Annotated in this window: 62 protein-coding genes, 5 pseudogenes and 1 other annotated feature (2 of these 68 cut by a window edge); of the genes and pseudogenes, 11 read left to right on the forward strand and 56 right to left on the reverse strand. The window is 39.3% G+C overall.

Going from position 1 to position 56,436, the window contains the following annotated elements:
• The 6 genes and pseudogenes from HMPREF9182_RS00855 to HMPREF9182_RS00880 form a co-directional block, all read right to left on the reverse strand.
• Positions 1–1,060, reverse strand: the 5' portion of a protein-coding gene (locus HMPREF9182_RS00855; protein ID WP_009443327.1) for an ABC transporter ATP-binding protein. 476 nt of this gene lie to the left of the window's left edge; the window shows 1,060 of its 1,536 coding nt (coding positions 1–1,060); the start codon lies at positions 1,058–1,060; its stop codon lies off the left edge, out of view.
• Positions 1,061–1,206: 146 nt separating this feature from the next.
• Complete coding sequence (locus HMPREF9182_RS00860) at positions 1,207–2,265, reverse strand: BMP family lipoprotein (protein ID WP_009754795.1); 1,059 nt, start codon at positions 2,263–2,265, stop codon at positions 1,207–1,209.
• 70 nt (positions 2,266–2,335) lie between these two features.
• On the reverse strand, positions 2,336–2,725 hold the full coding sequence (locus HMPREF9182_RS00865; protein WP_037602911.1) for a cytidine deaminase: 390 nt from the start codon (positions 2,723–2,725) through the stop codon (positions 2,336–2,338).
• Positions 2,712–3,374, reverse strand: coding sequence for a deoxyribose-phosphate aldolase (gene deoC / locus HMPREF9182_RS00870; RefSeq protein WP_009755133.1), 663 nt, complete (start codon positions 3,372–3,374; stop codon positions 2,712–2,714). Before deoC ends, HMPREF9182_RS00865 begins: the two co-directional genes overlap by 14 nt.
• A gap of 23 nt (positions 3,375–3,397) precedes the next feature.
• Positions 3,398–4,674: pseudogene (locus tag HMPREF9182_RS00875) on the reverse strand (pyrimidine-nucleoside phosphorylase).
• A gap of 1 nt (position 4,675) precedes the next feature.
• Positions 4,676–5,263, reverse strand: a complete 588-nt coding sequence (locus HMPREF9182_RS00880; RefSeq protein ID WP_009754905.1) for a class I SAM-dependent methyltransferase — start codon at positions 5,261–5,263, stop codon at positions 4,676–4,678.
• Positions 5,264–5,355: 92 nt separating this feature from the next.
• On the opposite strand from HMPREF9182_RS00880, the gene coaA reads away from it, so the two are divergent.
• The 3 genes from coaA (at position 5,356) to HMPREF9182_RS00895 (ending at position 8,218) form a co-directional block, all read left to right on the forward strand.
• The gene (coaA, locus tag HMPREF9182_RS00885; RefSeq protein WP_009754582.1) at positions 5,356–6,276 is read left to right on the forward strand and encodes a type I pantothenate kinase; all 921 of its coding nucleotides are present in this window, start codon (positions 5,356–5,358) and stop codon (positions 6,274–6,276) included.
• 100 nt (positions 6,277–6,376) lie between these two features.
• The gene (gene rpsT, locus HMPREF9182_RS00890; RefSeq protein WP_001274000.1) at positions 6,377–6,613 is read left to right on the forward strand and encodes a 30S ribosomal protein S20; all 237 of its coding nucleotides are present in this window, start codon (positions 6,377–6,379) and stop codon (positions 6,611–6,613) included.
• Between the two features lie 153 nt (positions 6,614–6,766).
• The gene (locus HMPREF9182_RS00895; RefSeq protein WP_009443102.1) at positions 6,767–8,218 is read left to right on the forward strand and encodes an alpha-amylase; all 1,452 of its coding nucleotides are present in this window, start codon (positions 6,767–6,769) and stop codon (positions 8,216–8,218) included.
• A gap of 4 nt (positions 8,219–8,222) precedes the next feature.
• Here HMPREF9182_RS00895 and HMPREF9182_RS00900 read toward each other — a convergent pair whose 3' ends face one another.
• The 22 genes and pseudogenes from HMPREF9182_RS00900 to HMPREF9182_RS01005 form a co-directional block, all read right to left on the reverse strand.
• Positions 8,223–9,167, reverse strand: a complete 945-nt coding sequence (locus tag HMPREF9182_RS00900) for a ketopantoate reductase family protein (protein WP_009443573.1) — start codon at positions 9,165–9,167, stop codon at positions 8,223–8,225.
• A 1-nt stretch (position 9,168) separates the two neighbouring features.
• Positions 9,169–10,470, reverse strand: coding sequence for a sensor histidine kinase (locus HMPREF9182_RS00905; protein ID WP_303659932.1), 1,302 nt, complete (start codon positions 10,468–10,470; stop codon positions 9,169–9,171).
• A gap of 87 nt (positions 10,471–10,557) precedes the next feature.
• Positions 10,558–11,232 (reverse strand): response regulator transcription factor, encoded by a 675-nt coding sequence (locus HMPREF9182_RS00910; protein WP_009443861.1) that lies wholly within the window; start codon positions 11,230–11,232, stop codon positions 10,558–10,560.
• A 128-nt stretch (positions 11,233–11,360) separates the two neighbouring features.
• The gene (locus HMPREF9182_RS00915) at positions 11,361–11,804 is read right to left on the reverse strand and encodes a hypothetical protein (protein WP_009755109.1); all 444 of its coding nucleotides are present in this window, start codon (positions 11,802–11,804) and stop codon (positions 11,361–11,363) included.
• A gap of 183 nt (positions 11,805–11,987) precedes the next feature.
• Positions 11,988–12,791 (reverse strand): SDR family NAD(P)-dependent oxidoreductase, encoded by an 804-nt coding sequence (locus HMPREF9182_RS00920; RefSeq protein WP_009443137.1) that lies wholly within the window; start codon positions 12,789–12,791, stop codon positions 11,988–11,990.
• Positions 12,792–12,805: 14 nt separating this feature from the next.
• A complete protein-coding gene (locus HMPREF9182_RS00925; RefSeq protein WP_037602470.1) occupies positions 12,806–13,132 on the reverse strand; it encodes a DMT family transporter in 327 nt (108 codons plus the stop codon).
• 50 nt (positions 13,133–13,182) lie between these two features.
• Positions 13,183–13,467 (reverse strand): helix-turn-helix domain-containing protein, encoded by a 285-nt coding sequence (locus tag HMPREF9182_RS00930; RefSeq protein ID WP_009754853.1) that lies wholly within the window; start codon positions 13,465–13,467, stop codon positions 13,183–13,185.
• Between the two features lie 182 nt (positions 13,468–13,649).
• Positions 13,650–16,193, reverse strand: a complete 2,544-nt coding sequence (locus HMPREF9182_RS00935) for a M1 family metallopeptidase (protein ID WP_009443602.1) — start codon at positions 16,191–16,193, stop codon at positions 13,650–13,652.
• A 103-nt stretch (positions 16,194–16,296) separates the two neighbouring features.
• Positions 16,297–17,367, reverse strand: a complete 1,071-nt coding sequence (locus HMPREF9182_RS00940) for an iron-containing alcohol dehydrogenase family protein (protein ID WP_037602473.1) — start codon at positions 17,365–17,367, stop codon at positions 16,297–16,299.
• Positions 17,368–17,693: 326 nt separating this feature from the next.
• Entirely contained in the window at positions 17,694–18,347 is a 654-nt protein-coding gene (phoU, locus tag HMPREF9182_RS00945; protein ID WP_009754942.1) for a phosphate signaling complex protein PhoU, read from the reverse strand.
• Between the two features lie 21 nt (positions 18,348–18,368).
• Entirely contained in the window at positions 18,369–19,127 is a 759-nt protein-coding gene (pstB, locus tag HMPREF9182_RS00950) for a phosphate ABC transporter ATP-binding protein PstB (protein ID WP_009443798.1), read from the reverse strand.
• Between the two features lie 50 nt (positions 19,128–19,177).
• Positions 19,178–19,980: pseudogene (gene pstB, locus HMPREF9182_RS00955) on the reverse strand (phosphate ABC transporter ATP-binding protein PstB).
• 10 nt (positions 19,981–19,990) lie between these two features.
• On the reverse strand, positions 19,991–20,875 hold the full coding sequence (gene pstA / locus HMPREF9182_RS00960) for a phosphate ABC transporter permease PstA (protein WP_009443446.1): 885 nt from the start codon (positions 20,873–20,875) through the stop codon (positions 19,991–19,993).
• Entirely contained in the window at positions 20,865–21,782 is a 918-nt protein-coding gene (gene pstC, locus HMPREF9182_RS00965) for a phosphate ABC transporter permease subunit PstC (protein ID WP_009754855.1), read from the reverse strand. Before pstC ends, pstA begins: the two co-directional genes overlap by 11 nt.
• Positions 21,779–22,642: a phosphate ABC transporter substrate-binding protein PstS family protein gene (locus HMPREF9182_RS00970; protein ID WP_037602477.1), complete on the reverse strand. Its 864-nt coding sequence runs from the start codon at positions 22,640–22,642 to the stop codon at positions 21,779–21,781. Before HMPREF9182_RS00970 ends, pstC begins: the two co-directional genes overlap by 4 nt.
• A gap of 113 nt (positions 22,643–22,755) precedes the next feature.
• Positions 22,756–24,060 carry an RsmF rRNA methyltransferase first C-terminal domain-containing protein gene (locus HMPREF9182_RS00975; RefSeq protein WP_009754651.1) on the reverse strand — a complete coding sequence of 435 codons (1,305 nt, stop codon included), beginning with the start codon at positions 24,058–24,060 and terminating at the stop codon, positions 22,756–22,758.
• Positions 24,061–24,062: 2 nt separating this feature from the next.
• Positions 24,063–24,836 (reverse strand): inositol monophosphatase family protein, encoded by a 774-nt coding sequence (locus HMPREF9182_RS00980; RefSeq protein WP_009443120.1) that lies wholly within the window; start codon positions 24,834–24,836, stop codon positions 24,063–24,065.
• Positions 24,826–25,104: a UPF0223 family protein gene (locus tag HMPREF9182_RS00985; RefSeq protein WP_009754825.1), complete on the reverse strand. Its 279-nt coding sequence runs from the start codon at positions 25,102–25,104 to the stop codon at positions 24,826–24,828. The genes HMPREF9182_RS00980 and HMPREF9182_RS00985 overlap by 11 nt, the downstream gene beginning before the upstream one ends.
• A gap of 3 nt (positions 25,105–25,107) precedes the next feature.
• Positions 25,108–25,509 (reverse strand): Spx/MgsR family RNA polymerase-binding regulatory protein, encoded by a 402-nt coding sequence (locus HMPREF9182_RS00990; RefSeq protein ID WP_009443625.1) that lies wholly within the window; start codon positions 25,507–25,509, stop codon positions 25,108–25,110.
• Between the two features lie 90 nt (positions 25,510–25,599).
• Positions 25,600–26,517, reverse strand: a complete 918-nt coding sequence (locus tag HMPREF9182_RS00995) for a bifunctional riboflavin kinase/FAD synthetase (RefSeq protein ID WP_009755030.1) — start codon at positions 26,515–26,517, stop codon at positions 25,600–25,602.
• A 22-nt stretch (positions 26,518–26,539) separates the two neighbouring features.
• The gene (gene truB / locus HMPREF9182_RS01000) at positions 26,540–27,418 is read right to left on the reverse strand and encodes a tRNA pseudouridine(55) synthase TruB (RefSeq protein WP_009443795.1); all 879 of its coding nucleotides are present in this window, start codon (positions 27,416–27,418) and stop codon (positions 26,540–26,542) included.
• Positions 27,419–27,429: 11 nt separating this feature from the next.
• Positions 27,430–28,701: a DUF2130 domain-containing protein gene (locus HMPREF9182_RS01005; protein ID WP_009443175.1), complete on the reverse strand. Its 1,272-nt coding sequence runs from the start codon at positions 28,699–28,701 to the stop codon at positions 27,430–27,432.
• A 171-nt stretch (positions 28,702–28,872) separates the two neighbouring features.
• Here HMPREF9182_RS01005 and HMPREF9182_RS01010 point away from each other — a divergent pair, with 171 nt between their 5' ends.
• Both HMPREF9182_RS01010 and HMPREF9182_RS01015 read left to right on the forward strand, forming a co-directional pair.
• Positions 28,873–29,400, forward strand: coding sequence for a hypothetical protein (locus HMPREF9182_RS01010; protein ID WP_009754208.1), 528 nt, complete (start codon positions 28,873–28,875; stop codon positions 29,398–29,400).
• 38 nt (positions 29,401–29,438) lie between these two features.
• Positions 29,439–29,951, forward strand: coding sequence for a transcription repressor NadR (locus HMPREF9182_RS01015; RefSeq protein WP_009443181.1), 513 nt, complete (start codon positions 29,439–29,441; stop codon positions 29,949–29,951).
• A gap of 117 nt (positions 29,952–30,068) precedes the next feature.
• Here HMPREF9182_RS01015 and HMPREF9182_RS01020 read toward each other — a convergent pair whose 3' ends face one another.
• The 6 genes from HMPREF9182_RS01020 to uvrB all read right to left on the reverse strand — a co-directional run bounded on the left by HMPREF9182_RS01020 (position 30,069) and on the right by uvrB (position 34,816).
• Complete coding sequence (locus HMPREF9182_RS01020) at positions 30,069–30,365, reverse strand: hypothetical protein (RefSeq protein ID WP_037602481.1); 297 nt, start codon at positions 30,363–30,365, stop codon at positions 30,069–30,071.
• A 44-nt stretch (positions 30,366–30,409) separates the two neighbouring features.
• Positions 30,410–30,877 carry an 8-oxo-dGTP diphosphatase gene (locus tag HMPREF9182_RS01025; RefSeq protein WP_009754564.1) on the reverse strand — a complete coding sequence of 156 codons (468 nt, stop codon included), beginning with the start codon at positions 30,875–30,877 and terminating at the stop codon, positions 30,410–30,412.
• 333 nt (positions 30,878–31,210) lie between these two features.
• Positions 31,211–31,756, reverse strand: coding sequence for a DUF1697 domain-containing protein (locus tag HMPREF9182_RS01030; RefSeq protein WP_009443317.1), 546 nt, complete (start codon positions 31,754–31,756; stop codon positions 31,211–31,213).
• Positions 31,757–31,791: 35 nt separating this feature from the next.
• Complete coding sequence (locus HMPREF9182_RS01035) at positions 31,792–32,289, reverse strand: GNAT family N-acetyltransferase (RefSeq protein ID WP_009754407.1); 498 nt, start codon at positions 32,287–32,289, stop codon at positions 31,792–31,794.
• Positions 32,255–32,818: a GNAT family N-acetyltransferase gene (locus HMPREF9182_RS01040; protein ID WP_009754400.1), complete on the reverse strand. Its 564-nt coding sequence runs from the start codon at positions 32,816–32,818 to the stop codon at positions 32,255–32,257. Before HMPREF9182_RS01040 ends, HMPREF9182_RS01035 begins: the two co-directional genes overlap by 35 nt.
• A gap of 9 nt (positions 32,819–32,827) precedes the next feature.
• The gene (uvrB, locus tag HMPREF9182_RS01045) at positions 32,828–34,816 is read right to left on the reverse strand and encodes an excinuclease ABC subunit UvrB (protein WP_009443362.1); all 1,989 of its coding nucleotides are present in this window, start codon (positions 34,814–34,816) and stop codon (positions 32,828–32,830) included.
• Positions 34,817–35,164: 348 nt separating this feature from the next.
• On the opposite strand from uvrB, the pseudogene HMPREF9182_RS01050 reads away from it, so the two are divergent.
• Both HMPREF9182_RS01050 and HMPREF9182_RS01055 read left to right on the forward strand, forming a co-directional pair.
• Positions 35,165–36,553, forward strand: a pseudogene (locus HMPREF9182_RS01050) (amino acid ABC transporter substrate-binding protein/permease); the annotation flags it as partial.
• A complete protein-coding gene (locus tag HMPREF9182_RS01055) occupies positions 36,553–37,293 on the forward strand; it encodes an amino acid ABC transporter ATP-binding protein (protein ID WP_009754725.1) in 741 nt (246 codons plus the stop codon). The pseudogene HMPREF9182_RS01050 and the gene HMPREF9182_RS01055, both read left to right, overlap by 1 nt.
• Positions 37,294–37,477: 184 nt before the next feature.
• Here HMPREF9182_RS01055 and rhaD read toward each other — a convergent pair whose 3' ends face one another.
• Genes rhaD through rhaB form a run of 3 tightly spaced genes read right to left on the reverse strand, consistent with a single transcriptional unit; the run spans position 37,478 to position 41,035 of the window.
• Positions 37,478–38,299 (reverse strand): rhamnulose-1-phosphate aldolase, encoded by an 822-nt coding sequence (gene rhaD, locus HMPREF9182_RS01060; protein WP_009443560.1) that lies wholly within the window; start codon positions 38,297–38,299, stop codon positions 37,478–37,480.
• A 19-nt stretch (positions 38,300–38,318) separates the two neighbouring features.
• A complete protein-coding gene (gene rhaA, locus HMPREF9182_RS01065) occupies positions 38,319–39,581 on the reverse strand; it encodes an L-rhamnose isomerase (RefSeq protein WP_009754887.1) in 1,263 nt (420 codons plus the stop codon).
• Positions 39,578–41,035, reverse strand: a complete 1,458-nt coding sequence (gene rhaB / locus HMPREF9182_RS01070) for a rhamnulokinase (RefSeq protein ID WP_009443895.1) — start codon at positions 41,033–41,035, stop codon at positions 39,578–39,580. Before rhaB ends, rhaA begins: the two co-directional genes overlap by 4 nt.
• A 106-nt stretch (positions 41,036–41,141) precedes the next feature.
• On the opposite strand from rhaB, the gene HMPREF9182_RS01075 reads away from it, so the two are divergent.
• On the forward strand, positions 41,142–42,098 hold the full coding sequence (locus HMPREF9182_RS01075; protein WP_009755098.1) for a helix-turn-helix domain-containing protein: 957 nt from the start codon (positions 41,142–41,144) through the stop codon (positions 42,096–42,098).
• Between the two features lie 32 nt (positions 42,099–42,130).
• Here the strand turns inward: HMPREF9182_RS01075 and gloA are convergent, their stop codons facing one another.
• From gloA to HMPREF9182_RS01105, 6 genes are all read right to left on the reverse strand, one after another.
• A complete protein-coding gene (gene gloA / locus HMPREF9182_RS01080; protein WP_009754207.1) occupies positions 42,131–42,517 on the reverse strand; it encodes a lactoylglutathione lyase in 387 nt (128 codons plus the stop codon).
• A gap of 105 nt (positions 42,518–42,622) precedes the next feature.
• Positions 42,623–42,982, reverse strand: coding sequence for a 50S ribosomal protein L20 (gene rplT / locus HMPREF9182_RS01085; protein ID WP_000124834.1), 360 nt, complete (start codon positions 42,980–42,982; stop codon positions 42,623–42,625).
• Between the two features lie 49 nt (positions 42,983–43,031).
• Positions 43,032–43,232, reverse strand: a complete 201-nt coding sequence (gene rpmI / locus HMPREF9182_RS01090) for a 50S ribosomal protein L35 (RefSeq protein ID WP_001125942.1) — start codon at positions 43,230–43,232, stop codon at positions 43,032–43,034.
• Positions 43,233–43,266: 34 nt separating this feature from the next.
• Positions 43,267–43,797, reverse strand: a complete 531-nt coding sequence (infC, locus tag HMPREF9182_RS01095) for a translation initiation factor IF-3 (protein ID WP_009443192.1) — start codon at positions 43,795–43,797, stop codon at positions 43,267–43,269.
• Positions 43,798–43,812: 15 nt separating this feature from the next.
• Positions 43,813–43,942 (reverse strand) — a sequence feature (ribosomal protein L20 leader region).
• 25 nt (positions 43,943–43,967) lie between these two features.
• On the reverse strand, positions 43,968–44,645 hold the full coding sequence (gene cmk / locus HMPREF9182_RS01100) for a (d)CMP kinase (RefSeq protein WP_009754613.1): 678 nt from the start codon (positions 44,643–44,645) through the stop codon (positions 43,968–43,970).
• Between the two features lie 9 nt (positions 44,646–44,654).
• On the reverse strand, positions 44,655–45,104 hold the full coding sequence (locus HMPREF9182_RS01105; RefSeq protein WP_009443311.1) for an SAG1386/EF1546 family surface-associated protein: 450 nt from the start codon (positions 45,102–45,104) through the stop codon (positions 44,655–44,657).
• Positions 45,105–45,149: 45 nt separating this feature from the next.
• Between HMPREF9182_RS01105 and HMPREF9182_RS01110 the strand changes: the two genes are divergently transcribed.
• A complete protein-coding gene (locus HMPREF9182_RS01110) occupies positions 45,150–45,347 on the forward strand; it encodes a ferredoxin (RefSeq protein WP_303659933.1) in 198 nt (65 codons plus the stop codon).
• Here the strand turns inward: HMPREF9182_RS01110 and HMPREF9182_RS01115 are convergent.
• Entirely contained in the window at positions 45,344–45,829 is a 486-nt protein-coding gene (locus tag HMPREF9182_RS01115; RefSeq protein ID WP_009754852.1) for an EbsA family protein, read from the reverse strand. The genes HMPREF9182_RS01110 and HMPREF9182_RS01115 overlap by 4 nt on opposite strands.
• 203 nt (positions 45,830–46,032) lie before the next feature.
• Between HMPREF9182_RS01115 and HMPREF9182_RS10855 the strand changes: the two are divergent.
• Both HMPREF9182_RS10855 and HMPREF9182_RS10795 read left to right on the forward strand, forming a co-directional pair.
• Positions 46,033–46,285 (forward strand): annotated as a pseudogene (locus HMPREF9182_RS10855) (ISL3 family transposase); the annotation flags it as partial.
• A gap of 108 nt (positions 46,286–46,393) precedes the next feature.
• Positions 46,394–46,617, forward strand: a pseudogene (locus HMPREF9182_RS10795) (transposase); the annotation flags it as partial.
• Between the two features lie 63 nt (positions 46,618–46,680).
• Here HMPREF9182_RS10795 and rfbB read toward each other — a convergent pair.
• The 12 genes from rfbB to HMPREF9182_RS01175 form a co-directional block, all read right to left on the reverse strand.
• On the reverse strand, positions 46,681–47,727 hold the full coding sequence (gene rfbB / locus HMPREF9182_RS01120) for a dTDP-glucose 4,6-dehydratase (protein ID WP_009755119.1): 1,047 nt from the start codon (positions 47,725–47,727) through the stop codon (positions 46,681–46,683).
• A 238-nt stretch (positions 47,728–47,965) separates the two neighbouring features.
• Positions 47,966–48,559 (reverse strand): dTDP-4-dehydrorhamnose 3,5-epimerase family protein, encoded by a 594-nt coding sequence (locus tag HMPREF9182_RS01125; RefSeq protein WP_009443641.1) that lies wholly within the window; start codon positions 48,557–48,559, stop codon positions 47,966–47,968.
• 4 nt (positions 48,560–48,563) lie between these two features.
• The gene (gene rfbA / locus HMPREF9182_RS01130) at positions 48,564–49,433 is read right to left on the reverse strand and encodes a glucose-1-phosphate thymidylyltransferase RfbA (RefSeq protein WP_009755073.1); all 870 of its coding nucleotides are present in this window, start codon (positions 49,431–49,433) and stop codon (positions 48,564–48,566) included.
• Positions 49,434–49,558: 125 nt separating this feature from the next.
• Complete coding sequence (locus HMPREF9182_RS01135; RefSeq protein WP_009443550.1) at positions 49,559–50,383, reverse strand: ZIP family metal transporter; 825 nt, start codon at positions 50,381–50,383, stop codon at positions 49,559–49,561.
• Positions 50,384–50,405: 22 nt separating this feature from the next.
• A complete protein-coding gene (locus HMPREF9182_RS01140) occupies positions 50,406–50,876 on the reverse strand; it encodes an NUDIX domain-containing protein (protein ID WP_037602491.1) in 471 nt (156 codons plus the stop codon).
• A 1-nt stretch (position 50,877) separates the two neighbouring features.
• On the reverse strand, positions 50,878–51,972 hold the full coding sequence (locus tag HMPREF9182_RS01145) for an NAD(P)/FAD-dependent oxidoreductase (protein WP_009443273.1): 1,095 nt from the start codon (positions 51,970–51,972) through the stop codon (positions 50,878–50,880).
• 11 nt (positions 51,973–51,983) lie between these two features.
• Positions 51,984–52,781 (reverse strand): Nif3-like dinuclear metal center hexameric protein, encoded by a 798-nt coding sequence (locus HMPREF9182_RS01150; protein WP_009754545.1) that lies wholly within the window; start codon positions 52,779–52,781, stop codon positions 51,984–51,986.
• A complete protein-coding gene (locus HMPREF9182_RS01155; RefSeq protein WP_009443441.1) occupies positions 52,768–53,457 on the reverse strand; it encodes a tRNA (adenine(22)-N(1))-methyltransferase in 690 nt (229 codons plus the stop codon). The genes HMPREF9182_RS01150 and HMPREF9182_RS01155 overlap by 14 nt, the downstream gene beginning before the upstream one ends.
• A 136-nt stretch (positions 53,458–53,593) precedes the next feature.
• Entirely contained in the window at positions 53,594–54,382 is a 789-nt protein-coding gene (yghU, locus tag HMPREF9182_RS01160) for a glutathione-dependent disulfide-bond oxidoreductase (protein WP_009443712.1), read from the reverse strand.
• Between the two features lie 67 nt (positions 54,383–54,449).
• Positions 54,450–55,130, reverse strand: coding sequence for a DnaD domain-containing protein (locus HMPREF9182_RS01165; protein WP_009754465.1), 681 nt, complete (start codon positions 55,128–55,130; stop codon positions 54,450–54,452).
• An 8-nt stretch (positions 55,131–55,138) separates the two neighbouring features.
• On the reverse strand, positions 55,139–56,083 hold the full coding sequence (gene metA, locus HMPREF9182_RS01170; protein ID WP_009443946.1) for a homoserine O-acetyltransferase MetA: 945 nt from the start codon (positions 56,081–56,083) through the stop codon (positions 55,139–55,141).
• A gap of 98 nt (positions 56,084–56,181) precedes the next feature.
• A protein-coding gene (locus HMPREF9182_RS01175) for an adenine phosphoribosyltransferase (protein ID WP_009443191.1) crosses the window boundary here: on the reverse strand, positions 56,182–56,436 show its final stretch. Its footprint extends 258 nt past the window's final position; the window shows 255 of its 513 coding nt (coding positions 259–513); its start codon lies beyond the right edge, outside the window; the stop codon is at positions 56,182–56,184.

The raw sequence follows: 56,436 nt of genomic DNA on the forward strand, positions 1-56,436 counted from the left end.
TAGTCATATCGAGCACCAAACCATCACGATGTCGGTCTTCTGGCACATGGCTGACTTGCATTTCTGTAATCTTACGAGGCGACAAGCCAACTACCTCTTGCCCCTTGATCGTAATGCTGCCTGATTTTACTTTACGAAGCCCTGTAATAGCTTGAATCAACTCACTTTGACCATTTCCGTCAATTCCAGCAATCCCGACAATTTCACCAGCTCGTACATCAAGAGATAATTCCTTAACAGCTGGAATACCCCGGTTTTCATTGACAACTAAATCCTTAATTGATAAAACGATCTCTTTAGGATCAGAAGCTTTTTTATCAGTTGTAAAGGAAACAGAACGACCAACCATCATTTCAGCAAGGTCTTGGTTAGTTGCACCTGCAATCTCTACTGTTTCGATACTCTTACCTCGACGAATGACTGTTACACGATCGGACACAGCACGAATTTCATCTAATTTATGAGTAATCAAAATGATAGACTTGCCTTCTTTAACAAGATTTTTCATGATAGCCATCAACTCATCGATTTCAGCAGGTGTCAGCACAGCCGTTGGCTCATCAAAAATAAGGATATCCGCACCTCGATAGAGTGTTTTTAAGATTTCAACCCGTTGCTGAGCTCCCACAGATATATCCTCAACTTTAGCAGACGGATCCACGACAAGACCATATTTTTCAGATAAATCCTTAATTTCCTGAGTAGCCTTTTTAATATCTAGAACACCATATTTAGTGGTTTCACTTCCTAAAATGATATTTTCTGCCACTGTAAAAGCTTCAACTAACATAAAGTGCTGATGCACCATTCCAATTCCTAGCGAAGCAGCTTTTGATGGTGAGTCTAATTTGACAACTTGTCCATTTACTGCAATTTCTCCACTAGTCGGCTCAAGCAAGCCAGCTAGCATATTCATCAAAGTAGATTTTCCTGCTCCATTTTCTCCTAATAAAGCATGAATCTCACCACGACGAAGCTGGAGATTAATTTTGTCGTTTGCGACAAATTCACCAAAGATTTTAGTTATCTCGCGCATTTCGATGACATTTTCATGTGTCATTGTGATCCTATCCTTTCAGAAATTTTATTTCAATAAAATCTATTAATAAAAATTAATAAACTTTATTGAGACAAAATATCTTGTCTCAAACTCAAAAGAAGCGACCCATGAAGGTCGGGTCGCTTCTTGAGTGTCATTGTTCAATCTTATTCTGTAGGAACTTTGATGCTTCCGTCAAGAATTTTTGCTTTTGCATCTTCAACAGCTTTTTTAGCGTCTTCAGACAAAGCTTTTGTAGTCAAGTCTACACCGCCGTCTTTCAAGCCGTATACAGATGTTTTCCCGCCAGGAAACTCTTTCTTAGCTGCTTTTGTAGCAAGGTCTTTTACAGTTCCGCCAACTTTTTTCAAAGTAGAAGCAAGAACGAAGTTAGACTCTTTACCATCTTTAGATTTAAATGTTCCTTCTGCTTCTTGGTCACGGTCAACACCGATAACCCAAACTTTTTCGCTCTCATTTTTGGTTTCATTGATCGCTTTTGCTTCGTTGAAAACACCAGCTCCTGTACCACCAGCTACTTGATAAACGATGTCAGCACCTGCTGCATATTGAGCAGCGGCAATCGTCTTACCTTTTGCTGCATCACCAAATGATTCAGCGTATTGTACATCAATTTTGATAGATGGATCAACTGATTTAACACCAGCTTCAAAACCTTTTTCAAAACGAGTCAAAACAGCACCTTTGATACCACCAACAAAACCAATCATTTTAGTTTTAGTTGTTTTAGCTGCTGCAACACCAGCAAGGTAAGCTGCTTCGTTATCAGCAAACAAGGCAGAAGCTACGTTGTCTTGTCCTTTGATTTCATCGTCAATGATAACATAGTTAATGTCTGAGTGATCTTTGGCAGCTGCTTCTACAGCATTACGAAGCGCAAATCCAATACCAAAAATAGCTTTGTAACCACCTGAAGCTGCTTGCTCTAGGTTGTTTGCATATTCAGATTCGTTAGTTGATTGGAAGTAAGTATAGCCTTTATCCTTTGAAAGACCATTCTCTTTACCCCACTCTTGCAAACCTTCCCATGCTGATTGGTTGAATGATTTATCATCAACACCACCAGTATCTGTTACAACCGCAGCTTTTAGATCCGTCTTAGCTTTTGAATTGCTGTCTGATTTAGACGCACGATTACCACATGCAGCAAGACCGATTGCTGCGACAGCTACTAGACCAAGGCCTAGCCATTGTTTCTTGTTCATTTCTGAACCTCCTAAATAAGATATGCAACAATGTTGCGAAATTGTGTGGTCAGATGACCCAGACTACCAACTAAGTTAAGTCGGTAAAAGAGTATGGAAGTAACTCCCCGACCGTCATCACGACCGTCGATTTATCTTTAGCGACTAAAGTCACTTTTAAATCCTTATCAAAAAACTCAGCCATTACTTGGCGACAAGCACCACATGGGGATACAGGCTTTTCCGTTTGTCCATAGACTATTAACTCTTCAAAATCCTGCACACCTTCAGAAACAGCCTTAAATATTGCGGTTCGCTCCCCACAATTTGTCAGACCAAAGCTCGCATTCTCCACATTTACTCCTGTAAAAATCCGGCCATCTTTTGCAACCAGAACAGCTCCAATAGGAAAATGGGAATACGGAACATAAGCGTATTTGCTTGTTTCAACCGCTAAATCAATCAAATCAGTAGTTGCCACTTGCATGTTCCCCTTTCATGATGGCAACACCTGATGATGTACCAATCCGAGTTGCACCTGCATCAATAAAGGCTTGAGCATCTTCAAAAGAGCGTGCTCCACCAGAAGCTTTCACTCCCATATCAGGTCCAACGGTCTTTCTCATTAATGCAACATCTGGAACGGTAGCACCACCTGTAGAAAAACCTGTAGAAGTTTTCACGAAATCTGCACCTGCTCTTTGCGCAAGCTGGCATGCCACAACTTTTTCATCATCAGTCAAAAGACATGTTTCAATAATGACCTTAACAAGCTTGTCACAACTCGCTTCAACAACCGCACGAATATCTCTCTCAACCAAATCAAGATCACCAGATTTTAATGCGCCAATATTTATCACCATATCCACTTCATCAGCGCCATTTTTTATAGCATTTGATGTCTCAAAAGCCTTTACTTCAGGAGTTGTCGCACCAAGTGGAAAGCCAATAACTGTACAAACTTTTACATTTGAAGTAGCTAGCATTTCTGCTGCTAGTTTAACCCAAGTAGGATTAATACATACACTTGCAAAATTATATTCTTTTGCTTCTTCAATTAACTTTACAACCTGATCTTTACTAGCTTCAGGTTTCAAAAGTGTATGATCAATGTATTGATTTAAATTCATTTTCTTATCTCCTAGAATAGAAGTTAAGCAATAACCTCAATGATTTCACTTACTTCTTTCCGCTCATTACTTATTTTAACATTTTTTTTGAATTCTGTAAGCAATTCTTTTGAAATTTTTTGATTCGCATAAATCTTAGCGATGACGTCACCAGCTTGAATGAATTCTCCTATTTTTTCTCAAAAACAATTCCAGTTTCAAAGTCTAAATCATCTGATTTTACAGCTCTACCAGCTCCTAGACGCATTGCAAAGAGCCCAAATTCCATAGCTGGAAGCTCAGAAATATAGCCTGATTCATCTACAGAAACCTCCACGATATATTGCGCACTCGAAGGTCTATATAGATCTTCTTTATTACCACCTTGTGCTTCTATCATCGCTTCAAATTTATGAAGTGCAGAACCATTCATTAAATGTTCGCGGACTTCCTCAACTGTTTTTTCTACATTTGCAAGACTAAGCATAATTTGAGCTAATTCGCAGATGAAATGTGTCACGTCTTCTCTTCCTTTTCCCTGCAGAATTTCCAAAGCTTCAAGAATCTCTAATCGATTCCCAATACTCGTTCCAACTGGTTGACTCATATCTGTAATGACTGCAACTGTTCGTCTACCAACAGCTTTCCCTAGCTCAACCATCGTCTTAGCGAGTTGTCGCGCATCCTCAATGTTTTTCATAAAGGCGCCTTCACCTACTGTTACATCGAGCAAAATACTATCTGCACCAGCTGCAATTTTTTTACTCATAACTGAACTAGCAATTAAAGGTATCGTATCTACTGTAGCTGTAACATCTCGAAGAGCATACAATAACTTGTCTGCTTTCACTAACTGATCTGACTGACCAATCACAGAAAGCCCAATATCTTGAACTTGTTTAATAAATTCTTCTTGACTTCTTTCAACTTGAAATCCTTTTACCGATTCAAGCTTATCAATCGTTCCGCCTGTATGACCTAAGCCTCGTCCACTCATTTTAGCAACTGGAACTCCAAAGCTAGCAACTAAAGGAACCAGAATCAAGGTAACCTTATCACCAACACCACCGGTAGAATGCTTATCCACTTTTATCCCAGAAATTTCTGATAAATCAATTTGCTGGCCGGTTCCAACCATTGTCATCGTTAAATCTGAAATTTCTCTGGTTGTCATTCCTTTAAAGTAAACCGCCATGGCAAAAGCAGACATTTGATAGTCAGGTACTGAACCAGCAACATAGCCATCAATTAACCATTGAATTTCTTCTTTGCTTAATTCAAAACCATCTCGTTTCTTTTGGATAATATCAACTGCTCTCATATTATTTTTCACTCCTCAAGATATAGTAACCCTTATCTTTTTTTATTATTTCACAATTACCAAAAACTTCTTCCATTTTAGCCTTGGCGCTCGGAGCACCTTGTTTTTTTTGTATGACAATGGTCAAATCTCCACCTTTTTTTAAATGATTGTAACTTCCAGAAATAACTTCATGCACAACTTTCTTTCCCGCACGGATAGGTGGATTACTGATTATATGATCAAATTCTCCATGTACTTCACTATAAATGTCTGACTGAAAAATAATAGCTGACACTTGATTTTTTTCTGCATTCTTTCGTGCTAAATCTAAGGCACGTTGGTTGATATCTATCAAAGTTGCATGCAGTTTCTTTGCCTTGACAAGAGTCAATCCTAGTGTACCATAGCCACAACCGACATCTAAGACACTTTCTTCAGGCTCAAAATCTAATGTAGATAAAAGAACTTGACTTCCGTAGTCAATCATTTTTTTACTAAAGACACCTGCATCAGTCAAAAAAGTCATCCTATGGTCTAACAAACAAACAGTTAACTCATGAATATCATGTGCAGCATCTGGATTTTCTGCAAAATACATTTTAGTCATGAAACCATTCTACCATACTTTTACTAAACTTGTAAATCGTTTACAATTCTTTCCACAATGTGATATACTAAACACCATGATAGGAGAATCGTATGACAAATGAACTCATTCATTTTGATAAGATCAATCGAGAAACTTGGCAAAATTTACACCGTAAAACGACTCCTCCTCTAACCGAAGAGGAGTTAAACTCTATTAAGAGTTTTAATGATGAAATCAGTTTACAAGATGTTGTGGATATCTACCTTCCTCTGACAAATTTGATTCAGATTTACAAACGTTCCAAAGAAGAATTATCCTTTTCTAAAGGAATATTTTTACAAAGAGATCTGAAAAAACAACCGTTTATCATTGGAATTTCAGGTAGTGTTGCGGTAGGAAAATCAACAACCAGCCGTCTTCTTCAAATCCTCCTTTCTCGTTCTTTTGAGAATGCCAAGGTGGAATTAGTGACAACAGATGGTTTTTTGTATCCCAACTCCATTCTACAACAGCAAAACATATTGAATCGTAAGGGATTTCCTGAAAGCTATAATATGGAGCTGCTACTAGATTTTTTAGATCATTTAAAAAATGGACAAGATTATCAAGTTCCAGTATACTCTCATGAAATCTACGATATAGTTCCAAATCTAACTCAATCTATTCAAGCTGCTGATTTCGTAATTGTAGAAGGAATAAACGTTTTCCAAAATCCTCAAAATGATTTACTCTACATTACAGATTATTTTGATTTTTCGATTTATGTGGATGCAGAAGTCGAAAATATTGAAAAATGGTATTTAGATCGTTTTAAAAAACTACTAGATTTAGCAAAAAAAGACGAGAGCAATTATTACCATCGCTTTACCCATCAACCTATTAATGAGGTCATGGAAATGGCTAAAAATATTTGGAAAACAATTAATCTTGTTAACTTACAAGACTACATTGCGCCAACACGTAATCGTGCTGAGCTTATCTTACATAAGACTTACGATCACGAAATTGATGAAATTTATTTAAAAAAATAGTTGAAATCAAGACATTTTTCGCAAAAAAAGAATTTAGACTTGTCAAATAGTAACTTTTCATATATAATTAGATAGTTAGTATACATTGGAGGTGAAAAACTTGGCAAACATTAAATCAGCTATCAAACGCGCTGAACTAAACGTTAAACAAAACGAAAAAAACTCAGCTCAAAAATCAGCTATGCGTACTGCTATTAAAGCATTTGAAGCAAATCCTTCTGAAGAACTTTTCCGTGCTGCTAGCTCAGCAATCGATAAAGCAGAAACAAAAGGTTTGATTCACAAAAACAAAGCAAGTCGTGATAAAGCACGTCTTTCAGCTAAACTTGCTAAATAATTGTTTTTAAATAAAAAAAGCTCTTTAGAGCTTTTTTTATTTATCAAATTCAAAATGATTTAAAGCAAATCCTGAAAGATTGTGCAAACGTTCGCTTTACTTATTTTATTTTGGTAGAATAGATATAGTTTTGTTAACAATCAAGGAGTTCTCATGAAAAACCAGACCTTAATGCAATATTTTGAATGGTATCTCCCAGATGATGGTCAGCATTGGAATCGCCTGAGTGCAGATGCACCCAATTTGGCCTCTAAAGGAATTACTCAAGTATGGATGCCACCTGCTTTTAAAGCAACCAATACAAATGATGTTGGTTATGGTGTTTATGATTTATTTGATTTAGGAGAGTTTGATCAAAAAGGATCCATACGAACAAAGTATGGATTGAAAGAAGAATATTTAAATGCGATTCGCGTATTAAAAAATTATGGAATTACTCCAATAGCGGACGTTGTATTAAATCATAAAGCAGCTGCCGATCAGACGGAGACTTTTTCTGTTATCGAAGTCGATCCAAATGATCGTACTACTGCTATTTCAGAACCATTTACAATCAAAGGATGGACGCATTTTACTTTCCCAGGGCGTCAGAAACAGTATAATGATTTTGAATGGCATTGGTATCACTTTACAGGTACAGACTACGATGCCAAACGCCGTAAATCTGGTATCTATCTTATCCAAGGAGATAACAAAGGTTGGGCGAATGATGAACTGGTCGATAATGAAAACGGCAACTATGACTACCTCATGTATGCTGATCTAGACTTTAAGCATCCTGATGTCATCAAAAATCTTTACGACTGGAGTTGCTGGTTTATTGAAACAACAGGTGTCGCTGGTTTTCGTCTGGATGCGATTAAACATATCGATTCTTTTTTCATGAGGAACTTTATACGAGACATACTAGCGAAATATGGCGATAACTTTCACGTTTTTGGTGAATTTTGGAATGGCGATGAAGAGGCAAACAACGAATACTTAGAAAACATCAATTATCGCTTCGATTTGGTAGATGTGCGCCTACATAACAATCTTTTTGATGCCAGTCGTTTAGATGAACTTTATGATTTGCGAACAATTTTTGACCAAACTTTAGTGAAAAATCATCCAGATTCTGCTGTAACCTTTGTAGATAATCACGATACCCAACGTGGACAAGCTCTAGAATCTACAATAGAAGAATGGTTCAAACCAGCAGCGTATGCCCTGATACTACTTAGAGAAAGCGGTCTTCCTTGTGTATTTTATGGCGATTACTATGGCATATCCGGTCAATTTGCTCAACAAGATTTCAAAGATACTATTGATAAATTATTGGATATTCGCTTGAATCTTGCATACGGTGAGCAAAAAGATTATTTTGACGATCCACACTGCATCGGATGGACCAGAGCAGGACAAAATGGGAGCCAACCAATCGCTATTGTATTAACAAATAGCTCTGAAAATTCCAAGCGTATGTATTTTGGTAAGAAATGGTCGGGGCAAGAATGCTCGGATTATCTAAATAATTGCCAAAAAACCGTCAAAATAGACCAAGATGGATGGGCAGTATTTCCAGTAAACAAAAAATCAGTGAGTGTCTGGTCTATAAAACAATAAAAAATCAGCTTTTCTGCTGATTTTTTTGTTTATACTTCTCTATAAAAGGCTGGTATGATTGCCATGTAGGCATGGGAAAATCCCTCTTTTTTGCTGTTTCTAAAATTTCCTGATATTGATCTGTCCACTCTTGAAAGCCTGATGTCAGATGCCCTCTTATCATCTCTTGAGTGAGTGGCTGCTTTAAAAAACTTCTCAATACTGGAATTAATATGCAAAGTGGCAAAAACAAATATTTGGTCGGCTTATAAGCTTTTTTAGAAATACCTTCCTTTTCACATAGGAGAATTCCTTCGCGCCATGCAAGAATCAACTTTCGAATTGCTTGCGTATCTGTCAAAACAGCCTCAAAGCTTCCAGATTCTGCTATCGCACCTGCCATGACAGCTTCTTGAAGACAGTGAACTTTCATCCATTTCGCTAAATCTGGCACATTTTTACAGTTTAACTGACATGTTTCAAATATTCTACGAATTATATTGTGATGCCCGTCTTCATCAATTAGAGTGGGAGCTTGAAAAATAATGACTTTTACTTTTCCATGTTTTCTTCCGCCTCCAACTGACGACGGAAAAGCAAGTGAATAGCTTTCTCTATCAAGATAAGGCAGTGTTTTTTCAGTAATATCCCAATTATTTTGCATAATCAAGATACGAGTCTTTCCTGTTAAAGTCGAAAGTTCCTTCGCAGCTTGTTTAATTTGACTGCTGTTTACTGTCAACAAAATCAAATCATAATGATTAATCAAACTAGTAACCAATTTGGGAGCAAAATGGTGAATGCGATATGATTTCTCATGTTTCCGCAAATCTTTGACAAAAAGCGAAATACCGTCTTGATAACTAGATAGACTGCTCTCTTTTACAAAAACTTCCACATCATGCTCTTGGCTCAAGAGCCAGCCATAAGTCAGCCCAATAGTTCCAGCACCGTAAATCAATATTTTCATTTTAACTATTTTCTATTAATCTGTTTGCTTTTTTCTTGCTATCTACTTTGACGGCAATTTTAACTTCAAAAATTGTACCTTTCGGTTTGTTATCTTTTACAGTGATAGTCCCTTTTAAAGCATCAGCAATCTGCTTAGCTAGTGAAAGTCCTAAGCCAAATCCGCCTTTTTGACGCGTTCTAGCTTTATCCACACGGTAAAAACGATCAAAGATTTTTTTCTTATCTTCCATACTGATTCCAGGGCCGTTGTCTAGCACACGAAGATAAAGGTAACGGTCCTTGATCCAAACAACAAATTGAATCTCTCCGTCTTCCTCTGTATACTTAACCGCATTATCAAATAGAATCGTCATCAGTTGTTTGAGTAAGGTTCGATCAGTCTTTATAACTTGTTGTATATGATTTTCATAGATAAAAATTTTCTCATTTTCATCTGCAATCATTTCATAGTTTTCAAATGTTGTTGTAAAGAAGTCAGGCTCTATCTCTGCCATTTCAGCCTTGATTCCATCATCACGTCGAGCCAAATTTAATAAGTTAGTTGTTAACATCCGCATATTGCGCACTTCTTCTAAGCTAGAGGCGATGCTTTCACTAGATTCCATGATTGTTGCTTCTGGTTTTCTAAATAGTGTCTCTAAACGATTCTGCAAAACTGCTAACGGTGTACGAAGCTCATGACTGGCATTTTCTACAAATGCCTTTTGTTTTTGCATACCAACAATTAAAGGCTTAACACTTACACGCGCTAGATAAATACTGGCAATGATCGAAATAGACCAAAAGCTAACCATAACAATCACAATAATTTGTTCATGATTTTGACTAGTTTGTTCTAATTGATTGACATTAATCAAAACAGCAGCATACTTCACTTTTGTTAAAAGATTCGTCGATAAAAACTCACTTGGGTCAATTTCAAAAACTAGTGTACGATATACTTCTTCTTGACCATAGCTATTTGTAATGCTCAGCTGAGTAATTTTATTGATTTGCTTCTTTTCTATTGTCGTTTTTTTAAAACTTAAAAAGTGATCACCCGTAGTCAATGGTTTTAGATCTTCATCAAAAAGGATGGCCTCTGTATTTGAATTCACTTTGAGATTATCTAGAGAATCGGGGTCTTTTGGATGATCCGTCTCTTCTCCTGAAACTGAAGCACGGTCTTCGTCCACAGCAGTCTGCATATATGCAGCACGTGATAGAGCTAGGTGCAAGACAGACCTTGGATTTTGACGAAGGCTTTTTAAATTATCATCAACCGTTGTATACAGACCTGAGCGCATAATTTGAATAATCAAAAGCGTCATGGCAGAGAAAATAAGGGTAAACACACCAAAATAGCGAATGAAATATGAAAAATCATCCGCATAAACTGTTTTTTAAGTCTATTCAGCATTTTTTAAAATGTAACCGACGCTGCGAAGTGTCTGAAGATTGTTCGCAAATGTCGTTCCTTTCAGTTTTTTCCGAATTTTTGAGACGTAGACCTCTACAACTGAAATCGTTGTATCACTGTCAAATCCCCAAAGACGATCAAAAATCTGCGTTTTAGGAAGAATAACATTTTGATTCTGCAAGAAATAAACTAACAAATCAAATTCTTTCCCTAACAGTTCTACTTCTTTTCCTTCTACTAAAGTTGCATTGGTAGAAAGATTCACTGTCACATCGCCATAAGACAAGGTATTTTCGTTAAATTTACCAGAACGTTTAAGTAAAGCCTGGATGCGCATTTTTAGCTCTTCCAAGTAAAATGGTTTTGTCAAATAATCATCTGCACCTAATTCAAAACCATGCCCTTTATCGTCTAAACTTTCTTTAGCAGTCATGATCAGCACAGGAGTTGTGACCCCTTTTTCACGCAAGTCTTTTAATACTTGAAAACCATCCTTTTCAGGTAGCATCAAGTCAAGTAAAATCAAGTCATATACTCCACTCTCTGCTTCGTAAAGGCCTTCTTCACCATCAAAAACTTGCATAACATCCGCAAAATCGTCTAGGAAATCAAATACGGAATTCGATAATCCAAGGTCATCTTCTACTAATAAAATCTTAATCATCGGGTTCTCCTCCTGCTCTAAGAAAATAAACAACTTTTGATTCAACTATCAACTACAAATTAAAAAAATCAGTTTTATTCTTGAAGTATATTTTCTCTTACTATTATATCATGACTTGTGCTAATGGCTTAAGAATTTGTGGAATTTCCAGCATTATTTTTGTTGGAATCTTTATTTTCGTTTTTTGTGCTTCCATCTGCATTTGATGGTTTTTTCTTAGAATTATGATTCTGTTGGCCATTTTCTCCTTGAGGAGGCTGCCCTCCAGAACCACTGTTTCCACCTGGTCCAGCTTGACCCTCTTGACCATTCATTTGTGGAGGCATGCCATTCTCATTTCCTTGCCCTTGAGGAGGCTGTCCACCAGGACCTTGCATTTGATGGCCTTGCTGGTTATTTTGCTGAGGCATATTTGTTTGAACAGTGGAGCGTTGATTCGCTGTACTAGCACTATTTGTCAATGAGTGAATGGTATATCCACCGAGCACACCTACAGCAAGCGATGCACTAGCTACAACAGACATCCACCACTTGGCGCTTTTTTCAACAACAATCATTTTTTCATTCTTCATTCGATACGTTTCCTTCTTTCTTTAAGTAATAAGTGTGATAAAGTTGTGAAGATTATAGCTTCAAGTTCATCACATCCTTTCTTTAAGATATGTTTATCATAAGTCCTTATTCTTAAAAGGAGCTAAATTTTTTCTTAAAGAATACTAAAAGATGAGGAAATTCTTAGAATAAGGATAGAAAATTCATCCAAAATATTTTTTTAATATACGACCGTATCGTTTCAGCAAAAGATGATCCGCAATTGATGGGGATAGTAGGTTTAATGCCGCAAAAATCTTTGTAGCTTGTCCCATCAAAATTACCCTTTTATGAGATTTTATACCTTTAAGTAAAGCTTGACTGACTTGATCTGTACTTGAAATAGCGATCCCCATCTCTCTCCAGACAGGATGATAAGGCTTTTCTGATGGTGTATCTGCTGCATTAGGGCAAAAATACGTTAGATACATCTTTTTCTGCTCCTGCTTTAATTCACGATTCATTGACTCGATAAAAGAAAAAAGTCCGGCTCGACTCGCGACATCTACACTATAATAGGGAAAGGCCAGTCTACCATCTGCAAAACCTCCCGAATGCACGATGGTTGCTCCTTTTTGATTTTTCAGCAAAGGTAAAAAATGTTTGCTGACAAGAATAGCTCCTATTAGGTTAATCGCCATAGTCTGATTGATCTCCTCTACAGAGTGAGATGTTAAGGATTTTCGTACGTCAAATCCTGTTGCATTAATAACAATATCAAGACTATCGGACCACTTTTGAACTTCAGACACAGCTGCCTTAATAGAAGCTTCATTTGTTATATCTACCGAGCAAATCGGAATGTTGGAAGCAATATCCTCGGAAAAAGAAGCTAATTTATCCATATTGCGACCTAAAAGAAATAAATGAGCACCCGCTTGAAAAAAAGCTTGTGTATAGGCTTGTCCCAAATTTCCACTGGCACCAATAATAACGACCTTTTTATTTTTAAAATAATTGTCACCCATAACATACCCCCTCGTTAGTGAATCTTTTGTGATAGGTTTAATATAACAAGCCCCACAATGACCAAAGTAATTCCCAAGAGGCTTGTGAGCGTTACTTTTTCATGAAAAAATAAAATAGATAGCACAGTTGTTCCAACTAATCCGATACCCGACCAAATAGCATAGGCTAGATTTAGTTGAATGCCTTTCAAAGATAAGGATAAACAGAAAAAACACAAGCCGTATAAGACTAAAGCAAGAATCCCAAAAAACATTTTCGAAAAACCTTGCGACAGTTTTAACAGACTTGTGGCAGCTATTTCAGATACAATAGCAAGAGTTAAATAAACGTAAGACATCATTGTCCTCCTAGAATCAATAGAATTGAAAAGCTAGTCGGAAAACAATTGATTTAGCGATGAGCAGAAGTGAAGCAGGTCCAAAGTGTGCAAGCGTTGGCTAAAATCATAGACTTGATATTTGAATTCTTGTAAACAGAAATCATTTTTCGCCCACATAACTCATCTAAAGAGATCTGGTAAAAATCAGCTAAGTGAATCAAACTCTGGCTATCTATAATTGTTTTATCATTTTCCCAATTCGAGATAGTTTGACGCGTCGTGCCCAGATATTCTGCAATTTGATTCTGACTATAGCCCTTTTGTTCTCTATGTAATTTTAATTGTTTTCCTAACATCTGTTTTTCCTCTCTATCTTATTCTTTTCTTCGCAAATTGACTAGACGAAATTCTTTAACATTCTATACAATTCTAAGTAAAAATTATTTGACACTGCTATTATAACATGATTTTTAGGATACCCACCTTATACTGACTTCTAAAAAAACAGCAGACTGCGATATCCACTGTTTTTTATCTATTACTTACTTGATTTCAATGCCTTTTCTACTGCTACTTTTTCTTTAGAAATAAGCGCTATACGAGCAGCAATTTCTTTGATACCCATGCTGATATTGCGACTAATTGCCATATCTGACAACTGAGGTTCGAAGAAAGCATTGTATTCAGCGAGCCTTTCTGGTGTCTTGAAGGCATTAGCTGGATAGATAACAAACTTATCAAAGCTCATATCACCACCTAAAGCTGCCTTAATCCAATCCCAATTTTCACGCGCCCAAGTCCAGACAGCAGCTTGAGTAAAATCGTGGTTGAGTAAAGGCAGATACCAGCTCATAGCCAAATCTTGTGGCTTGACAATGTCTTTATTCTTTAAAGCTTCTAAAATTTGATCAAGCGCTTCCCTATCATTAGTGTAGGCCAAAGCTGAAGCTAATTGTCTCTTGAAACTTCCATCAACCGTCGATACATAATTCTTCAGATATTGTTCCGTCAGTTCTTTGCTCTCATGATGTTTGATTTGGTTAATCAAAATGTGCAAACGAATAGCTGCAGGAAGTTTTTCCAAATCATCTTTATAAGAATCAAAGATGCGTTCTGCTTCTTGAATTGCTTTTTCATCATTGGCAGCAATTAAATTTCCAACTACGATTTGACGAACCAATTCATCCTCATCTTTTTCACCTGTTTTAGCCTCAAAACCAAGTCGATCAAAGTTAAAGCAGCTAAGTTTTCTAATCAAGTTATGATAGAGTTGTTCGCTCTCACTACCTTCGTCTACAAATAGTTTAAGTTCATTGAGTACCGCCTTAATTCCTGATACTACCAAATAGGATGTTTCTTCCGTCAACGTCTCAATAACCGGGATCAAATCAGCAAATGAAATATGTCCTGCTTCTGCTAAGAGACGGCGTTCTTGCACAACTTGAAGCTTGCTTGTACTATCCAATACTGCAATAGTATCTAGAATTCTATCAAGCAATTCACCTTGATAGTCTGTGATATAGTGGGCTGTGTTTTCCGTATTGAAACGCAAAGCTCCTTGATTCTGAGCTACCAAAGCAGAATAGTTTGGAATTTCTAGCGTTTCGGTTTCTAGCGTGTCCGGTAGACCTTTCCAGTTACTATTTAATGGTAAAACCCATAATCTCTTCTTATCTTCATGTTCTCCGATAAAGAACTGCTTTTGCGAGAGTTTCAAGGTATCATTTTCCACTGTAGCAGTCAAAACAGGGTAGCCAGGTTGTTCTAGCCAAGAGTTCATAAAAGCTGCTACATCGCGACCAGAAGCTTCTCCTAGAGCATCCCAGAGATCACGACCAATCGTATTTCCGTACTGGTGTTTGGCAAAGTAGGCATTGAGTCCTTTAGCAAAAGCTTCATCACCCAGCCAACGACGAAGCATGTGCATGAGGCGACTTCCTTTAGCGTAAACAATAGCAGGATCAAAGAGGGTATTGATTTCATCTGGGTGTTTAACTTCTACATGGACAGACTGTACCCCGTCTGTAGCATCCCGTTTCAATGCAAGCGGGACTCCAGTTGTTTGGAAATTCTCAAAGATATTCCAAGTCGGCTCAATGGCATTGACGCAGACATATTCCATCATATTGGCAAAGCTTTCATTGAGCCAGAGATCATCCCACCACTTCATGGTAACTAAATTACCAAACCATTGGTGGGCCAACTCGTGAGCAATGACGAGCGCTACCTCTTGACGGCTCGTTACTGTAGAATTTTCATCAACTAAAAGGTAAATCTCACGATAAGTCACTAATCCCCAGTTTTCCATAGCACCTGATGAGAAATCAGGTAGAGCTAGATGCAAGGAATGTGGGATAGGATATTTAACACCGTAATAATCCTCGTAAAACTCAATCGAACGCACAGCTATATCTAAAGCAAACTCTAAATTGCTTGCTGGATGAGCTTTTGTTGCATAAACACCGACTAAAGTACCATTTTTTGTCTTAGAAGTCACTCCCTGTAAATCACCAAAAGCAAATGCTAAAAGGTAAGAAGACATGCGTGGTGTTGTCTCGAACTTCCAGATACCTGTCGCTTTTCGGTTTTCAATTTCTATCTCAGGCATATTGGACAAGGCCATCTCTCCATCAGCCTGATCAAATTTCAATGCTAAGTCAAAAGTCGCCTTTGCTTCTGGTTCATCCACACTTGGAAAAGCTTCGCGGGCAAAATGACTTTCAAACTGTGTAGAGATGACTTCTTTCTTTACACCATCTACACTATAGTAAGAAGGGTAAATTCCAGTCATATTGTCCGTAATCTTGCCCGTATAAGTCAATGTCACAACCACAGCGCCAGTTGCCTCTAACTCGATATATAGCGCTTCGTTAGCATCATCCACTGTGAACTCTCGAGCTTGTCCAGCAACCTCTACTGCTTCAATTTTCAGATCCTTCTGATGCAGAGAAATCGTACTAGAAATGGCTTCACCTGTAATCGTTACTTTCCCCGAAAAAGTCTTGTTCGCACGATTCAGATCTAGAAAAAGATCATAGTGCTCTGGAACAAAAGTTTCAATAAAATGCTTAACTGCTTGCATATTTTTCTCCTCGTCTAAGATTCAGGAATCCTGATCGACATTCTTTTGTTCTCATTTTAACATATTTCAAATAAAAGAAAAAGGCAAGTCTTACTTGCCTTTATTATTTTCCTAATTCCTCCACTAGATAAAGCGCCTCAACAATTTGTTTTGCTTTAACTCCTGGCACGGCAAGTTTAAAACTTTCCTTATCTGAAGCGGCATAGTCAGCTATTTTTGCAAAAGCCGATTCTTTTGCTTCCTCAATACCAAGCTGTTCCCAAGAATAGATAAAGCCAGCTTCCTTATAAAAATCAATTAGATGTTTTGTCTCTTCAACTTCTTTCATAGCTGCTAATTGTACTAGCAAACCATAAGATACCTTGACACCGTGCTCAATTTCATGCGTTTCTTTAAAGGGAGATAAAGCATTATGAATGGCATGAGCGCCGGCCATACGACCATATTCACAGGCAAAACAACCAACTGCTGCTGCAACATTATAAACTGTATCTACCACACGTTTAAAGACATCATTTACTTCCTGCTTGGCATGGAAAGCAAGTGCTGATTTTGTATCACGCAATAAGATTTTTTTGGTTACTTCGGCAGCTGCAAGTCCCATTTCTACATTAGCTTCTAAGTTACCTTCTAAATGGCGGATAATGCTTTCAGCTTCATACCATTTTGCCAAGGTATCGCAAATACCTCCAACAAAATATTTTTCCGGCGACTCTACTAAAAGATTCAAATCCACAATAGAGGCATAAGGTGTTCGCTTAAAATAAGCGACTTCACGAAAAGAATGATCCGGATAATAAACAGCAGCCACAGGGGTTGTAGCAGCACATGTACCGATAACGGTTGGAACAGTAACAACAGCACAATTTAATTTATCAGCTACTCCTTTTCCTGTATCACAGACTTTACCACCACCAACAGCAATGATGACATCAGCATCCTGAGCAAGATTGGCTAGGCGCTCCATATCTTCATATGAGGCGGTTCGATCATATCGCAAAACCGGTAAGTCTAATGGTTCTGGTAAGTGCTTTAAAAAAGCTGCATATGATTTATCGCCTGTAATAATATAAGGGTGCTTAAATTCCACTAATGTATCTTTTAAAGCAGCCAAAGCTCCTTTTTCACTAATATACTGACCTGGTGTACTACGGACAACCTGTTCAAATCTCATGTGACTTCCTCCTTTATTAGGGCGATAACAATTTTTATCATCTCGCTGATTTTAAATATAGAAGTTATTTTAGCATAGTCAATCGAAACTTTCAACAAAAAATCAAAATTTTCTTAATTTTCTAAAATATAGAACATAAAAGAGAGTGGGACAGAAATCGGTAATTCGTTAGAATTCGATTTCGTCGTCCCACCTCCGCACAGTTGAGTAGGGCTGTAAAAGCTGATGGAATCAGCGTAGTAGAGCCCACTCAACCACTGCGTCATGCTCGACAATACAAAAACAATTGAGAGGCTAGGACTTTTGTCCCAGCCTCTTTTAAAATATTACATTTCAACGATTTTACCTGTTTCAAAGTAGACAACCCATTCGCAAATGTTCTTTGCATAATCGCCAATACGTTCCAAATAATTGATAACTTGGAAATAATCACGGCCTGTTACGATGGATTCTGGATTCTTGCGAATTTCTTCTGTCGCTAATTCCTGAATATTTTCGAAATAATGATTAATTTTTTCATCTAAAGCAGCCACTTCATAAGCTTGATCTACACTTCCATTAAGGTAAAGATCCAAAGCTGATTCGACAAAGTTTTTCACATCGCGTCCCATCTTCTTGATTTCTTCCTCAACAGATTGAATGCGAATTTCACCTTTCATGCGAATGGTTGCCTTAGCAATAGATACAGCATGGTCGCCCATTCTTTCCAAATCAGAGCTTGCTTTCAAGACAGTAATAACTGTCCGTAAGTCTTGAGAAACTGGTTGCTGTAAAGCAATAATTTCTAAAGATTTCTTTTCCAATTTCACTTCGTATTCATTCACTTCCGCATCTTCTTCAATGACTTCTTTAGCCATTTCACGGTCATGCGTTACAAAGGCACGAACTGTACGATTGATTTGCGAAAGCACTTCATTTCCCATTGCATAGAATTGATTATGCAACTTTTCTAAATCTTCTTCAAATTGTACTCGAAGCATACTTGTCTTTATCCTTTCTTCTTATCCGAACTTACCAGTAATATAATCTTCAGTCTCTTTGTGAGCAGGTTCTAGGAACATTTGCTTGGTCGAATTAAACTCTATCAAATCGCCTCCTAAGAAAAAGGCTGTTTTGTCCGAGATCCGTGACGCCTGTTGCATAGATCGTGTAACCAAAAGCATGGTATATTGATCTTTCAAGCTGTAGAGGGTTTCTTCAATCTTCCCTGCTGAAATAGGGTCTAAGGCTGAAGTTGGTTCATCCAGAAGGATGATTTTAGGACTTGTAGCAAGTACTCGAGCTACACAGATCCGTTGCTGCTGTCCACCAGATAAGCCGATAGCCGAATCATGTAAACGGTCCTTTACTTCATCCCAGATAGAAGCACCTTTTAGTGATTTTTCCACCGCTTCATCTAAGACGTGCTTATCTTTAACCCCATTAATACGCAAACCGTATACAACGTTTTCATAGATTGTCATAGGAAAAGGATTGGGCTGTTGGAAAACCATGCCTATTTCTTTTCGTAGCTCAACCGTATCAGTTCTAGGACTATAGATGTTGTGCTCATTATAGACAACTGTTCCAGTCGTTGTTACTTCTGGATTAAGATCTCCCATCCGATTGATTGCTTTCAGGAGTGTTGATTTCCCAGAACCTGATGGTCCAATCAAAGCTGTAATTTCATTTGGCAGAAAATCCAGAGATACACTATTTAAAGCCTTCTTTTTATTATAATAAACCGACAAGTCTTTCACTTGTAAAATAGGTTCTGTCATTTTATCTATCCTTAACTTTTATACACTGTTATGATCAACGTGGAATTCCCTTATCCAAAATGACCAGATACATAATCATTTGTTGATTGTAATTTGGCATTCTGGAAGATATTTGTCGTCTTATCGTATTCGATCAAATCTCCCAAATAGAAAAATCCTGTGTAATCACTAGCACGAGCAGCCTGTTGCATATTGTGGGTCACAATGATGATGGTATAGTTATTCTTAAGTTCAAACATGGTTTCTTCCAGCTGCATGGTCGCAATGGGGTCCAGTGCTGAAGCAGGCTCATCCATCAGTAAGATGTCAGGTTTGACGGAGATGGCACGAGCAATGCACAAACGCTGCTGCTGCCCACCTGAGAGAGTCAGAGCTGACTTATGTAAGTCATCCTTGACCTGATCCCAAAGAGCTGCTTGTTTGAGTGAAGTTTCAACGATCTCGTCCAAGACTTTCTTATCTCTAACTCCTGCTCTCTCATGAGCAAAGGTAATGTTTCGATAAATGGACTTAGCAAAAGGATTGGGTCTTTGGAAGACCATACCAATGTGTTTCCGCATTTCATAAACATTAATTTCGGGACGGTTCACATCAATCCCTTCATAGAGAATTTCTCCTGTCACACTTGCAATATCGATGGTGTCATTCATTCGATTAAGGCTGCGTAGATAGGTCGATTTCCCAGAACCTGATGGACCGATTAAAGCGGTAATCTTATTTTTTCAAACTGCATATCAATGCCCTTGATGGATTCTTTTTTACTATAGTAAATATGTAAATCCTTGGTTTCTAAGGCCACTTTTTCTTGAGGAAAAGTAATGATATGTTTTTCATTCCAATTGTATTCTGTCATTTCTTCTCCTTTATGCAGAAGTTAGTTTCTTATGTAAATAGCTACCGAGCTTGCGAGCGCCAAAGTTGAAAATCAATATGAAAATCAAAAGCACGGCTGCTGATCCAGCAGATACAGCTGTTGCATCAGGGATAGTTCCCTCACTATTGACTTTCCAGATATGAACAGCAAGCGTCTCTGCCTGACGGAAGATCGAGATTGGACTTGTGATACTGAAGATGTTCCAGTTAGACCAATCTAAGGCTGGAGCAGACTGTCCTGCTGTATAGATCAAAGCCGCTGCTTCACCGAAAATACGACCTGAAGCTAAGACAATCCCTGTCACTATCCCTGGAAGAGCTTCTGGAATAACAACATGAACCACTGTCTCCCAGCGAGAGATTCCCAAAGCTAGTCCCGCTTCCCGCTGCGTATGGTGAACATGGCGCAAGCTATCTTCAACATTACGCGTCATCTGTGGTAAGTTAAATACGGTCAGAGCCAAAGCACCAGAAATAATTGAAAATCCATACTCAAACTGAACAACAAAGATTAAATAACCAAAAAGTCCGACAACGACAGATGGCAAGGAAGAAAGGATCTCAATACAAGTTCTGATGAAATTAGTCACAGGCCCTTTTTTAGCGTACTCAGAAAGATAGACGCCTGCTCCCATAGAAAGAGGAACTGAAATAATCAGAGTAATTACAAGCAGAAAGAAGGAATTGTATAATTGGACTCCAATACCACCACCAGCTTGGTAAGAAGATGATTTGCTAGTTAAGAAAGACCAAGAGATATGTGGCAATCCTCTTACCAAGATATAAAAAATCAATGAGGCAAGAATGGTCACAATAATGCCTGCTATGGTATAGAGAATACTTGTTGCTAATTTATCTAATTTCTTAGCGTGCATAGTTTTTCTTACCCCTTTCCTTCGTAATCAATTTAATCACACTGTTAAAGGCTAAACTCATCAATAGAAGAACCAAAGCCAATGACCAAAGAACATTATTATCTACTGTCCCCATAACGGTATTTCCGATCCCCATGGTCAAGACAGATGTCAGAGTTGCTGCCGGGGTTGTCAATGATGTTGGGACCACCGCAGAGTTACCAACAACCATCTGAATAGCAAGTGCCTCACCAAAGGCGCGTGCCATTCCAAAGACTACTGCTGTAAAGATTCCAGGACGAGCTGCTTTCAAGGTCACTCGCCAAATAGTCTGCCAGCGAGTCGCACCCATAGCTAAACTGGCTTCACGGTAGTGACGAGGTACAGCACGCAGGCTGTCTGTTGTCATAAAGGTAACGGTCGGCAAAATCATGACAAATAAGACGAAGATACCCGATAAGATACCAAAACCAGTTCCACCAAAAATAGAGCGAACAAAGGGCACAACTACTTGCAAGCCAATAAAACCATAGACTACAGAAGGGATCCCAACTAACAATTCAATCGCAGGTTGAAGTATACGAGCCCCTTTACGGGAAACCTCCGTCATGAAGACTGCCGCTCCAATCGCAAAAGGTGTCGCAATCACAGCGGACAAAATAGTCACAATGAAAGATCCTAAAATCATTGGCAACGCACCAAATTCCTTGCCAGAAGGATTCCAAGTTGAGCCAAAGAGGAATTCAAAGACATTGACGCCGTTGACAAAGAAAGTTGAAAGACCTTTTTGAGCAACAAAGACCAAAATCATGGCAACGATAATGACAATCAAAGATAGACAAGCAAAAGTCAGATACTTGCCTAGCTTCTCTAAACGAGAATTTTTAGAAGATGATAGCAATTTCTTAGCTAATTCTTCACGTTTCATTTCTTGTCTCCTTCTATCTTTGTGACATTACCGTCAGCGTCCTTGCTAACCTTCATATCATTAATGGAAATATACCCCATCCCCTTAACAACACCTTCTTGAACTTCATCTGAAAGCATATAATTGAGAAATTCTTTTGCTAAACCTTTGGGATCGCCAAGTGTATACATATGTTCATAAGACCAAAGAGGCCAAGCGTTTGTAGCTACATTATTTGTTGTTGGCTTATTTCCGTTTAAATTCATTGTTTTTACTGAATTGTCCAGATAAGCAAAGGCTAGGTAAGAAATCGCGCCTGGAGTTTGTGACACAATGGACTTAACCATTCCATTTGAATCTTGCTCTTGGCTTTGGACTGCAGATGTACCTTTCATAACAACTGAGTCAAAGGTCGCACGTGAACCTGAGCTGGCTGCTCGATTGATAATGGAAATTTCTAAGTCCTTACCACCAACTTGCTTCCAGTTAGTATATTCACCTGAAAAGATTTTTTTCAATTGTTCTGTTGTAAGGTTATCAACACTGACTTCTTTATTGACAATCACAGCTAGTCCAGCGACAGCAACCTTATGATCAACAAGGGCAGAAGCTTTGATTCCTTCTTTTTCTTCAGCGAAAACGTCAGAATTTCCTATTTCAACAGCTCCTGATTGAACTTGTGATAATCCTGTTCCAGATCCTCCGCCCTGTACATTAACGGTTTTCCCAAGATTACTTGAGGCAAATTCATCTGCAGCTGCTTCAACCAAAGGTTGTAATGCGGTTGAACCAACAGCTGTCATGGATTCGCCACGGTCAATCCAAGAAGCACAGGCTGATAAACAAAAACTTAGAAAAATAGTTGCCAGACCTAAAGCTATTTTTTTCTTGTACTCAAATTATATCTCCTTTTAGTTTGGACAGAAAAGCCTGCAATTCCGCATTTGCTCCTCATTTCCAACTATATCATATATATAGATTTTTGAAAAGATTTTTACCTAAATCGAAGACCTTTAGGAAAATAGTTTTTTAATGTTTGATTAGCTAGTTTGGCAAAGCCTAGCCCATTTCCTTGAATGACTAATTGATACCAGCCATTAGGAAGAATTTCCTTTATTTGTAGTGTTTCGCCAGCTACGTAAACTTCAAAGTCTTGCTGATTTAATTCTAGTTTATTTTTGACTTGGCTGGGCTGTAATGCCAAGCCTAAGGCAAAGCTTGGTTCAAAGCGTTTTTTCTTGAAGATGCCTAAATGAAGACCATTGCGGGCTATTTTCAGCTTAGATAAATCAGGCAATCCAGCTGGTAATAAATAAAGTTGATCTCCAAAAGTTTGTAAAGTCCCCTCAAGCTCTACTTTCAAATGCTCTTTTTGGAAAGCCTGCCAAAGGGTCTTCTGTTCAGAGGTTAAATTTGATCGTCCAGATTTCACCTTGGCTGGTTTATTTTCTCCTGTAAAGCGAAACTTGGCAACAAACTGTCCCTCGCCTTTAAAATGATGCGGATACATTCGGGCTGTTTCCAGAAAATCAATCCCAGCTACCATTCCATTTATTTTTGGAATATCCACCAATTCCAAAGGAAATGTATCTAAAATCCAAACTACAATTTCTTCATTTTCTTCAGGAGCCCATGTACAGGTAGAATAAACAAGCTCCCCACCATGAGACAACATCTTAACGGCATCCTCTAAGATTTCTCTTTGTAAAACAGCGCATTGGGCTGGGTAATCAGGGGACCAATAATCCATTGCATCAGGTTGCTTACGAAACATCCCTTCGCCAGAACACGGAGCATCCAAGACAATTAAGTCAAAATAGCCAGAAAAAACTTTCGCTAAGCGATCAGCGGATTCATTGGTAACTACAACATTTTGAGCACCAAAACGTTCTATATTTTCAACCAAAATCTTGGCACGTTTGCTACTAATCTCATTCGATATTAATAAGCCTGTATTATCAAGATACGATAGCAAGTGGGTTGACTTGCCACCCGGTGCAGCTGCTAGGTCCAAAACCTTCATTCCTTTTTTAGGGCGGGCGATTTGCCCGACCATTTGGGCTGCAGGTTCCTGTGAATACACCAGACCAGACACATGTTCGGGAGACTTACCAGACACTTTTCCATAATGCCCCCAGTCGGTATTCAAAATAGGATTTTCAAAAACAAGCTGGCCTTCTTTTAAAGGATTGATTCGAAAAGCGGAGATTGGTTTTTCATCAAAAGTTGAGAAAAAAGAAGCGGCTTCTTCTTGTAGAAGTCGCTGATATTTTTCTTCAAATCCTATTGGAAACTTCATGCTCACTTTTCTCCTCTGCGATAAATATAAGATTGAATCTCAGCCAGCTTCTTCTTAGGTAGCATCATAATTCCTTGGCGTGTTTTGAAGTTCGGTTGCTCACCATCAAGCGTCAAAGTGACATAACCTAATTTTTCTCCTAAAATAGCGGCAGCTGCGTAATCCCAAGGATAGAGATAGGTAATATAAGTCAACAAGCGTCCTTGTAGAATGCGACTAAAACTAATAGCCGCACTTCCATAAGCGCGTGCACCTAAACAATGCTTCGTCAAGTCAGCAACTCCCCAGCCATTGCTCTCAAGCATTCCAGCATTTGAAGCAATTAAGAAACGATTTAAGGAACGATTCTGAAAAGGAGGCAATATCTTGTCATTGCATTTAACCTCAAATCGCCCCCCACCATGGTACATTTCGTCTCGCATGACATCATAGATTATTCCAAATTGTCCAAGACCATTCTCATAGTATGCAAGCATCACTGCAAAGTCATAGCCTTGCGCCACAAAATTAGCTGTGCCATCGATCGGATCAATCACCCATACTGCTCCTTTTTGTATATCACAAGTATGGTGGCCTTCTTCAGCAAAAATAGCATCATTTGGATAATGCTTTAAAATTTCCGTTATCAATAATTGCTGAACATTTTTATCTAGCTGAGTCACCAAGTCAGTTGAGCTAGTCTTTTCTTCAACTTCTAAATCCTCGCCCATGTGATTCAAAATGTAAGAACCAGCTTTAAAAACGAGATTTTTTGCAAAATCAAATTTATCTTCCAAGAGAAACCATCCCTTTCTCCATGCCTTTAGCAGCCTGAACAGCCTGATAAAGAGAATAGCCACTAACAGCTTCAAACTCTCGACCAATTCGCTTTTCTTCAGCTTTACTTGGTACAACGTTTTTAAATTTTACATAAGAAGCTAGCAACTCTTGAGCTGCTACTTTTGATTCGTAAGCTTTTTCAACATCATTCAAAAAAGAAAGCACCGAAGCAATCTCTTCAGTGCTCCACGATAAATCGAGTGGGTAACTATAATTCTTATTCATATATTATTCAATTTCTGCACGTAAAGTAGCATCGCGTAATTCTTGCTGACGATAACTACGAGGTAAAAAGGCACGAATCTCATCTTCATTAAATCCAATCTGCATTCGCTTGCCATCTAAAATAATTGGACGACGCAATAAAGACGGATTCTCCTCAATTAACTTGATTAACTCAGAGATAGATAGCCCCTCAACATCTAAATTGAGTTTTTGAAAAATTTTTGAGCGAGTAGAGATGATGTCATCTGTCCCATTTTCTGTCAAAGAAAGAATATGCTGTAATTCATGAGCTGATAAAGGGCTGGTCATGATATTATGCTCCTCAAAGGGGACTTCATGATTTAACAGCCAAGCACGTGCCTTGCGGCAAGACGTACAACTCGGTGATAAAAATAGTGTAATCATGTGCTTCTCTTCTTATTTCTTAGTAACTACTTCTATTATACTAAAAATATAGGCACTTGACTATACTTTTTTGTATCAAAGCTTCATCTTTTATCCTTGCCATAGTCGAGCTATTTTTTCATCAGCTTTCAACTGAGCAAGTAAGCTTTCTACACCATCAAATTTAATCATATCACGAATTTTATCCAGCCAAAAAATACGTATCGTATCACCGTAGATCTCACCTGAAAAATCAAAAATATTTGCCTCAAAGCGAAGCTCATCTCCCTCAAAGGTCACATTTTTACCGACACTAGCCATTCCTCTGTATTTATGCCCCTTATGCTCCACATCTACCACATAAACTCCATCTGCAGGTAAAAACACCCGATCGAGTGGCGCTAAGTTTGCTGTTGGATAGCCGATTGTACGACCACGAGCATTCCCATGCACAACAATCCCTCTAGTCGAAAAAGGATAGCTTAATAATCGCGTCGCTTCAGCTACACTACCTTCTTTGATAGCTTTCCGGATGCGGGTTGAAGAAATTTTTTCATTTTCATGATTAATTGATGGAACAATGATAATTTGTCCATCGAAAAATTGATTCAACTCATGAACTTCTCGCCTATCTGAGCCGAAATGATAATCAAATCCAGCAACCACGACCTTTGCTTTAAGGCTCTTAATGTATTTTTCAAAAAAATCAGCCGCCGTATTTGCTGAAAAATGACTAGTAAAGTCAATCAAATAAAAATAATCCACCCCTTGCTTTGCAAGTAACTGCTCTCTTTCCTCAGGACTATTGAGATGAAGCAACAAATCAGGTTGAAAGCGCACGAAAGCGAGTTTTGGTGATTCTGGGAATGTTAGAACAGCGATTTTTAATTGTTTTTCTGAAGCAATTTTTCTCGCTTCTGCAAAAAGTGCTTGGTGCCCTCTATGAAGTCCATCAAAATAGCCCAATACTAAAACAGTATCTTCAACTTGTTGAATATCTTTTTCATTTGAAATGCGAATTGTTTTCATTCTTCTATTCTATCATAAAATATCAGAGAAAGACCTTGCGAGGCTTATATCGATCCTCTCGTTTTTCTAAAATCGCTACTAACTTCTCCTTATAAAAGCCAGCTAGTTCAGCTTCTTCTGACATCAAGCTGATAAAACGACCGTTTTTCACATCCTCAACTTGCTCGTCAGAGAGCTCAACTCTCAGTAAATCTCCGATTCCTAATTCGAGTGGTTGGAGGAAGGAGAAATCATCTACTGCTACTCGCTCTGCTATTTCATCTAGGGTCAAGGCATCATCTAAGCTCATACCTGCTGAGGAAGTCCGTGTCAGCTGGGACATGTGACTGGCAAGGCCAAGCTTGGCTCCCAAATCAACAGACAGAGTTCGGACATAGGTCCCCTTGCTGCATTTGACTCGAAAACGAAAGCGTGCTTGTTCACCTTCATAGGAAATCGGACTGGTACGCTCGAAACTATATATGGTCACCTTCCGCTCTGGCCGCTCCACTTCTTGACCCACTCTTACATACTCATAAAGCTTGCGGCCATTGACCTTGACTGCAGAGTACATGGGCGGAATCTGGCGAATCTCACCAGTCATGGACTCCATCGCTTCATCAATGAGAGCTTCTTCTAAAAGCTCTGTCACCGGCGTCCGCTCTAGGATGTCTCCACTGGCATCCTCTGTGGTTGTTGAGCAGCCTAGTGTAATCTCCCCCTCGTAGACCTTGCCTTCCTCCTGCATAAACTCGACCAAGCGCGTCGCCTTGCCCACAGCAATCGGAAGCACCCCGATCACATCCGGATCCAAGGTTCCCCCATGACCGATTTTCTTGGTTTTTAAAATCTTGCGCAGCTTAAATACCGCATCGTGCGAGGTCATCCCCGCTTCTTTTCTTAAATTAATAATTCCATTCATTGCTTACCATCTCACTTCTTCTCTAAGGCTTCAAACTTAGCCTTCATAGTTGGATTTTTACGCGTCAGTTTTTTGACAGAGACGTCGTCCAGTTTGTTATTCGCTAAGCGCAGCTGATTTTCAGAGGTTGTCAGGAATTTCTTGATTTCTTCCATCCTGCGGATTGCTTTATCAATCTCTTCGATGGCCTTGCCAAAGTTGGTCGAAGCAGACTGATAGTTCTTGGCGAAAGCTACTTTAAAGGCATCCAAATCTTCCTCAAAATGCGTAATATCAATATTCTGCTCTCTCACCAAGGCCAGCTCTTGCTTGTACTGGAGCGAGTTAAGCGCAGCATTCCGTAAGAGGGTAATCATGGGCAGGAAGAACTGAGGCCGGATAACATACATCTTCTCATAGGCATAGGACACATCAACAATACCCGAATTGTAGAGTTCGCTATCAGCCTCGAGAAGTGTCACTAGAATGGCATATTCACAGCCTTTCTCACACCGATCTTTATCAAGCTCTTTGAAGAAATGCTCGTTTTTCTTCTTGGTCGCTGTCTCATCACCTTCATTTTTCATCTCAAACATGATGGAGAGAATTTCTACACCATTTTCATCTACCTCGCGGTAAATGTAGTCACCCTTGCTGCCGGTTCTGGCATCATTGTCCTTGCCAAACTCCGCTCGTGGAAACATGGCCATGCGGTTTTTGTTAAACTCGTACTCGCAGTGCTGTTCCAAACTCTCACCAATCATCTTAGTGGACTGCTTGGCCTTGAAATCCTTGTAAAACTCTATGGTTTCGTCTTTCTGTCGAAGCTCTACCTCATAGCGCTCTTTGAGAGAAGTCTGGGCGAGTGCTGCTTCTTTTTCTTGCAAGGTTAGTTGATTCTTTACCTCATCGCGCTCTTTTTCCAGTGCAGACAAAGTCTTTTGCAACTGATTTTCATGCTCCAAGCGTAGAGTAGTCAGCTGACTTTCCAATCGCTGCACTTCCTTGTCTTTTTCTTGTAACTGAAGACTAGCTGCCTGCTCTACCTCTTTCTTTGCCAGTTCCTGCTGGGTCTTAAACTGAGCAATTTCGCTTTTAAGATTGCTGATTTCTTGTTCTTTTTGTGAAAGTATCGCTTGGTGAGTGTTTTGAGATTTTTGCTCTGCCAAAGCCAACTCCTGCTTAATCCGATCATGAATTTCCTTGTCAAACTCTGCTGTCCGAACCTGCGACAAAAGCTCACTGTATTGACTCTCATTGACTGTAAAAACCTCACCACAATTAGGACATTTAATTTCGTTCATGCTGTACCTCTTTCTAGACAAACTACTTAACATATTATACCATGCCTCAGCTTAAATGAAAAATAGCTCCCTTTGTCCATTTTGTAATAAAAACAAGATGTATCTATTGACTTTTTAGTCAAAACATTATACTATACTACTGTATATACACTTAATTCAAAGGAGATTATTATGTACCCTAAATCTAGGAATCAATTTTTGACCTTAACAGCTTTGTTAACAGCTCTTGCTATTGCTATCCCAATGGTAATGCCCCTTAAAATTGTCATCCCACCTGCATCTTATACACTGGCTAGTCACGTCGCTATCTTTTTAGCCATGTTTATCTCTCCTCTGATGGCGGTAATTGTCATCCTAGGTTCGACATTTGGTTTTTTAATAGCTGGTTATCCATTTGTAATTGTCTTGCGAGCCTTCTCCCATATTTTGTTTGGCTCTCTTGGTGCGTTTTATTTAAAAAAATCACCCGATACATTAAATGTTCCGGCTAAAAAATGGATTTTTAACATTGTTTTAGCTGTTATTCATGCTTTAGGGGAAGTGGTTGTCTGCGTTATTTTTTACAGCTCCACTGCTTATCCAAGTGGTAATCTTTTCTATTTATTGTTTATCTTAGTTGGCTTTGGTACTATTATTCACAGTATCGTAGACTTTTTGATTTCTGATTTTATTTTTCAAGCTTTGAAAAAAATCAGATAAGCCTTGCAACTTATCCCTATTTATCTTAAAATGAAGCTATGACAAAGCAAAGAAAACAACAATTATTAGAACTATTAAAAGAATCCCCATCAGCGTTAAACGGTCAGTCACTAGCTGAGCACTTTCATGTAACAAGGCAGATAATCGTGCAAGACATTGCATTATTGCGGGCTGACGGTGCACCCATCCTCTCAACAAACCGTGGCTATCTGTATAAAGACCATGAAGAGAGTAACGCTGTCCATCAACTGTTCAAAATTCAGCATAGGGCTGAAGATATGGAAGCTGAACTGCTAGCTATAGTAGACAATGGCGGGCGTGTACAGAATATTCTGATTGAGCACCCAGTATATGGCGAAATCCAAACTTACCTAAAACTGACTTGCCGTCGGGATGTTCAGCATTTTCTGCAACAAGTCAAAGAATCTCAATTCCGCCCACTGTCTGAGCTGACAGATGGAGTTCACTATCACCTAATTCAAGCTGACTCTCAGCAAGATTTAGACTATGTCGAAGCTGCTTTGAGAGATTTAGGATTTTTGCTGGAATAACATTAAAAAAGACTGATTAGGATACAACCTAGTCAGTCTTTTAAGTACATACTCCTATGTCTACAGGTTTACGAATAATAAATAGTGGGTATAAAAATCATTGATAAAACAATCAAACTATTCTTTAAAAGAGATTAAAAAAATTAATATCCCAGAAAATACAATACTAATAATTGACAAGGCCATGACTCTAATCTCATTTAAATCTATGTACAAAGAATAAAGAAAAATGAGTATATTAAGTAGCATCACTAATCTATAAAACCTAGATTGGCTCTGCTTCCATCCTTTTAAAGTATGAAAAGCAAATGGAAATCTCAAACCGAATCCAGCATTTCTGGAAGAAAAAAAATGGTTTAAGCCAAAAAGAAAAAATGCAACAATAGCAATCCATAGTGCAATCATGTCAGTCATCTACCTTTCTATCTTTGCACTTCAAATACAAAAGGAAACATTTTTTAATACATACTCTTGCGCCAGCCGCCTTCGATGCGCTCGTGATAGTAATATTCTGACAGTTCCTCATCTTCCATCATACGCAGAAGTTCTAACATATCGTAGGCCAAGTCCAGCTGTGAAAGAGTAGCCTTATCTACCCAAGAAATCTCGCCTTCTTCTGTTGAATGAATCTGACCAGAAAATTCGGTCGCTTTGTAGCAAAAGACGATATAGCGAATCCCTTCATCCGTATGCCAGTTTTTAACTCCAACCAATTTTGGATGAGTAATAGTCAAACCTGTTTCCTCTAAAATCTCACGCACTACCGCATCATGGAGGGACTCGCCCTTCTCGATGTGACCACCTGGAAAGGCATATCCAGACCAACGATAGCGCTCAGGAGAACGATACTGCATTAGGACTTTAGCACACGATACATCTTCGACAAGACAGATGTTTGTTAGAATTGTTTCTTGAGAACGAGACATTCTTCTTCCTTTCTAAATTAATAGCAATAAGAATAGCAAGCCTAGCTTTACTAAAAAATATAAGTCGCAATTGGAAACCAAACACAAGAAAAATTCAAGTTTCGTAATGGTCTCAGAAAACCTTCTCCGTGTTCTAATTTTATCTCTATAAAACAATGAAAAGGCTATATAATAAAAATGACAAAATAGTTTAGGCATACTTTTATTTCAAAACATTAAAAATGCCACACCAATCGCAACAACTATTAAGACGAAATAATTTAAAAAGCTTTTGCTAGCCAATTTTTTCTAAGCAAAGACAAAACTTGTTAACTGAAACTTTTTATTTTAGTTTTACTGTTCATTTACCAACTCCACAATCTTCTGGAAAGTCTTGCCGTTTCGGATGGTTAGTTGCTTGTAAAAACTAGATTTGAGCAGTTTCTTATGGTAGTTGGACTTGAGATAATCCGCTTGGTCAGCATTGCTATAAAAGAAAGCCGTCTGCCCAAAATGCAGTTGCTCCTTGTCATTCGCCCAACTGCCTGCCAGTTCTTGAACACTCTCCCTGTCTGCCTCCGGCAAATAAAAGAGAACATCTCGGCGAAAGGCTGTTTCATCCTGCCACCAACTAGGCAAATTGGCTGTTTCTTTTTGAAGCATAGCAGAGCTGACAAGGACAAAAGGCAGAGGAAAATCGTAAGACTGTCTAAAATAAGCCGACAATATCTCCCGAATCCTCTCCTCCTGCTCCTCGCTATCAAAGAAAAGATTGCCACTATTGATGTAGGAAGCTGGATTTTCAAAACCCAACCCGTCCAAATCCTTCTTCAGATCAGCCATAACGACCTTGTTTTTCCCGCCGACATTGATGCCGCGGAGTAAAAGTACATAACGCATGTGTGCTCCTTACAAATATATCTATTGTTTTCAGACTAACTGTTCGAGTTTCTAACGTAAATCATCCGTTTTTCTTTCACGGCTTTTCCTAAGTCGATGACTTTTTCCTCACTGTCAAAAACAAAACCCATTTTTTCATAAAAGGCGATGGCACGTTTGTTATCTTCTAAAACCCATAATATAATCTCTTGATAATCATCCAAGGCAGCAAAAGCAGTCTGCATAAGCTGCTGTCCTACACCCTTGCCATAATAATCTTTTAAGACATATAAAGCGAAAATTTCACCCGCTATCGTAGCTGGATCTCGAAAATCACCGTAACTAACAAAGCCGACCACTTTAGCATCATCCAAAGCGATCAAGGTATTTTCAGGATACTTTTGACTATAAAACCGGCACTTATCCAAAGTCATCTGCTCTTGAAATTCCGCAGGCAAAATCTCATCATAAGCTTCTCGCCACGTTTGCCAATGAACGAAGGATTTACTTTCTATCTCCTCAGCTGTTTCCATTGTTTTGATAGTGATGACCATTTGTTTTCTCCCATTCTTCTCTCAAAATGCCGTATTTAATACTATCAAAATAAACACCTTGATAATAACGAACTTTTGGAATATGAGCTTCTTTTTTCATTCTTAATTTTTCAGCCAATTTCATCATACTAAAATTCCCTGACCATGTCGTCAAACCCAAATGCTCTAGCTCTAAATAATCCTGAAAGGTCCTATCTATCCACTGCAACATAGCATTTCTTCCTATGCCAGCATTCCAGTATTCACTCACATAGATACTAATTCCTAATTCCATCCATCTTGTTTTCTGGCATTCCCAATAACGTGAAACAGTTCCAACTAGTTTGCAATCTACAAAAATTCCTAAACGATTCGAGTTATTTAAAAAATATTCTGATTTTTGTAGTTTAAACTCTTCAAAATTTGGAAAATACTGATAATCATCAAAGTAAGGAGCGTCGTACTGTTTCCAAATTGGATTGGGGTGCAAATAAGCAATTTCCCACAAAGGCATTAAATCTTCTTCCGCTAGTTTTCTTAAACAGACCATATTTATCCCTCAATCCATCGCCTTTATTTCCAGAATCATATCGCGAATCTGTGCAGCCAGTTCGAAGTCCAGAAGTCCAGCTGCTTCTTGCATTTGTCCTTCCAGTTTCTTGATCATGTCCTTGCGTTCTTGCTTGTTGAGGCTTTCGATTTCGACAGTTTCTTCCTTGTCTGGCAGGGCAGCCTTTGTCACGCTGATCAGGTCGCGGATTTCTTTCTTGATGGTCTGCGGTACAATGCCATGCTCTTCGTTATATGCCATCTGGATTGCCCGACGACGGGCAGTTTCATCGATAGCACACTGCATGGACTGGGTTATGGTGTCCGCATACATAATCACATGTCCTTCGCTGTTGCGGGCCGCCCGACCAATAGTCTGGATAAGACCGCGTTCGTTGCGGAGGAAACCTTCCTTGTCCGCATCAAGAATGGCTACTAGGCTAACCTCAGGCACGTCAATTCCCTCGCGCAGCAGGTTAATCCCAACCAGAACATCAAAGACACCTAAGCGCAGGTCTCGGATAATCTCAGTCCGCTCCAAGGTCTTAATGTCTGAGTGCATGTACTTGACCTTGACACCCATTTCCTTGAAGTAGTCCGTCAAATCTTCAGCCATTTTCTTGGTCAAGGTTGTGATAAAGGTCCGCTCATTCTTTTCAACACGGGCATTAATTTCACCTAAGAGATCATCAATCTGTCCCATAGTTGGACGGACTTCCACCTCTGGATCCAGAAGCCCTGTCGGCCGGATAATCTGCTCAATAACAGTATCCGTCTGTTCATGTTCATAGTCGCCCGGCGTAGCCGATACATAGACAATTTGGTGAACATGGCTTTCAAATTCTTCTCGGCGCAGCGGACGGTTGTCCAAGGCAGATGGCAAGCGGAAACCATAATTAACCAGCATCTCCTTACGAGAGCGGTCACCATTGTACATGCCCCGAATCTGTCCCATGGTCATATGACTCTCGTCAATCATAATCAAGAAATCATCAGGGAAAAAGTCCAGAAGGGTATAAGGCGGCTCTCCTTCACTTCGACCATCCATATGGCGAGAATAGTTCTCAACACCATTCGTATAGCCCATTTCACGCAGCATTTCGATATCGTACTCCGTGCGCTGCTTCAAGCGCTGAGCTTCCAGAAGCTTACCTTCCTTCTCAAAGATAGCAAGTTGCTCCTCCAGCTCCGCCTGAATCTTGGCAATGGCTACTTCCATATGATCTTCATTGGTCACGAAGTGAGTGGCTGGGAAAATGGCTAAATGATCCACCTCACCTAAGACTCGACCGGTCAAGGCTTCAACCTCACGAATCCTGTCAATCTCATCTCCGAAAAACTCTACCCGAAAAGCATGTTCATCACGAGAAGCCGGGAAAATCTCTACCACATCACCTCGAACACGGAATTTCCCCCGCTGAAAGTCAATGTCATTGCGCTCGAACTGGATATCTACTAAGTCATTAAGCAGCTTATCACGAGAAATCTCTAGTCCAGGACGCAGACTAACCACGCTATCAGAGTATTCCTTAGGTGATCCCAAACCATAGATACAAGAAACCGAAGCCACGACAATCACATCATTACGCTCCAAGAGAGCTGATGTCGCTGAGTGACGGAGCTTATCAATCTCGTCATTGACCGAGCTATCCTTTTCGATATAAGTATCGCTGGAAGGCACATAGGCCTCAGGCTGGTAATAATCATAGTAGGAAACGAAGTATTCCACCGCATTATTGGGGAAAAACTCCTTGAACTCACCATAAAGCTGGCCTGCCAGGGTTTTATTATGGGCGATAACCAGAGTTGGCTTGTTGACCTGAGCGATAACCTGGCTCATGGTATAGGTCTTACCAGTACCAGTCGCCCCCATGAGAATCTGAGCCTTCTCGCCCCCCTCGATATTATCCACCAACTGCTCAATAGCCTGTGGCTGGTCACCTGAAGGTTCATACTTGGAAACCAATTCAAATTTATTATCTGTTATTCTGTTAATCATCTTTTATTCCTCAAATTGTGCTTCTATCATTTTACCATATTTGCCTTTCTTTCTCAGACTTTTGGGTTATGCTTATAGCTTAATACCTGAACGTTGTGTTTTCTTAAGGATTTGCATGTAAAGAATGCACATTTTAATGAAGCTTTCCTATTTTTTAAGTCAAAAATTCAATGCTTCAAAATATTATGTCAGATAATATAACATATAATGCTTAATAATTTGCTAAAGACAATTGTTTTTGGTATAATCTTAGCATATTCTAAAAAGGAGGCTTGTATGAAACAAAAAATTATAGCACTTTTACTAACATTTATTACATTGATACCTTTTTCTAATGGAATAGTACAGGCAGCAGACAAGGCTACTCCTGTAAAGTCAACATATATTATCTCTAGTGACTCTTCTTTTGCGCCATTTGTTTTTCAAAACGAAAGCAACCAGTATACTGGTATTGATATGGACCTGATTAAGGCTATTGCTGAAGATCAAGGTTTCACTATCCAAATAAATAACCCAGGTTTTGATGCGGCGCTAAACGCTGTGCAATCTGGCCAAGCAGATGGTATGATTGCTGGCATGACCGTGACAGACACTCGAAAAGAAACGTTTGATTTTTCCGATTCTTACTATTCAGCAAATTCTATATTAGCTGTATCAGAATCCAGCACTATATCTTCATACAAAGATTTAAAAGGAAAAACAGTCGGAGTTAAAAACGGAACTGCTTCTCAAACTTTCTTAACAGACAATCAAACCAAGTATGGTTATAAAATCAAAACTTTCTCAGATGGCGCCTCTCTTTATGATAGTTTAAATTCAGGATCCGTAGCCGCTATCATGGATGACGAACCTGTTATCAGATATGCCATCAAACAAGGTAAAAAATTTAAAACACCCGTAGAAGGAACACCAAGTGGGAAATTAGCCTTTGCGGTTAAAAAAGGAAGCCATCCAGAGTTGATCAAGATGTTTAACAATGGATTAGCTAACCTAAAGGAAAATGGAACTTATGATAAGATCCTTGAAAAATACTTGGCAGATAACTCATCAACTGAATCTTCTGTTGATGAATCAACAATTTGGGGATTGTTATCCAATAACCTCCCACAACTTCTTAGCGGACTTGGTGTAACCATCGCCTTAGCCCTACTTTCTTTTGCTATCGCTATTTTAATTGGTATCATATTTGGTATGTTTAGCGTAAGCCCTTATAAATCATTACGCCTTATTGCAACAATTTTTGTCGACGTGATTCGCGGCATTCCTTTGATGATACTCGCTGCCTTTATCTTCTGGGGCATTCCTAATTTAATCGAGTCTATCACAAATCAACAAAGCCCGATTAATGATTTTGTTGCCGGAACAATCGCTCTTTCACTGAACTCAGGTGCATATATCGCAGAGATTGTCCGTGGAGGAATTCAGGCCGTACCTGTCGGACAAATGGAAGCCAGTCGAAGTTTAGGTATTTCTTACTCAAAGACAATGAGAAAAGTCATCCTACCACAAGCTACCAAAATCATGCTTCCAAACTTTGTCAACCAGTTTGTCATCGCACTGAAAGATACAACAATCGTCTCAGCGATTGGACTGATGGAGCTTTTCCAAACAGGTAAAAATATCATTGCACGTAACTACCAAAGCTTCCGTATGTATGCAATTTTAGCGGTACTTTATCTCTTGATTATTACTTTTCTTACAAGACTTGCAAAACGCTTAGAAAAGAGGATTCATTAATGGCAAAATTAAAAATTGATGTAAATGATCTCCACAAATACTATGGAGAAAATGAGGTTCTCAAGGGGATTACTGCTCAATTCTATGAAGGTGATGTTGTCTGTATTATAGGCCCTTCAGGATCAGGAAAATCAACCTTTTTACGCAGCCTCAATTTGCTAGAAGAGGTAACAAGCGGGACCATTACTGTTGATGGCTTCGACTTGACTGATAAAAAGACGAATGTTGATGTAGTCCGTGAAAATATTGGGATGGTTTTTCAACATTTTAATCTTTTCCCTCACATGACTGTCTTACAAAATATCACTTTTGCCCCTGTTGAACACAAGATTATGAGCCAAGCCGAAGCAGATAAACTTGGAATGGAATTATTAGAAAAGGTCGGACTAGCTGATAAAGCTGATGCTGATCCCAACAGCTTATCAGGTGGTCAAAAGCAACGCGTTGCGATCGCACGTGGTTTAGCTATGAATCCCGATATTATGCTTTTCGATGAACCTACTTCTGCACTTGACCCTGAAATGGTCGGCGATGTTCTCAATGTTATGAAAGAGCTAGCGGAGCAAGGAATGACCATGATTATCGTTACACACGAAATGGGATTTGCTCGCAAGGTCGCTAACCGTGTAATCTTTACAGCTGACGGAGAATTTCTAGAAGATGGTACACCTGACCAAATCTTTGACAATCCTCAACACCCACGATTAAAAGACTTCTTGGATAAAGTGTTGAATGTATAAAAAATAATTGATCAAACTATTATTTTAAAATGATCATAATGTATATCTAAACTAATTTCAATATCATCTTTTTACAAAAAAGTCTTCCTACAGACGAATTAGTTGCTGATAAATAATAAAGAGAGAATAGAATTGGATTTTTACAATCCAGCTCTATTCTCTCTTTTTTGCAACACACCATATATCATTCTTCCAAAAAACCTACATGTGGTTTTCTACCAAAATAATCCGCTATTTCACGCAATTCATCATCTGAAATCTCTTGCATAATACGACCACCTTGGGATCCAATTTGTGAGTAAATCATAGCAGCTTTCTCAATAACTTCAACAAGACCAAATGTCTCGTCCAATGAGTTTCCAGCAGCAAAAAGCCCATGATGTGGCCAAAGAACTGCCTGAAACTCTGACATTTTTTCAGCAGTTGCTTGTCCGATTTTATTGGTACCTGGTGTCATATAAGGAATGATACCTATTCCTTCTGGAAACACAACGATAGACTCTGCCTGCATCTTCCAGAGAAGCCGAGAAATATGCCGTTCTTCCAGAGGCTGGGTAAATGAAAGTGCAATGACATTGGTAGGATGACAATGAAAAATCACACGTTGCTCTGGATTAACTTTTAAGCGCTCAATATGGCTCATGAGATGACTTGGAAACTCTGATGTAGGTTTGCCACCATCAGAAAATCCCCAAAGCAATTCAGCTTTTTTTCCATTCGAACTAATCCGTATAAGCCCTAAATCATTTTCAGGATTTCCTATAACATTTCTAAAGTAACGTCCTGTGCCAGTTACAAGATAGTAAAATCCAGATAACGGGCTCGCATCAAACCCTAAATCCAACTCCTCTTTAACCTCAACAACATCATCAAATGCTGCAACTTCTTCTGAGGTCAATCGTACAGAAACATTTCCACCATTGCGCTCATCCCAGTACCTTAGATAAGATTCATGGGTTACCTCGCACATTTTTCTTACAAATACTGAATCAACAAATTTTGCCATTTTCTTTTCCTCATTTCTATTAACGCTTAAACAGAACCTCTTCTTCGTAAGCTCTCACTTCCTGTAACCAATCCAATCCTATTGGCACATGGTTCTTCAAGCAAAAATAGTTCCAAATATCACTATAAGGGAAGTCTTTCAACTCCTCTAAATAAACCAGACGCGCTGTATAGTCAAGATCTAATTCCATTTCTTTTAATTTTTCAGTTGGTTCTAGTAAGGCTTTGAGAAGCGCTTTTTGAGTATTTCGTGTGCCAATCACCCAAGCAGCTACACGATTAATCGTTGCGTCAAAAAAATCAAGTCCAATCGCTGTCTTATCTAGCAAATCATTGCGAACTAATTCTTTTGCAATCTCTTGTAATTCATCATCCATAATAACCACATGATCTGAATCCCAACGAACTGGACGAGAAACATGTAGCATCAAGCCACTGCTAAAGATAGAAATAGATGATAATTTATTGGAAATCACTTCTGTTGGATGAAAATGTCCAGCATCAAGTAAGATCGTCTTATTACGTGTTAAGCCATACCCCATATAAAACTCATGCGATCCGACCGTATAAGCTTCTGCTCCCAATCCGAAAAGCTTACTTTCTACTGTATCAATATTATACTGTTCATCAATGTCTTCTTCGAAAATTTCATCCAAAGATTCCATCAAACGCTTACGTGGGCTCAAGCGATCGATTGGATTGTCTTTAAAACCATCAGGTACCCAGAAATTTGTGTAACAAGTCTCCCCCAGTTTTTTTCCAAAATAAGCACCAATTTTGCGACAACGCTTGCCATGCTCAATCCAAAAATCACGCACTTTTTTATCAGGACTAGATAGCGTAAAACCATCTTTCATCATAGGATGCGAGAAAAACGTTGGATTAAAATCTAGTCCCAAACCTTCTTGTTTGGCCCAATCCACCCATTTTTCAAAGTGTTTTGGCTCAATTTCATTTAAATCCACCTGCTCATCCGTATCTAGATAGATAGCATGAAGATTTAGCTTATGCTTACCAGGAATCAGTGAATAGGCTTTTTCCAAATCTTGTCGTAATTGATCAGGTGAATGAGCAGCTCCAGGATAATTACCTGTAGACATGATCCCACCAGTCAAATCTCCATCAGGATTCAAAAAACCTCTTACATCATCACCTTGCCAGCAGTGAATAGATATTTTAATACCTTGCAACTTTTCTAAAACAGCATCGGTATCAACCCCAATAGCTGCATAACGTTCCTTCGCCACTTGATAAGCCGTCTCTATCTTTTCTTGATTGTTCATCGTTGACTCCTTTTCTTCATTTTTTCCTCAAAAGTTTGTATCAAATCTTGGGATGATACTGCTTGCGGTTCAAATTTTTGTAGATTAACTTGATTTTTAAGAAAGCGGCGAGCCTCTCTTATATCAGCAAACTCGCCAGTAGCGATGAGCTGGACCAATAAATTTCCTATCGCTGTCGCTTCACTTGGGCCCGCAATGACTGTTTTTTGAATGAGGTTTGCTGTTAATTGATTGAGGAGAGATACATTGGAGCCTCCGCCAACAATGTGCAGTACATCCAGTACATTTCCTGTCAATCTTTCTAATCTCTTCCACTCCCGAGCATAGAGAAGCGCCAAGTTTGAATATGCGCACATCGTCAATTCCCCTACTGTTTCAGGAATCTTCTCTCCATGTTCTCGGCAATAGGACTGTATTTCCTCTATCATATTTGTTGGATTGGAGAAACGCTCTTCATCTAGATCGACAAACTGTTCAAAAGGAGCTACTTCAGATGCTTTCTCAGCCATTTCTGAATAACTATATTTATAATCTAGATTTCTAGCAATCTCCTGAACAATCCACATACCAGTGATATTTTTAAGAAATCTGAAGGTGCCATAAGCTCCCCACTCGTTAGTATAATTTGCTTCAAGGCTCCCTTTTGTCACAATAGGAGCATCATTTTCTATCCCGATAAGAGACCATGTTCCACTAGAGATATAAGCAAAATTTTCCGCCTCCGATGGAATACCAACTATTGCTGAAGCAGTATCATGACTTGCAACTGTATAAACTGATACTACAGGCAAATTATATTTTTTAGATAAATCTGGTAAAATCTTACCAATATAACTCCCAGCATCAATTAAATCTGGTAGCTGCTTCCTCTTTATTCCAGCTAGTTTCAGCAAGGAATCATCATAATCAGCGGTATGGATATTTAAAAGTTGAGTAGTTGAAGCATTTGTTTTTTCAGCCACTACTTTTTCTGTCAGACGATACATTAGATAATCTGGTATCAGAAGGCTTACATCTGTCTCATTTAACAGTCTCTTGTCTTCTTTAGTATATTGAAAAAGTGTATTAAAATTTAACAATTGAATCCCTGTTTTTTGATAGATCATCTCAGCAGAAAGTTTTTGAAAAACCTCTTCCATAGCACCTTCTGTTCTCCTATCTCGATAAGCTATAGGTGGCATGAGCGCCAGACCATCTTTCAGTAAAACATAATCTACTGCCCATGTATCAATTCCTAACGTACACTTTGTTATCCCCTTTTGTTTGGCTTTTTCTAATCCTAGTAGTATCTGATGAAAAAGCTCATCGACATCCCAACGATCATGACCATCTACATAATGAAAACCATTCTTAAAACGATAAATTTCAGATAAAACCCACTTGCACTCTTTATAATCTGCAAGTATCAATCGACCACTTGATGCTCCAATGTCAATCGCCAGATGATAAGTCATGCGATTCCCCCTTCTTCATATTGATAACCTTATTTAACAATAATTAAAAATATGCTACAATATCTATAAAACAGAATAAGCGTATCAAATATACAGGAGTTTGTAAGTGATTTCAATTTTAGAGTTTTTATTAAAAGAAAATGAATTTGAGCAAAAACAAAAAAAGACAGGAACATTTATTCCTGACTATGGAGAAATGGAGCAAGAAAATCCCTCACTTACAAATGAATCTTTCTTTACAAACAAAGATATTTATATAAGCAAGCATAACCGCTATGCTGTCTATCCTGAACATTCCCACCAATTTTTAGAACTAAATTATGTCCTTCACGGATCATGCAAGCAGGTCATTAACGGACAAGAATATCTTTTAAAAAAAGGAGACATACTCCTCATGGATATCGGAAGTCGCCATAAAATTGAAAGATTAAATTCTCAAGATATTGTTGTAAATATCCTTTTTAAGAATAGTGAACTATCTTTAGATACGCTTGAAAAGATGCAGGGCAATAATAGTATCTTATACCATATCCTGCTGAATAGCCACTCTGGGCTGTCAAACCAAGAAAATTTTTTAATTTTACAGGCCAAAACCATAAAGAAAACAGCTCCTATTTTACAGGCAATGATTGAGGAATATTTTTTTCCAAGAGCATTCTCCCAAGATATTTTAAACCATTACTTGGGGATCCTACTTCTGGAACTGGCTCGTTCTCTTCCCTCAGCCCAAAAACAATTATCCACTAACAAAGACGAACCATTCTATCAAGTATTGGAACTTATTGATAAAGATTATTGCACAATCAATCTAACAGAAGCCGCTAAAAAACTAAAGTTCAATAAAAACTATCTAAGCAACTTAGTCAAACAAAAAAGCAATAAAACTTTCACCGAATTAGTCAATCAAAAGAGACTGATGACAGCAAAGTTACTGATTGAATCCACCGACTTAACTATCGAAAACATTAGTCAAACAGTTGGATTTAGCAATAAAACCTATTTTTATAAAAAGTTTTACCAATACTACGCCCAAACACCAGCCCAAATAAGAAAGACTCGCTAGTATAACAAAAAGGACGGAAATATCGTCCTTTTTTAAAGTGTTTTTTCTCGGATAACTTCTACCTTATAACCATCCGGATCTTTAACAAAATAATAATTAGGAGCATTGCCAGGAAGACCCTTGAGATCAGTCACTTCGTATCCAGCTTGGCTATGTTGCGCATGCAAAGCTTCCAAATCTGGTGTGCTTAATGCGATATGAGCATAGCCATCTCCAATGACATAAGGACCATGATCATAATTATATGTTAATTCTAATTCATAGTCATCACCATCCAAACCAAGATACACAATAGTGAATTGATAATCTGGAAAGTCTTTACGACGTAACTCCTTAAAACCAAAAGCCTCTTGATAAAAAGCGATTGATTTTTCTAGATTTTCCACTCGTAAACAAGTATGTAGCATTTTTGAAGCCATATGATTTATCTCCTCTCACTTCTATTATATCATGCTTGATTGTATTTTTTTAAAGAAAATCTTGTAGACTTAAATATAAAAATGGTCCATAGGGACCATTCATAATTATTTACCAAGCTTTGCTTTAGCTGCATCAGCAAGAGCTGTGAAAGCAGCTGCGTCATTAACAGCTAAGTCAGCAAGCATTTTACGGTTTACTTCAATTTCTGCCAATTTCAAACCATGCATCAATTGTGAGTATGAAAGTCCGTTCATACGAGCTGCCGCATTGATACGAGTGATCCACAATTTGCGGAAGTCACGTTTTTTCTGACGACGGTCACGGTATGCATAGTAGTAAGAGTTCATTACTTGCTCTTTTGCAGTACGGAACAAGATATGTTTTGCTCCATAGTAACCTTTAGCTAATTTTAAAATACGTTTACGACGTTTGCGTGATACAACGCCACCTTTAACACGTGCCATGTTTTATATCCTCCAATATTTCCTAGAATGTTCAGTGATTAACTAGCTCTTATTTCAAGCGAGTAAGCATTGCTTTGATACGTTTGAAATCTCCTGAATGCACCATAGATGCTTTACGAAGATGACGACGTTGTTTCTTAGTTTTTCCGTGGAAACGGTGTGAAGTGTAAGCACGGAAACGTTTCAAGCCACCAGAACCTGTACGTTTGAAACGTTTAGCTGATGCGCGGTGTGTTTTTTGTTTTGGCATGATAAATTTCTCCTTTTTTTAACTTTTGACAAAATTATTTTTTGTCTGGAAGCGGTGCTAACTGCATAAACATTTGACGTCCATCCATCTTAGCTTTTTGCTCAATAATGGCAACATCTTGTGTTGCTTCAGCAAAGTCTGCTAAGACCTTAGCCCCAATCTCTTTATGGGTAATCATCCGCCCTTTGAAGCGAATAGAAACTTTAACTTTATTTCCTTTTTCAAGGAACTTGCGTGCATTACGAAGTTTTGTATCAAAGTCTCCCTTGTCGATGGTCGGACTAAGACGCACTTCTTTCACAGTCACAACGCTTTGTTTTTTACGTTGCTCTTTTTGTTTTTTCTGATACTCAAATTTGAACTTTCCATAGTCCATAATTTTCGCAACAGGCGGCTTAGCTTGTGGTTGAATCAAAACTAAGTCCACATTAGCATCGTCAGCAAGTGCTTGAGCTTCACTAAGTGGCTTAATCCCTAATTGCTCACCTTCAAGACCAATTAAACGAACTTCACGTACACGGATTTCATCATTGATGAATAAGTCTTGCTTTGCTATAGTTTTCACCTCTTTAAAATTATTCGAGAAAAACAAGCGCGGACCTGCTAACGCAAGTCCGCACTACATGATAGTATTTCATTTCTGAAACTTAACCTGTAGAGCCAGACAACGTTAGTCGCAAGGCGAGAAGTTCTCACTTCTGCTTTTCTCAACTCTACTATCATATCAAGTTTTTTTTACTTGTCAAGAATTTTTTTGACTTTATCTTCAATAAATGCTACTACATCTAAAATACCAACTCCAGTTGTATCAAAAATAATCGAATCCTCAGCTGGACGTAAAGGAGAAACCGTTCGATGACTATCTTTATAGTCGCGATCTGCTATTTCTTGTTTCAAAATTTCAAAATCAGTCGGAATTCCTTTTTCAAGATTTTCTTTGTAACGGCGTTGTGCTCGTTCTTCAACTGATGCAATCAGAAAAATCTTCAACTCTGCCTCAGGAAGCACTACTGTACCAATATCACGCCCATCCATGACAATGCCACCTTGCTTTGCAATTTGTTGTTGCAAAGCAACAAGTTTTTCACGAACTTCTGGAATGGCTGAAACCCAAGAAACGTTATTGGTAACTTCGTTATCACGAATCGGATGTGATACATCAACATCCCCAACAAAGACTAACTGCTGCCCATCTTCTGAACGCCCAAAACTAATCGAATAATCATCAAGTAGTTTAATAATTTCAGAAACATCTGCTGCTGTTAACTGATGCTGCAAAGCTAAGTAGGTTGCTGCTCGATACATAGCACCTGTATCAAGATAAGTATAATTCAGATCTTTGGCAATTATCTTAGCTACAGTAGATTTTCCACTAGAAGCAGGTCCATCAATAGCAATTTGAATCTGTTTCATAACTTCCTCCTAGCGTGTCTTCACAACATCACCTGGATCAGCATACCAGGTTCCAGTTGCCATATGCGAAGGATTTAGTCGCTCTAGTTCAGCAATAGAAATACCTGCACGCGCCGCAATCGCTGCCTCACCTTCCCCTGCTAATACTTTAATTGTCCCCTCAGAAGATGAAGCCGAGCTGTCATTGTTGGTGTCCGCACTTGCTACTGATGAAGAAGTTGCAGTTTGGCTACTTACAGGGGCGCTCTTATCAAGAAAACCTTCTTTGGCTGCACTTTTACCGCTACCCCCGATAGAAAGGTAGATCATAGTTGCTACAATCACAATCACCATGATAAAGAAAATAACAGCTAAAATGGTTAATACTTTATTTGCTAATGCATCACTTGATTTTTTAGTTCTTTTCAAATCTTCTTCTCCGTAATCGTAAATATCTTCTTCCCATGGTTCTTTTGCCATGACTTCCTCCTTGTATTTTTCTTAAATTCTTATTACAATATGAGTATGAAAGTAACACTTATTCCTGAACGATGCATTGCTTGTGGACTTTGTCAAACATACTCTGAACTATTTGACTATCATGACAATGGTATCGTTAAATTTTCCCATGATGATCAACTTCTTGAAACCGAAATTGCTTTAGCAGAGGACGTTTTAGATGCTATCAAGCACTGCCCAACACGCGCTCTTAAAAGAGATTAAGAGTTCTTTGGTTTCGCATAATAAGTCTCAAAGTAATCAATATGAGTCAAGTTATCGACCAACTCAACTTCACCTTTAAAATACTTATTTAATGCTAAATCATTTACAAAAAATTTCTTAGGCCACTTTCTCATACAGAATGTACGGCCTTTTTCTTTCCCTTCAATATACAGGGTAATAGAAGTTTTAGTAACAGCTATTTTACGAATCTTTGCAATTTCAATTTTTGAAGGCGTAAAAGGATTCGCCGTGATAATTCGCAAAATACCATTTTCATAAATCGTGAAATAACGATGAACACCTACTCCAAGTAAAACCATAAATAAAAACAGTAAAAATAGCACGACAGTAGGGACATCTGAACTCTCATACATCAAAGCTAGACCAATAAAAATAGGAATCACTGATAAAGACCAATAGATCACTAGTATTGAAATATCCGGCTGCCAATGGTAGCGCAGCTGTCCAAAAATCTTTATCATTTTCTCATCCTCCTCTATCTAGTTTAGCATAATTTATCGAAAAATGGGAGCATAAATGATACGAAGAAAAGATTATTTATTAATATAAAAAAGCTCTATAATTTCTGTAGTGTATAAAACCACTCTACGAATTATGGAGTCTATTTTACTATAGAATAACAGTTATAATGAAGAGTGACTAAACTATCATTAGAAAAACTCTTGCTGGAACACATAAAGAAATTATAACTAAGCTTGATTGTCCTGCGCCTAAATGTCCTTACTGTCCGAGACAAATGACTAAATATGACTTTCAGAAAAAATCAAAACAACTTACCCAGAATGCGAGAGATATAAAACTCTCATTCACTTAAAGAAAAGGCGCTTTTACTGTAAAGTCTGTGGAAAATAGCTGTTTCGGAGACTTCCTTAGTCAAGAAGAAGCACCAAATCACTTTTATCGTTAACCAGAAAATCTAAAACTGACCACGGTAACCCACATGAATTGGGATAAACGCTACTTCATGCAGGAGAAGAAACAAGCTGACCATTGCTTTGTGGACCTATTGAAAACAAACTCAATATGTCCATCCTCTGTTTCAGACTGTCTTTAAAATTTAAAAGATCAAATTATTAACGCATTGGAACTTTCTTACTCAAATGCAAAACTAGAAGCCACTGACAACATCATCAAAGTCATTAAACGAAATGTTTTGGACTTCCAAATATTTGAAATCTTTAAAACTAGAATTCTCATTGCTTTGAATATCAAAACAGAAAGGAACGATTCAGTCCTCTCCAGATTATAACTTTTCATTAATCTACTACAGTTGACAAAGAGTCAAAAAAACTAGGCTTTAGCCTAGTTTTGCTTATTTAATCACTTCCTGAGTCTTAGCATAGTTGGCTTCGACTGATTCTTTTTCAGATTTCCACCATTTTTGGTTGTCTGTGTACCACTTGATTGTCTCTTTGAGACCTGCTTCAAAGTTGGTAAACTCTGGCTTCCATCCTAGCTCATTACGGAGCTTGCTAGCATCAATGGCATAGCGGAGGTCGTGACCAGCACGATCTGTCACATGGTCATAGGCATCAGCTGGCTGCCCCATTTCCTTGAGAATCAGCTCCAGCACTTCCTTATTGTTCTTCTCACCGTCAGCACCAATCAAGTAAGTTTCACCGATTTGTCCCTTGGTCAGAATCGTCCAAACGCCTGATGAATGGTCATTGGTATGGATCCAGTCACGAACGTTTTTACCTTCACCGTAGAGTTTTGGCTTGATACCGCTCAAGATGTTGGTAATTTGGCGAGGGATGAATTTTTCGATGTGCTGGTAAGGACCGTAGTTGTTCGAGCAGTTAGAAATAGTCGCTTTGACACCAAATGAGCGCACCCAAGCTTTAACAATCAAGTCTGAAGCTGCCTTGGTTGATGAATAAGGCGAGCTTGGGTTGTACTTGGTTTCAGCCGTAAATTTCTCACCAGGACCTTCCCCATGACCTGGCAAATCTTCACGCAAAGGCAGGTCACCATAGACCTCATCAGTTGACACATGGTGGAAACGAATGTCGTATTTACGTGCTGCTTCCAAGAGTGTGTAAGTTCCAATAAAGTTGGTGTGGATAAATGGACTCGGATCATTGAGCGAGTTATCATTGTGGCTTTCTGCCGCATAGTGAACGATAGCATCAGTTTCAGCTGCCAGCTTATCTACCAAGGCTGCATCAGCAATATCTCCAACAACCAACTCAACACGGTCGCCTAAAATCTCTTCAATATTGGCACGGTTTCCTGCATAGGTCAGCTTATCCAGCACTGTTACATGGACATCTGGAAAGTTATTGTAAACATAGTGGACGAAGTTAGAACCGATAAAACCAGCTCCACCTGTCACGATAATTTTTTTGTATTCTGTCATTTTTATTCCTTAACTTTTTTATAATTGTCTTAAGTGGTGGAGACGCAAGCAAACCTTCGGTTTCATTGCTCATTTTTGACTCTAATATATCAAAACTCCCTTATCACATAACAAATTAAACTTTTGTTATATGACTTGCACCATAGCAACAATCATTTCTTCAACTCCCTTCACTCGGATAGGAGCTGAGCTAAATCATATATTTCGTATTCATTAATGCATCAGAAAAGAATTTTTCTTATAAGTCTTCTTTTCTTAAAGGTTTGACATCCTTGAGCAATGGATGGTTCTTGTCTGCTTCTGAAACTTCTGCTGCTTCCAGGTTTTCCCACTGGATGCCTAAAGCTGGATCTGCATAGTTGACAAAGGCATACTTCGGTTTGAGTTCCAAAGCCCAGTAGTCGTTTACCAGATAGCTATAAGAAACGGTGTCAGAAAGCACTTGGAAGCCGTTGGCGACGCCACGTGGCACAAAAATCCCCTTGCTGGCATCGATGACTGTCTGGTAGGTGTTACCAAAGGTTTCACCCTCACGCAGGTCTACCCAAGTTCCCAGCACCTTACCGTCATCTGCAACAGAGATGTACTTGTCCCATGGTTCAGCATGAAGACCACGCAGGACATTTTTACGAGAAAAGCTGACATTATTTTGCAGTTTTCCTTCTGCGAAGAAGCTTTCAGGAAAGCCTAGTGGCAACATTTTTTCCTTTTGGAAATTCTCCTTGAACCAACCTCGGTTGTCTCCACGAACAGGGATATCAAACTCCAGCATACCTGGAATTCCAGGAACCTCACGCGCTGCTAATTCCTTATCAAAAAATTGTTCCGTCATCTTCTTATTCTTCTCCAATCAAACGCAAAAGATAGTGGCCGTATTCATTCTTTTTCAATGGCTGCGCCAATTCATGCACTTGCTCTTTAGTGATATAGCCCATACGATAGGCAATTTCTTCCAGATTTGCCACCTGAACGTTCTGCATACGCTGAACTGTTTCGATATATTGAGCGGCCTCTAAAAGACTTTCGTGAGTACCTGTATCCAACCAAGCAAAACCACGGCCCATGAGCTCAACAGACAAATCACCACGATCCAAGTATGCCTTGTTAACATCTGTGATTTCCAATTCTCCACGAGGACTTGGTTTGATGTTCTTGGCGATTTCGACAACATCATTATCGTAGAAATAGAGTCCAGTCACTGCATAGTTAGAGCGTGGCTGTTCTGGTTTTTCTTCGATAGAAATCGCATTCATATTTTCATCAAATTCTACAACCCCAAAGCGCTCTGGATCCTTAACCTGGTAGCCAAAAACAGTAGCACCTTTTTCTTTAGCAGCGGCCTTCTGAAGCATTTTACTCAGACCTGGTCCATGGTAAATATTATCCCCAAGAATCAGCGCTACATTATCATCTCCGATGAAATCAGCCCCAATAATAAAGGCTTGCGCTAATCCATCTGGACTTGGTTGCTCTGCATAAGAAAGTTTGATCCCAAACTCAGACCCATCTCCCAGCAGATCCTCAAAACGAGGTAGATCTGTTGGAGTTGAGATAATAAGGATATCTTTTATCCCTGCCAACATCAAGGTTGACAGTGGATAATAAATCATAGGTTTGTCATAAACTGGCATCAGCTGTTTAGATGCTGCTCGTGTTAGTGGGTATAAGCGAGTACCTGACCCACCCGCAAGAATAATACCTTTCATATGAGTTTCCTCTCTGTTATATATTCCCTTTATTTTATCATTTTTGAAAGCGAATGTCACTTTTTATTTATATAAGGATTCTGCAGAAAAAAACTTCTACCACCAAGCGCAGAAGTCCAATTTATTTATCCTAAAGCCACATCTAAAATCATCATCAAAACAAAGCCCACCATGAGACCCAAAGTCGCCACATCAGTATTGCCATTGGTCTGCGAATCTGGTATTAACTCCTCCACAACTACAAAAATCATAGCTCCCGCTGCAAAGGACAGAGCATAGGACAGAATAGCTGTCATGGTCATAACTGCTACTGCTCCTAATACTGCTCCGATTGGCTCTACAATAGCGGACATAGAACCCCAGTAGAAGGCTTTCAGTCGAGATTTACCATCCGTCCGAATCGGAATGGATAGAGCTGCCCCTTCTGGAATATTTTGCAAACCGATCCCCAAAGCTAGACCAATAGCTCCTATAAAGGCCTCTGGACTAGAATTGGTAGCCAAAGCACCAAAGGCAACTCCAACTGCTAAGCCTTCTGGAAAATTATGGATAGTAATAGCCAAAAAAAGCAAAGCCGTCTTAGATAATTTTTTTTGAGCTTTTCCTGAAATCCCCTCTGCCTCAGAAATATCCTTGCTCAGGTGCAAATGAGGTACTATCGCATCGATTAGACGCAGGAAAAAACCTCCTACTAAAAAACCAATCGCAGCCGGCAACCACGACATCTTACCATAAGAGCCTTGAGCATACTCAATCGATGGTGTCAAAAGCGACCAAAAGGAAGCTGCAATCATGACGCCCGCTACAAAGCCCATCATAATATCTAGTAACCTCCTACTGATATGCTTAAAGAATAGCACAACAGCTGAGCCTACAATAGTACACCCCCATGTAAAAAGCCCTGCCAAAAAAGCCTGCATCAGAACTGGTTGCAATCGTAACCAGTCCATAATTTCTCCTTATCCTCTAAAATCAATCATACAAAATCGTCGTGGTTTCCCCGATACAGTGTTCTTCCTCATTCCAGTAATGAATCCGCTCGAAAGAGCCTTTCCGCCAATAGAGGGGCAAACGTTCACGTATGTCATTCTGCATATCTATCTGATCAAGTTCCGAAATCTTCCACCATTTGGACTCCCCTTCATGATCGTTTCCCCTAACTTGCCCTTCAAATGCAGTACAAAGAAAATCGTAATACACATACCGTTCTTTTTTACTTGGATTAGTGAAGCCTGAAATCCCCTTCAATTCCAAGTTTAGAGCAGTCAGCCCCGTTTCTTCTTCTAATTCGCGCCTTGCAGCTTCGAAAAAAGATTCTGGAAACTCCACCTTCCCGCCTGGTTGTATCCACCCTTTAAAGTTATCATGCTGGCGATTAAGCAGTAGGATTTCTTCATCTTTTTTTACACAAATATTGACCCAATTCAAAATGGTTTCTGTCATATCAAACATTCTTTACATACCGCTCAATCGGATAGTCCGCAGGATCCAGTAACCCCGCTTCTCCTAAAGCCAGCTGGGCTAATTGACATCCGATGAGAGGGCCAGTTGTCAGACCAGAAGAGCCTAGTCCGCTAGCAGCGTAGACATTCGGCAAATCAGGTACAGCTCCAAAGAAAGGAGCAAAGTCACTGGTATAAGCCCGTGTTCCCACGCGCTCACCTAGAATCTCTGTATTAGACAACCTCGGCAAGTAAATTTCCGCTTCTTGTTGCAACTGATCCAATACCGTCTTATCTACCGTCAAATCAAAGCCCTGATCATTTTCATGACTAGCACCGACACTGACCTTACCTGCTAGAAAAGGAATGATATCCATCTCACCCTCAGGCATCACAACTGGGTAGTCATCTGTCTTTTCAGCTAGCTTGAAATCACGTAGCTGTCCCTTTTGAGGCCGAACATCTGTCTTATAGCCCAGCGACTGCAAGATTTCTCCCAGCCAAGCCCCCACAGCTAAGATGACACAGTCAAAGCTCCGACCATCGACCAGAAGTTGATCTCTTTCTACTGTCAAGCTTACCTTTTTCTCAACCAACTCTGCCTTGCTGGCCTCCAGAAGCGTCTCCGTCAAAAGTGCTCCCTCCACACGAGCCCCGCCAGAAGCATATAGAAGTTGATCAAAGCCTTGCAAGTCTGGAAATTTTTCCTGGGCTTCCCAACGGCTGAGAAGACTCAAGTCCCCTATTAAGGGCGACTCTTCCCGGCGATTAGCAGCCAAATCATAAAGCTCCTGTAGCTTAGTCTCATCATTTTTCAGCAGATAAACACCTGTCTGTTGGTAAAAATCTGTCTGGATTCCAGCCTCTTTCAGATCCGCAATCAAGTCCTGATAAAAATCAGCGCCCAAACGCGCCATCCTATACCAAGCCTTGTTGCGACGCTTGGAAAACCAAGGGCTGATAATACCAGCGGCAGCCTTGGTTGCCTGCCCTTTGCCGTCATCAAAGACAGTCACTTCCACATCTGGGGATTTGGACAGATAGTAAGCCACTGTTGATCCGACAATTCCAGCTCCAATTACTGCTACTTTTTTCATCTCGTATCCTCTCAAATATGTCGGAAAGGATTGGTTGAAGCCTGACTAGCCAGAATCTCAAGCTCCCAGCCTTCTTCTGCCTTCCAAGTATCAAGCTTTTCTTTTACTTTTTCCGTAAAAAGAACCTCGATATGGTGTCCAGGATCCAGCGCCAAAAGCCCTTCTGTCAGCATTTCCTGAGCTGTATGATAGTAAATATCACCTGTTATGTAGACCTGCGCTCCCTTAGAAATAGCCTCTTGATAAAAGGACTGACCACTGCCACCACAGATAGCCACACGCTCAATCACGCGTTCAAGATCTGTTTCTTCATAAGTGACCAGACGCAAACTATCTAGTCCAAAAGCGGCCTTGACCTTAGCCGAAAAGGCCCCAAAAGTCTGAGGAGCAATCTTACCCACACGGCCAATACCGTGGTCTGGCCCCGTCTGACTGAGAAAACTTGTCTCTTCAATATCCAATAGCTGGCAGAACCAATCATTAAGCCCGTCCTCCACGACATCAATATTGGTATGGCTAACATAGACAGCAATATCATGCTTGATGAGATCTAAAATCATCTGATTTTGCGCCTTATCCGCCACTAGGTCCTTAAGCGGGCGAAAGATAGGCGCATGCTTAACGATAATCAGTCCAGCACCTGCCTCAATAGCCTCCGCCACCGTCTGCTCACGAATATCCAGAGCCACTAGAACCTTGGCCACTTCTTTATCCAATGTTCCGATTTGCAGGCCTGAAATATCCCCCTCCATGGACAGTTCTTGCGGGCAATAGGCCTCATAACGGGCGATGATTTCACTTGCTAACATGGAGCACCTCCTTGATACTTTCGATTTTTTGGGACATAGCAGAGCGTTCTAGCTCATTTTTTTCTGGGATATGAGCCAGTGCTTCTTCGAGTTTTTTCAGTTCTTTCTGCCATCTTAACTGAAAAGCAGGTGACTGTTGCTTCATCAGAAAAGGACCAAAGCGTTTTTCTTGCTCTGTCAAAGTTTGCTGGCCAGCTTCTGCTACCAGGATTTCGTAAAACTTCCCCGCCTCTTCTAGGACATCCTCAGCCAGCAAGCGAAAACCGTTAGATACCAGCCAACTGCGGAGCTCATCCTCCCGGTTATTGGGCTGCAAAATCAAGCGAGAAACGGACACAAGCTTAGCTCTGCCATTTTCCAAAATCTCTGAAATCAAGCGACCACCCATGCCAGCGATAACGATGGTGTCAACCTGATCTTCCACTTCAAAAGCCGCCAGACCATTAGCCAACCGAACTTTAATCTGCTCCGTCAGCCCATGCTCTGCCACATTCTTCTGAGCAGACTGAAAAGGCCCCTCTACCACTTCTCCGGCCAGAGCCTTTTCTATCCGTCCTTGCTGAACAAGGTAGATCGGCAGGTAGGCATGATCGCTCCCCACATCCAGAAGCTTAGTCTTATCTGGCACAAAAGCAGCTACTCGCTCCAAGCGTTGGGAAATTATCTTTTTTTGCATTACTCACTCTTTTCTAAACATTCTTTTATTTAGTATATCATTTTTAAGGGTATAAAAAAAGCAATGAAAAAATTAGCTTGTTAATAAGCTGACTTTGTCTCACTGCTTTATGAAGAGCTTTTCTATCCCTTACAAATTATTTGATTTCTTGATACTCGGCAGCTAAACCACGTTGAACTGCTGGACGAGCTGCAATTTTTTCCGCCCAAGCAGATAGATGTTTGTAGGATGCAGCATCCAAGAACTCAGCAGCGCCTAGATAGAGCTTATCCTGCACCAACTGACCATACCAAGACCAGATAGCAATATCAGCAATACTGTAGTCATCTCCAGCGATATAAGCTTTCTTGGCCAATTCTTTATCCAACAAATCCAGCTGTCGCTTGGCTTCCATGGTAAAGCGGTTGATAGGGTATTCTAGCTTTTCTGGAGCATAGTTAAAGAAATGACCAAATCCGCCTCCCAAGAAGGGAGCCGCTCCTGTCTGCCAGAAGAGCCAGTTGAGCACCTCAGTCCGACCCGCCAAATCTGAAGGAATCAGCTTTCCAAACTTCTCTGCCAGATAGAGCAGGATATTCGCAGACTCAAAGACAGGAATCGGCTTGTCGAATGATTGATCCAACAAGGCTGGAATCTTGGAGTTGGGATTGATTTTCACAAAATCTGAACCAAACTGATCGCCATCCATAATACTGATTTTATAAAGGTCATAAGTTGCCTCTGTCACCCCTGCTGCCAGCAGTTCCTCCAACATAATCGTCACCTTGACCCCATTTGGAGTTCCAAGCGAATAAAGTTGAAAAGGCTCTTTACCGATAGGAAGCGTCTGCTCAAAGCGCACGCCAGCAGCAGGCTGATTGATACCTGAAAATTTGCCTTGGTCGCTGTCCGCAGCTGACCAGACTTTTGGCAATTGATACGTCATACTTTTCTCCTTTTTTATAAAACCAAGGGCCTGTCATATCTAACAGGCCACTGTAAATCAAATAAAGTCAGTCCTTCCACAAATTCATGGCAGTGAGGAAATCATCTGAAACTGTCACATTTTGAGGATTAGCTGCTTCACGTTCTTCCCGCTTGGCTTCTACCTGAGCAAGCGTGGTGATGCCTTCTTTACGCCAATTGCGCAAGATAGCCTGAATATACTTCCAGTTGGCCTTGCCATTAAACACAGCCTCACGAAGGGCAGCCTTGACCAAGTCAGGATTGGTTTTATCATCTTGGACAGTCTTGGTCAAGTCCTCAATTTCAAAGGGTGTCAAGAGACGGCCCAGCTCCTGCTGGAAGGTCTCCACCAAGTCTTTCAAGACATTTTTTGATGATCCGGTTTCTGCTTGTTGACTAGTCTTAGACACTAGCAATTCATCTAATTTTTCTAAGGCAGGAGAAGCATCAAATATAGCTTCGATCTCCCCATTCAGCTCAATTGTTTTATATTGTAGCAAACCCTGCTCGGTCAACTGTGACATAATCCGATTGACTTCAGAGACTGTCTTTCCAATGCTTTCTGCAATTTTAGTCGGTTCAAGATCGTCAGTAGCAGTCGTATTTTGCAAATAGAAAAACTGCCAAACGAGAAAATCATCACTTGATGAAAAAATTTCATGAAAATGAAACAACAGGGCACTGGGTAATACTATATTGCCCTTTTGAAAAGCTGATAAATAAGTCATAACACCTCTTATAAATAAGCAAAATAGGAAGCGTCATTTTCTGGATTCTCCCAATCAAATGGCGTCTCTTGGTAAACTGCATAATTGATCCAATTATTAAAAAATAGTGCCGCTGCAAGATTCCAGCATAATCCTGGTTTTGATTTTATATCATTGTTTGCAAAATAGTTCTCAGGGATATTCGGATTGAGACCTGCTTGAAGATCTCGAAAATATTCTTTGGATAGCGTATAGCGATCATACTCTAAATGACCAAAACTATATACTTCACGCAAATCACGACTAGCTAAGATGGATAAGCCTACATCTGGACCGCTAGATAGAATCTCCAGATTCGTATGACGAAGAATGTCTTCTTTCAACACCTCTGTATGGCGAGAATGTGGAGCAAAAAACTCGTCATCAAATCCCCTAAAAAGTAAATTAGGTTCCACAGGGCTTTTCTGAGAATAGACACCAGATAATTTATGCGCAAGTGGCTTTTTTTCAATACCATAACGTGCATAAAGTCCTGCTTGCGCCCCCCAGCATATATGAAGAGTTGAATACACATGACTTTTAGACCATTCGATAACTCGGCAAAGTTCTGTCCAATAGTCCACTTCTTCAAAAGCTAAATTCTCTACAGGTGCTCCAGTGATGATTAAACCATCAAAATAATGTGACTCCACCTCTTCAAAAGTCTTATAAAATGTTTCCATATGCTTTGCATGTGTGGTTTTTGATTGATGCGTAGTCATATACAAAAAATCTATATTTAACTGCAAAGGAGTATTAGCCAGTAATCTCAATAGCTGTGCTTCTGTGACAATCTTTTGAGGCATAAGGTTCAAGACTAAAATATTAAGAGGACGAATATCCTGGTGTTCCGCCCTTTGTTTATCCATCACAAAGATATTTTCAGAACTTAAAATATCAACAGCTGGTAATTTTTTATCAATCTTAATTGGCATGAAAATATCTCCTTCTTCTAATATAGTTATTATACTGAAAGGAGATATAGTTTTCAATTATACTTTTTCTCTAACTAGATATAGCTTTAAACTATGTATTAATAATGCATCAACACTTTATAGTCGTAGTCGCCAATCGCTTCACGACCATTTAGATCATCAAGTTCAATAAGAAAGGCACAGCCAGCAACAACACCACCAAGACGTTCGATCATTTCAATCGTTGCTTTTACAGTTCCACCTGTAGCCAAAAGGTCATCAACGATGAGAACGCGTTGACCTGGTTTGATGGAATCAGCATGCATCGTTAAGGTATCGAGGCCGTACTCTTTTTCGTAATCTGCTGAGATAAC

This window comes from Streptococcus sp. oral taxon 056 str. F0418 (genome assembly GCF_000220065.1).
Classification (GTDB): domain Bacteria; phylum Bacillota; class Bacilli; order Lactobacillales; family Streptococcaceae; genus Streptococcus.

Bases quoted from the DNA above. Each gene is read 5' to 3' on its own strand.
- HMPREF9182_RS00910 (WP_009443861.1), bottom strand. From the start codon at position 11,232: ATGATTAAGATTTTATTAGTAGAAGATGACCTTGGATTATCGAATTCC.
- metA (WP_009443946.1), bottom strand. From the start codon at position 56,083: ATGCCAATTAAGATTGATAAAAAATTACCAGCTGTTGATATTTTAAGT.
- pstA (WP_009443446.1), bottom strand. From the start codon at position 20,875: ATGCACGCTAAGAAATTAGATAAATTAGCAACAAGTATTCTCTATACC.
- HMPREF9182_RS01015 (WP_009443181.1), top strand. From the start codon at position 29,439: ATGACAAAGCAAAGAAAACAACAATTATTAGAACTATTAAAAGAATCC.
- HMPREF9182_RS00975 (WP_009754651.1), bottom strand. From the start codon at position 24,060: ATGAAGTTTCCAATAGGATTTGAAGAAAAATATCAGCGACTTCTACAA.
- HMPREF9182_RS01125 (WP_009443641.1), bottom strand. From the start codon at position 48,559: ATGACGGAACAATTTTTTGATAAGGAATTAGCAGCGCGTGAGGTTCCT.
- HMPREF9182_RS00935 (WP_009443602.1), bottom strand. From the start codon at position 16,193: ATGCAAGCAGTTAAGCATTTTATTGAAACTTTTGTTCCAGAGCACTAT.
- HMPREF9182_RS00990 (WP_009443625.1), bottom strand. From the start codon at position 25,509: ATGATTACACTATTTTTATCACCGAGTTGTACGTCTTGCCGCAAGGCA.
- HMPREF9182_RS00995 (WP_009755030.1), bottom strand. From the start codon at position 26,517: ATGAAAACAATTCGCATTTCAAATGAAAAAGATATTCAACAAGTTGAA.
- HMPREF9182_RS00920 (WP_009443137.1), bottom strand. From the start codon at position 12,791: ATGGGTGACAATTATTTTAAAAATAAAAAGGTCGTTATTATTGGTGCC.
- HMPREF9182_RS01030 (WP_009443317.1), bottom strand. From the start codon at position 31,756: ATGCGTTATGTACTTTTACTCCGCGGCATCAATGTCGGCGGGAAAAAC.
- truB (WP_009443795.1), bottom strand. From the start codon at position 27,418: ATGAATGGAATTATTAATTTAAGAAAAGAAGCGGGGATGACCTCGCAC.
- phoU (WP_009754942.1), bottom strand. From the start codon at position 18,347: ATGCTTCGAGTACAATTTGAAGAAGATTTAGAAAAGTTGCATAATCAA.
- HMPREF9182_RS01025 (WP_009754564.1), bottom strand. From the start codon at position 30,877: ATGTCTCGTTCTCAAGAAACAATTCTAACAAACATCTGTCTTGTCGAA.
- HMPREF9182_RS01150 (WP_009754545.1), bottom strand. From the start codon at position 52,781: ATGTTAGCAAGTGAAATCATCGCCCGTTATGAGGCCTATTGCCCGCAA.
- rplT (WP_000124834.1), bottom strand. From the start codon at position 42,982: ATGGCACGTGTTAAAGGTGGCGTTGTATCACGCAAACGTCGTAAACGT.
- deoC (WP_009755133.1), bottom strand. From the start codon at position 3,374: ATGAATTTAAATCAATACATTGATCATACACTTTTGAAACCTGAAGCT.
- HMPREF9182_RS01020 (WP_037602481.1), bottom strand. From the start codon at position 30,365: ATGACTGACATGATTGCACTATGGATTGCTATTGTTGCATTTTTTCTT.
- pstC (WP_009754855.1), bottom strand. From the start codon at position 21,782: ATGAAACGTGAAGAATTAGCTAAGAAATTGCTATCATCTTCTAAAAAT.
- rhaD (WP_009443560.1), bottom strand. From the start codon at position 38,299: ATGGCAAAATTTGTTGATTCAGTATTTGTAAGAAAAATGTGCGAGGTA.
- HMPREF9182_RS01140 (WP_037602491.1), bottom strand. From the start codon at position 50,876: ATGACAGAAACCATTTTGAATTGGGTCAATATTTGTGTAAAAAAAGAT.
- gloA (WP_009754207.1), bottom strand. From the start codon at position 42,517: ATGGCTTCAAAAATGCTACATACTTGTTTACGAGTGGAAAATCTAGAA.
- HMPREF9182_RS00925 (WP_037602470.1), bottom strand. From the start codon at position 13,132: ATGATGTCTTACGTTTATTTAACTCTTGCTATTGTATCTGAAATAGCT.
- HMPREF9182_RS00940 (WP_037602473.1), bottom strand. From the start codon at position 17,367: ATGAGATTTGAACAGGTTGTCCGTAGTACACCAGGTCAGTATATTAGT.
- uvrB (WP_009443362.1), bottom strand. From the start codon at position 34,816: ATGATTAACAGAATAACAGATAATAAATTTGAATTGGTTTCCAAGTAT.
- HMPREF9182_RS01145 (WP_009443273.1), bottom strand. From the start codon at position 51,972: ATGAAAAAAGTAGCAGTAATTGGAGCTGGAATTGTCGGATCAACAGTG.
- HMPREF9182_RS00860 (WP_009754795.1), bottom strand. From the start codon at position 2,265: ATGAACAAGAAACAATGGCTAGGCCTTGGTCTAGTAGCTGTCGCAGCA.
- HMPREF9182_RS00985 (WP_009754825.1), bottom strand. From the start codon at position 25,104: ATGAATAAGAATTATAGTTACCCACTCGATTTATCGTGGAGCACTGAA.
- HMPREF9182_RS01115 (WP_009754852.1), bottom strand. From the start codon at position 45,829: ATGATAAAGATTTTTGGACAGCTGCGCTACCATTGGCAGCCGGATATT.
- HMPREF9182_RS01135 (WP_009443550.1), bottom strand. From the start codon at position 50,383: ATGGACTGGTTACGATTGCAACCAGTTCTGATGCAGGCTTTTTTGGCA.
- HMPREF9182_RS00900 (WP_009443573.1), bottom strand. From the start codon at position 9,167: ATGAAAATATTGATTTACGGTGCTGGAACTATTGGGCTGACTTATGGC.
- rpmI (WP_001125942.1), bottom strand. From the start codon at position 43,232: ATGCCAAAACAAAAAACACACCGCGCATCAGCTAAACGTTTCAAACGT.
- HMPREF9182_RS01010 (WP_009754208.1), top strand. From the start codon at position 28,873: ATGTACCCTAAATCTAGGAATCAATTTTTGACCTTAACAGCTTTGTTA.
- pstB (WP_009443798.1), bottom strand. From the start codon at position 19,127: ATGACAGAACCTATTTTACAAGTGAAAGACTTGTCGGTTTATTATAAT.
- cmk (WP_009754613.1), bottom strand. From the start codon at position 44,645: ATGAAACAGATTCAAATTGCTATTGATGGACCTGCTTCTAGTGGAAAA.
- HMPREF9182_RS01105 (WP_009443311.1), bottom strand. From the start codon at position 45,104: ATGGCAAAAGAACCATGGGAAGAAGATATTTACGATTACGGAGAAGAA.
- HMPREF9182_RS01005 (WP_009443175.1), bottom strand. From the start codon at position 28,701: ATGAACGAAATTAAATGTCCTAATTGTGGTGAGGTTTTTACAGTCAAT.
- HMPREF9182_RS01110 (WP_303659933.1), top strand. From the start codon at position 45,150: ATGAAAGTAACACTTATTCCTGAACGATGCATTGCTTGTGGACTTTGT.
- HMPREF9182_RS00880 (WP_009754905.1), bottom strand. From the start codon at position 5,263: ATGACTAAAATGTATTTTGCAGAAAATCCAGATGCTGCACATGATATT.
- HMPREF9182_RS00915 (WP_009755109.1), bottom strand. From the start codon at position 11,804: ATGAAGAATGAAAAAATGATTGTTGTTGAAAAAAGCGCCAAGTGGTGG.
- HMPREF9182_RS01035 (WP_009754407.1), bottom strand. From the start codon at position 32,289: ATGGTCATCACTATCAAAACAATGGAAACAGCTGAGGAGATAGAAAGT.
- rhaB (WP_009443895.1), bottom strand. From the start codon at position 41,035: ATGACTTATCATCTGGCGATTGACATTGGAGCATCAAGTGGTCGATTG.
- rfbB (WP_009755119.1), bottom strand. From the start codon at position 47,727: ATGACAGAATACAAAAAAATTATCGTGACAGGTGGAGCTGGTTTTATC.
- HMPREF9182_RS00930 (WP_009754853.1), bottom strand. From the start codon at position 13,467: ATGTTAGGAAAACAATTAAAATTACATAGAGAACAAAAGGGCTATAGT.
- HMPREF9182_RS00895 (WP_009443102.1), top strand. From the start codon at position 6,767: ATGAAAAACCAGACCTTAATGCAATATTTTGAATGGTATCTCCCAGAT.
- HMPREF9182_RS01165 (WP_009754465.1), bottom strand. From the start codon at position 55,130: ATGACTTATTTATCAGCTTTTCAAAAGGGCAATATAGTATTACCCAGT.
- yghU (WP_009443712.1), bottom strand. From the start codon at position 54,382: ATGACGTATCAATTGCCAAAAGTCTGGTCAGCTGCGGACAGCGACCAA.
- HMPREF9182_RS01155 (WP_009443441.1), bottom strand. From the start codon at position 53,457: ATGCAAAAAAAGATAATTTCCCAACGCTTGGAGCGAGTAGCTGCTTTT.
- HMPREF9182_RS01040 (WP_009754400.1), bottom strand. From the start codon at position 32,818: ATGGTCTGTTTAAGAAAACTAGCGGAAGAAGATTTAATGCCTTTGTGG.
- HMPREF9182_RS01055 (WP_009754725.1), top strand. From the start codon at position 36,553: ATGGCAAAATTAAAAATTGATGTAAATGATCTCCACAAATACTATGGA.
- rhaA (WP_009754887.1), bottom strand. From the start codon at position 39,581: ATGAACAATCAAGAAAAGATAGAGACGGCTTATCAAGTGGCGAAGGAA.
- rfbA (WP_009755073.1), bottom strand. From the start codon at position 49,433: ATGAAAGGTATTATTCTTGCGGGTGGGTCAGGTACTCGCTTATACCCA.
- coaA (WP_009754582.1), top strand. From the start codon at position 5,356: ATGACAAATGAACTCATTCATTTTGATAAGATCAATCGAGAAACTTGG.